Here is a 57,671-nt window from a genome sequence, read left to right as displayed (position 1 = left end):
CTGCGACTGCTGGCGGAGCGCAGCGGGCGCAATATCGACGCGGCCGTCGAGTTGCTCACGGAGTTCCAGGGGATCGGTGATACCGGTGCGAGCATCTTCTTGCGGGAGGTCCAAGACGTATGGCCCTGGGCCCGGGCCAGCTTCGACGAGCGTGCGCTGGCCGCGGCACGTGACCTCGGGTTGCCCGGCGACGCAAGCGAACTCGGTGCGCTGTCGGGAGGCCGCAACGCTGAACTCGCGGCAGCGCTGGTGCGCTACTCCTCCGACGCCGATGTTCGTGAGCGGCTGGCCGATTAGCCCGCTGCCCGGCCGAATCGCCGGTAAGGTGGCCGTTGACGGCGCCTAGAGCGGAGGATCGCGTGTCGACATCAACAACCTTCGTGATCGTTGGCGCCGGCCTGGCCGGCGCCAAGGCCGTGGAAGCGCTGCGCGACAAGAACTTCGGCGGAACGCTCATGCTGCTCGGCGAGGAGCAGCATCTTCCCTACGAGCGGCCGCCGCTGTCCAAAGAATTCCTGGCCGGCAAGAAGACTCTCGGTGACTTCACCGTGAACCCACAGGGCTGGTACCGCGAGCACGATGTCGACTTTCGCTCCGGAGCCCGCGTCGTGGGTTTGGACCGGGCCGGTCACAGCGTCGAACTGGCCGACGGCACCAGCCTGAGCTACCAGAAGCTGCTGCTGGCCACGGGTTCGCGCTCCCGACGGGTACCGATCCCGGGTCCCGACGCTCGCGGCGTGCACTATCTGCGCACGGTCGACGACGCCGCTGCACTGGATTCCGCACTGGCATCGGGCACCCCGCTGGCAGTGGTGGGCGCCGGCTGGATCGGCATGGAGGTGGCCGCAGCGGCCCGCCAGCGCGGCGTCGACGTGACAGTGGTGGAAACGGCCACACTGCCGCTGCTGGCCAGCCTCGGCGCCGAGAACGGGGCGATCTTCGCCACCCTGCACCGCGACCACGGCGTCGACCTGCGCCTGGGTTCGGCCGTTGCCGAGATCACCACGGCCGACGGCGCCGCCACCGGCCTGCGATTGGCGGACGGCTCGCACATCAACGCGGGCGCGGTGCTGGTCGCCGTGGGCGCACAGCCCAACATCGAGCTGGCCGAGCAGGCCGGTCTTGCCACCGGCAACGGCGGTGTCCTGGTGGACGCGAGCCTGTGCAGCAGCGATCCCGACATCTACGCGGTCGGTGACATCGCAGCGGCACAGCATCCGCTGCTGGCAACCCGGATCCGCACCGAACACTGGGCGAACGCACTCAAGCAACCGGCGGTTGCGGCGGCGGGAATGCTCGGTGACCCGGGCGAATACACCGAGCTGCCATACTTTTTCACCGACCAATACGATCTCGGCATGGAGTACGTCGGGCACGCGCCCGGCTACTCCCGCGTGGTCTTCCGTGGCGACACCGACGCGCGCGAGTACACCAGCTTCTGGCTCGGCGACGACAACCGGGTACTGGCCGGGATGAACGTCAACATCTGGGAGGGCCTCGATGACATCAAGGCCCTGGTCAGGTCGCAGCAATCCGTCGATCCCGACCGGCTGGCAGACCCGACGACGCCGCTGAACGAGCTGTCGCGCTGAGCGGCGGCGGGTGCCTACCGCAGCGTCGCCGTGCCGTCCACGTGCACGTCGACGGCCGCACCGGCGATGTCCTCGCGCACGCTCGCGTCGGCGGTATCCCGATCGCGGCTCACCGCCAGGGTCCGTGATCCGTCGGGTGTGCGGACCGCGAGGAAAACGTGCTGGGGCTTGCCGTCCCGGTCGAACGGCGTGGTCCACGACTCCACCGCGCCGGTCCCCTGCCACTGCGTGAGCTCCGGCCGGGTCGGTTGGGCGTCCACCGCGGATTGGACGTCCTGCCAGCGGAATCCGGATCCTGGCGGTTCGGTGCCGTACACCCCGAGGCTGTGCTTGGTCAGATAGCCGCCGTTGGCGGTGATCAGGCCGCGCCGACCCGGGTTGGCGACCAGCAGTTCGGCCAAGGTGGCTATCGAATGCATCACGTAGTTGTTCCACGGCCCGCCGGCGAAGGTCAGCCCGCCGGTCACGGTCAGTGGACGGGCGGGGTCATCGGTGGGCAGTCGCAGTTCGGCCGCGGCCACCTGGACCGCCGACGGGAAGCACGAGTACAGGTCGACGTAATCGATATCGCCGATCTCACCTACGCCCGCCAGTTCCAGTGCGCACTCCCCCGCGATCCGGATCGCCGGTGAGCGGTGCAGTTCGTCGCGGGCACCGATCGCATAAGTGTCGTGGGCATCAGCGCCGGCCTGCGGAAAGACCCAGCGCTCCGACGGGATCCGCAGCTCAGTGGCGCCCTGAACGGAGGTCAGTACCAGCGCCGCGGCCTGGTCGACCATGTTGTTGGAGTTCATCAACTTGGTGTATGGCCAGCTGATCATCCGGTTCTTGTGCCCTGGCCGCCAGATCCCTTCGGCTCCAACGGGTTCGCGGATCCAGGCATGCGGGTTGGCCACGGCGACCGCGTTGAACCGCGCCCACAGCTCACCGATGCGCCGGCGATGTCCGTCGATGGTCTCCCCGGCCGCAATGCGCAGTGCCTGCTCGAACAGCGGGTAGACGTAAGCGGGCCGGTCCAACCCGATGCGTGCCTCGGCGGCACCCGACAACGGCACGTCCTCGCCCTCACATTCGGCGAGTGGAACCTCCGCGTCGTCCTGCCGGGTCCAGGCCAGCCTGCCGCCGGCGGCCCGCAACCGGCTGCGGGTGCGCCACATCTCGCCGCCGGCCAGCAGCACCACCCCAGCGCGGCCTTCCTGGATGTCCAGGCAGGCCCGATTCAACAGCGACTGCGGCACATTGCCACCCATCGGGCTGTAGCGTGTGGCGGGCCGGTCGGCGCCGATCCGCTGCGCAAGCAGCACACCCGGATCGCGGTAGCGCGCCGAGAGCAGGTTCACCACGCGGACCGAGTCGACGGCGCGCAGCACCCGGTCGTCGGCGGCGTGGCGCGCCGCCGCGGCCATCAGGTCGACGGGTTCGACGGGGTCGTGGTCGTCGCGGTGGTTGATCTGGCCGTAGCCGATCAGCACCGGTGTCCGGGGGTCGACGGGCATGGGCGTAAGACTAATCTGCGTCGCGCGCCCGCCGGCGTCGCGGCGTTCCGTTCAGAACAGCGGGCCGTTTGTGACGCTGGCGGCCAGTCTTCCGGCGATCCGGCTGGCTTCGTCGCCGATGTGATCGCCACAGGCCTTCACATCGATGACCATGTCCGACACCGTCCGAAGCACCCGTTGGCAGCCGTAGCCGTTGCCGCCGTCGAGGGTGAAGGACTGGGTGATCTTCGGTGCCTCGCCGGTGACGTCGCCGACATTCCAGGTGTATTTCTCCGTTCCGCGGTAGACCACGCTCACGGTTTGCCCGGCGCAGGCCTTCCAGGGCAGGGCCGACGCGCGAACGAACGCCAGCGCCCGGTCGGTGTGAGCCGGAAACACCGCCACGTCCTGGTCGACGAAACGATTTCCGTCGACTCCGGCGCGGCCCATCCCGCCGCGGTCCTCCGAGACCCGCCAGGTCACCTGCGCTCCCCCGCTGTCCCGATATGTCCGGTCCAGGCCCGGGTAGAGCACCCCCGCACAGTCCGGTGGCGACACCTCGATCACGCCGCTGGTGTGCTTGGCCCGGTGGACGCCGCTTTCGGCGATTTTCATGCCGGAGACGCCCATGATGGTGTCGAGTTCGCTGTCGTCGAGCATGGCAAGGTCGGTCTGCTGCGGCTGCGGGTCGTTGAGCACGACCGCAACCAGAATCGCCGCGATCGCGCCGGCGGCGACACCGCCGGCGAGGAACCACCTGTTGCGCACGAGGCGGCGTAGTCGCCGCGGCGGATCCCGGTGGGTGTCGGTTGCCGCGATGACGACCGGACGGGCCCGCCCGGTCGGCAGATCCCGGGCAGCTTGCAGTCCCGACGGCGCTGCCTCGACGATCGGTTGCGGACCCGACGGCGCCCGCAGCACGGGTTGCGGGGCCGCGAAGGGAACGGTGCTCAGCCCGCCCGCCGGGGTCGAGAGGTTGCCGTCGCAGTTACTCAGCACCGCGTCGACGTCGCTTCTGGTGCGCCAGGTGACATCAGGTCGGTCGCGCAGCAGGTACAGCAGCCGAACGATGTCGCGATGCGCGGTGGGATCAGCACAGTCCTCGTCAAGCTTGTTTCGCAGTTCCGAGACCAGCCCGGCCTGCTCGTGATGGCTCAACTCCGGGCTGGCGAGGACTCCGGCCAACCGCATCAGATAGGCGAACGGCACCTCCGGCTCCGCGGGCAGCGGCGCCGGCAGCGGCCCCCCTTGCGCCGTTCGCCGTTGCAACGCTTCGATCAACCGGATTTCAGTCTCGGAGTTCGGGTTCCGGTAGTCGATGATCTGGGTGGCGGCAAGCGGGGTGACCCGCACGCTGTCGACCGGGCCGATCTGGACGGGAAGAATCGGGCGACGTAGCGCCTGGGCGTACGCCAGCTCCGCTCGGCAGGGTTTGGAGGCCAGTGAGTTGTTCGACAACGCGACGATGAACACGTCGCATTCGCGAATCTTCTCGAGGATGGTCTGCCACCAGGCCTCCCCGCCGCCCAGTTCATCGTCCAGCCACACACCCTGGCGGGTGCGCCGCAACACGATCAGCAAGCCGTCAATCGCCGACCGGTCTTGGCTGGCGTGACTCACGAAGAGCATGAGTGCCTCCGGAAAGTTCGACGTGGGAAGAAGCATACCGAGTAAACTCCATGCCGCAATACCAACAGGACAGAACAGTGAGCCCGAGTCCGGATCAGTGCACAGGCGCCCGTGCGGCCACGCGAATGCGTTCCCTCGTCACGTCTCGCCGTGCCGCCCATCTGGCCCTGTCGGCCGTGGCCGTCACCCTGATCGCCTGGCTGTGCGTACTTGCCCGGTGGCCGGACGCCGCCGGCGGGTTACCGGCGTGGTTGGGCTGGTTCGGCCGCCCCGGATCGTTGCCGTCGGTCGCCATCACCGTGACCGTCCTGGTCACGCTCTGTGTGCTGAGTTTTCGCGGCCACGGCGACACGCGATCGGGAAGCGTCCCGGCCGCGATAGTCGCCGGTCTTGCCACCGTGGGCGCCCTACTCGGTCTGAGCTCGTTCTGGGAATGCCACGACGACACTCATCCGAGCTTCTTCCAGCCGCTGATCTGGACGGCGGTACTGATCAAAGGCGGCATGACAGACCTCTCGATGAGTGGGCAGGTCTGCCCTACCACCACGCCGACCGCCCTGGTGGTAGCACGACTGGCGGCACTCGGCGCCATTTTCACCGGACTCTCCGGTGTCGCGCTCGCCCTGTTCCGATCCCAGGTGGATCGATGGCAGGCCAATCACGCCTCCGCTGTCACCGCGGTGATCGGCGTCGATGACGACTCCGGGGCGATGATCGGCGGCATCGCGCAGACGCTGGGCCGGCGCGACACGCTCGTCGTCATGTTCGACGCCGCCGACGAACGCGGCCTATACGGCGCGCGGGCCCTGGGGGCCCGAGTGCTTTCGGTAGACCTCAACAACCCGGCCTCGCTGGAATCGCTGTCGCTGTGGCGCAATCTCGCGAGCTTGTACCTGTTGTCGAGTGACGCCTCCAACAACCGGCTGTGGCTGGACACGATCAGCCAGGCGCTCGCCTATTCACGCCGCCAGCCGCGACGACTACCCCTGGTGCTCCGGGTCGACGATCCGTGGCAGGCCGAGGCCTGGCGCGCCCAGCAGTTCGGCGGGGCTGATGCGCGATGGGCCGTCGACATCATCGGAAAGTACGAAGTGACCGCCCGCTGGCTGCTCGACAATATCGTCGCCGCCAAGACTATTCAGCAGGTATTCGTGTGCGGTACTTCGCAGTTGACGCTGGCGCTCTGCGCCGACCTGACCCGCCGGAAATTGGAGCATGACTACTACAGCGCCCCGTCCGAGTCGGCGTTGCCGGCCCTGATACTGGTCGGCGAGGACGCCGCCGAATACCAGCGGGATCACGAATTCCACCGCGCGCAAATAGGACTCATCGCGACCGGTCCGGACATCGACGTGGTGTCCAGCGCACCGACGGTGCCGACGCTGGCCCAGCTGATCGATGCCGGCGATGCGGCGACCAGTGCCGCCATATTCGTCGACGACTGGTCACGTGGTCCCCGTGGCCCGGCCACCACCGGAAGCCGGTTGGCGGCCCGCTTCACCACGATGCCGGTCTACAGCTGGGATCCCGACAGCCGGGTCAGTGACAAGCCGATACCGATTGTGGGCCGGCTCCGTACTTTCCGGTTGATGCTGCAGATGTCCGACGGGCAAGTATCCGACGCCTGGGAGCGGGCCGCCAGCCTCATCCACGGGCGCTACCTCGCCAGGATCGGTCCGCAGGCGCAACCGCTGCCCTCGCGGTTGCCGTGGGACGAACTCGACGAGTTCTACCGCCGGTCGAACCGGCGCCAGGTCCGCAATGCCTTGTGGATGGTCGAGCAGGTCGCCGACCACACTTGGGATACCTGGGGCAGCGCACCGGCCCCGCTGGCGGAGCGAGACATGGCCGGTTTGCCGCCGCTGGAACAACTCGCTCAGCTCGGCTTCGACCACGATTCAGCCATCGCGATGGCCCGTAGCGAACACGAAGACTGGTGCCACTACTACCACCGCAACGGTTGGCGATATGGCCCGAACCGAGACGATCGGCACCGGATCCACGACAAGCTGGTCGACTGGTCTGTCATCGAAGCCGATCCTGCGCTGCTCGACGGCGTCCTGCTGAGCGTGGCGAACACGCTGTGGAGTCTTCGCCAGCTCGGCTACCGGTCCCGTCCGGTATGGCAGTCATTCGACAGGGTCGGGACTGTCCGCGCCGAGCAGCGAGACGGGCCCTGGACCTGGACCTCCCCGTCCGGAGCGACGATGCAGGCCGGCCCCGGCGACTGGTTGGTCGAAGAGGACGGCAAGAGCTGGTCGGTGCGCGACGACATCTTCCGGGCGGGCTACCGCCATGTCAGCGGATCGCAATGGCAACGGCGCGGAACGGTGCTCGCGCGAATAGCCCAGCCGGGAGAGACAATCCAGACCCTGGAGGGCCCCACCGTAGCTGCCGACGGGGACTGGGTGGTCAAGGGCGATCACGGCGACCAATGGCCGGTTCCGGCCGATGTGTTCGCGCACCACTATGCCGAACCCCGTTCGATGGGTGAGTGACCCAGCAGGCGTTGCGGAAGCGCAGCGGAACCGTCGAATCGGGTTAGTCCGCGGCAAACAGCACGCCGTCGGCGATCAACCGCTCGATGTCGTCCCCGTCGAGCCCGAGCAGCGTGTGGCAGAGGACACGGGTGTCCTGGCCGGGCAGCGGGGCCGGCCGTTGCGCCGCCTGCGGAATATTGCGGAACGGTGCCGGACCGGTTTCAGCCGGCAGCGGGTGCTCGATGAGCGGATGAGTCATGTCGGCGAACACCGCGCGGTGGCTCAGCTGGGGATCCTCGGCGATGTCGGGTGGCCGGTTCATCGGCCCGGCCGCCACCCCGGCCGCCTGCAGCAGCTCGCCGACACTGGCCGGAGTGCACTCACCGGTGTGCCGGCTCAGCTGGTCGACGAGTTCGGCACGGTGGGCGCTGCGTTGCTCACCGGTGCCGAAGCGCGGGTCGGCGGCCAACGCCGCGTCGCCGAATGCCGCTGCCACACGGCGCCAATCGTCATCGGTGCGAATCGAGACCACGCACCACTCGTCGACGCCGGAACACCGGCAGACCAGGTCCAGTCCGGTGTCCGGCACTATCGACGGCCCCGCGGCCCGTGCCACGTAGCCGGTGTCGAGTTGATTGACGGCGGCCTCGGCCTGCGAGACATGGACGTGGGCTCCGGCGCCGGTTCGCCGGCCGGCTATCAGCGCTGCCAGCGCCCCGATGGCGGTGACCCGCGCGACCACGTGGTCGGGGAAGACGGTGGTGGCGTCGTAGAACGGGTGGCGTCCGGTCGCTGCCGCGCGCTGGCTGCCCTCCGGGCCCGGCGGAGCGGTCCACAATGCGGTCACCCCGGTGGTGGCACGCACCAGCGGGCCATAGCCCATCCGGTCACTCCACGGCCCGCTCTCCCCGAACGCGCTGCTCTCGGCAAGCACCACCTGCGGGTTGATCCCGCGCAAGGCCTCGTAGCAGAACCCCAGGGCGGCAAGGGTTCCCGGTTTGAAATTGGCCAGTACCGCGTCGGCCGTGCCGACCAGCCGACCGAAGATCTCCTTGCCGGCCGGGCTGCGCAGATCCAGGCCGAACCCGAGGTTGTTGCGGTGCGTCCAGGCGAACGACTCGCTCATCGCCGATCCGGCGCGGGTCTGCCGCAGCCCGTCCGGGTAGGCGGCACTCTCCACCTTGATGATCTCGGCGCCCAGGTCGCCGAAGAGCCGGCTGGCCTCACCGCCGGCCACGATGACGCCCAGATCGACGATCCGCACTCCCTCGAACGGGCGCGCACCGACCGTGCCGCCGCCCACCGGCACGTCCGGCCGGGCTCGCCACCCGGCGCGTCCCTCACCGGGTGCCGGCGCCGGCGTGCGGAAACCGGCACGGTGCCCGTCGACCACGAAATAGCCGGCCGGTATCAGCGCCGGGAGACCCGGGGCCAGGTCGGTGCTGACCGCGGCCCGCGCCGCCGCGAAATGTTCACCGGCCAGCACCTGCGCCGGTTCGCCCACCGCGGCGATCGGCACGCCGCGGGCCTGCCCGGCGGTGACCAGATCGGCCATGTCCCGCTCGGCGAACAGCTCACGAACCAGCACGCTGATCTGTGGCCAGGCCGCGAACCGCTCACCGATCACGTCGAATCTGGGGTCGGCGTAAGCGGCCGGCTCCCCCAGCCACGCGCGCAGCCCGCGCCACTGCCGTGGCGACATCACGCATAGCCGCACGTAGCCGTCCCGGCACGGATAGATCGGGTAAGCGTCCTGGTTGCGGGGCCGGCCACGCCAGCGGCTCGCCCCGCGGCGGGCCGCGGCCACCTGGCCCTGGGAACCGAAGATCGGATCGAGCACCGTGACCACCGCATCGAAGCGGGCGAAGTCGATGTAATCGCCGACGCCGCAACGCAACCGGTTGTAGTAGGCCACCAGCACCGCCCAGCCGGCCTGCACCGCCGCGGTCGCCGAGGCGATCCCGTCCGGCGGCAGCACCGGGGTTCCGCTGGTCGGCCCTGATCGCGAGAGCGCCCCGGAAAGGGCGTAGAGCACCGCGTCGGTGGCCTGCCAGTGCGAACGCGGCCCGCTCGTGCCGAAGTCGGTGACCGACATCGTCACCAGGTGGCCGTAGCGGTCGGCCAATTCACCGCACGAGGTCCCGAACCGCGAGGCCCCGAGGTCGGCGGTGTGTCCGCGCGGGCCGCCGTCCACGACGATGTCGGCGGTGCGCGCCAACTCCTGGAACCGGCGGCGGTCCCGTTCGTCGGCCGGATCCAGGATGACACTTCGCTTGTTGGCGTTGCGCAACGCGAACGAGATGCTCACGCCGCCCAGCAGTGGGGCGGCGGTGCGTGCCGGACTGCCGCCCGGAGGCTCCACCTTGAGCACATCGGCCCCCAGGTCGGCGAGCAACCGGGTGACCGCGTCGGCGTCACCACCGGCCAGATCCAGAACGCGAACCGATTCCAGCAGCACGTGGCCAGGGTAATGAACGGTTGCCGCGGGTCCGCTTCGGCGCGGACAATCGCAGAGATGAGTGCAGAGACCACGGCGCCGGCATCCCCGTCACTCCCCGACGACGACCTGGCACGCATCGACGCCTACTGGCGGGCCGCCAATTACCTGTCGGTGGGCCAGATCTATCTGCTGGACAACCCGCTGCTGACCGAACCGCTGGCCGCCGAGCACGTCAAACCGCGGCTGTTGGGGCACTGGGGCACCACCCCGGGCCTGAACCTGCTTTACGTCCACCTGAATCGGGTCATCCGTGAGCGGGACGCCGACGTCATCTTCGTCACCGGGCCCGGCCACGGCGGGCCGGCACTGGTCGCCAACGCCTACCTGGAGGGCACCTACAGCCAGGTGTACACCGGCATCGAGGAGAACCGCGACGGACTGCGGAAACTGTTCCGGCAGTTCTCGTTTCCCGGCGGCATCCCCAGCCATGTGGCCGCCGAGACGCCGGGCTCCATCCATGAGGGCGGCGAGCTGGGCTACGCGCTGGTGCATGCCTTCGGCGCGGCCTTCGACAACCCCGAACTGGTGGTGGCCTGTGTGATCGGCGACGGCGAGGCCGAGACCGGGCCACTGGCCGCCAGCTGGCATTCGAACAAGTTCCTCAACCCCGCCGTGGATGGCGCGGTACTGCCCATCCTGCATCTCAACGGCTACAAGATCGCCAATCCGACGCTGCTGGCCCGGATCCCGCATTCGGAGTTGGAGGCGCTGCTGCGTGGTTACGGCTACCGCCCCATCACCGTGGCCGGCGACGATCCGGCCGTCGTGCACCGGTCGCTGGCGGCCGCGCTCGACGACGCGTTCGACGACATCGCGGCGATCCGCCGCGCCGCGCGCGCCGACGGCTCGACCATGCGGCCGGTGTGGCCGATGATCGTGCTGCGCACCCCTAAAGGCTGGACCGGGCCGGCAAAAGTGGACGGTCAGCAGGTGGAGGGCACCTGGCGGTCGCATCAGGTGCCGCTCGCGGCGACCCGCACCGATCCCGAGCACCGCAGGCAGCTGGAAGAATGGTTGCGCGGTTACCGGCCGACGGAGCTCTTCGATGAAGCGGGCCGGCTGCGGCCGGAGCTGGCCGCACTGGCGCCGCGCGGGAACCGCCGGATGAGCGCCAACCCGCACGCGAACGGCGGCTTGCTGCTGCGCGACCTGGACCTGCCCGACTTCCGGGACTACGCCGTGCCGGTGTCCCGGCCGGCCACCGAGACCCACGAGGCCACCCGGGTGCTGGGAACGTTCCTGCGCGACGTCATCGACCGCAACCGCGATCGGTTCCGTTTGCTGGGCCCCGACGAAACCGCCTCGAATCGCCTTTCGGCGGTGTTCGAGACGACCGACCGGGTCTGGCTGTCGGAGACCGCACCCGGCGATGACCACATGGCCCCCGACGGCCGGGTGCTCGAGGTGCTGTCGGAACACCTATGCCAGGGCTGGTTGGAGGGCTATCTGCTGACCGGCCGGCATGGGCTGTTCAACTGCTATGAGGCGTTCGTGCACATCGTCGACTCGATGTTCAACCAGCACGCCAAGTGGCTTGCCGTCAGCCGCGAGCTGCCGTGGCGTCGGCCGATCGCCTCACTCAATTACCTGCTGACCTCCCATGTCTGGCGCCAGGACCACAACGGCGCGTCGCATCAGGACCCGGGCTTCATCGACCTGGTGGCCAACAAACGCCCCGAGGTGGTGCGGGTCTACCTGCCGCCGGACGCCAACACCCTGCTGTCGGTGGCCGACCACTGCCTGCGCAGCCGCAACTACGTGAACGTGATCGTCGCCGGCAAGCAGCCGGCACTGGCCTACCAGGACATGCCCGAGGCAGTGGCGCACTGCACCCGGGGACTGGGCATCTGGGAGTGGGCCGGCACCGCCACCGGTGAGCCGGACGTGGTGCTGGCCTGCGCCGGCGACGTGCCCACCCTCGAAACGCTGGCCGCCGCGGACATCCTGCGTCGGGAGCTGCCCGGCCTTGCCGTGCGGGTGGTCAACGTGGTGGACATCATGCGGCTGCAGCCTGCCACCGAGCATCCGCACGGGTTGCCCGACCGCGAGTTCGACGCCCTGTTCACCCGCGACAAGCCGGTGATCTTCGCCTACCACGGCTATGCCTGGCTGATCCACCGGCTGACCTATCGGCGCACCAACCACGACCAGCTGCACGTGCGTGGGTATCGCGAGCGCGGGACCACCACCACGCCGTTCGACATGGTGATGCTCAACGACCTGGATCGCTTCCATCTGGTGATGGACGTCATCGACCGGGTGCCGGGTTTGGCCGAGCGCAGCGCGCTGCTGCGCCAGCAGATGGCCGACGCCCGGCTGGCCGCCCGGCTCTACACCCGCGAGCACGGTGAGGACGACCCCCGGATCACCGACTGGACGTGGCGAACGGACGTGTCCGGCGCCGACGGCGAGATAAGGTGACGGCCATGACTGTTCACCCGTCACCGGTCCGGACGCCCCGCAAGGCGACAATGCTGCTGTTCGGCGTGCTCGTCGCCTCGGCGACCGTCGCCGGGGTCACCCCGGCCGGCGCGACCCCGGACCTCACCTTGGTGCCGGTCCGCTATGACCTGACCGGAACCGGCGTCGCCGGCTACATCACCTACCAGACCCAGAACGGTCAGTCCCACGCCACCAACGCCCCGTTGCCCTGGTCGATCGAGCTGACCGGCCGGATGACCAACATGACCACTCCCGCGTCGTACTCTGTGAGCGCCCAGAGTGCCGGCCCCGGCACGCTGAGCTGCACGGTCAGCGTCAACGGGAAGGTCGTCAGCCGACAGACCGCGACCGGAGACCCGGCGCGGGTGCTGTGCACGACCCACGGGCCCCGCTGAGCTTTCTTGAGCCCCGCGCGTAATGACGGGACTGCGTCAACTTCCGAGCGCGCGTAGAATCCGACCAATGCCTTGCCACGATTTCGCGGCGTCCGGGGGGCGGCATCCGTTGGTGTCACAACTCGCGGCGCTGAACCAGTTCCGCGCCTTCGTCGACGTCGCCGTCGTCGTGGTGGTCTTGGTGATGGCCAACCTGGTCGCGCATTTCACCACGCCCTGGGCTGCGGTGGCCACGGTGCCCGCAGTCGCCGTCGGTCTGGTGGCCCTGGTCCGCTGCAATGGTCTGAGCTGGGCGGAGCTCGGTCTGGGCCGCGCCCACTGGAAGTCCGGGGTCGGCTACGCCGCCGCGGCGGTACTGGTCGTGGTGTCGGTGATCGCCGTCGGCGCCTTACTGCCCTGGACCAGGCCGATGTTCTTGAACAACCACTACGCCACCCTGTCCGGCGCGGTGGTGGCCTCGATGCTGGTCATCCCGCTGCAGACCGTCATCCCCGAGGAGCTGGCGTTCCGCGGTGCGCTGCACGGCGCACTGCACCGGGCCTGGGGTTTCCGCGGGGTCGCCGCGGCGGGCTCGCTGCTGTTCGGGTTGTGGCATGTGGCGACATCGCTCGGACTGACCAGCAGCAATGTCGGATTCACCCGGCTGTTCGGCGGCGGGTTCCTGGGCATGGTGGCCGGCGTGACGCTGGCGGTGCTGGCCACCGGGGCGGCCGGTTTCGTGTTCAGCTGGCTGCGCCGCCGCAGCGGCAGCCTCATCGCTCCGATCGCCCTGCACTGGTCGCTCAACGGGGTGGGCGCCCTCGCCGCCGCCCTGGTCTGGCAACTGTCGGCGTGAGCCGAAGCTGGGACCGCCGCATCAACACAGCGGTTCAGCAAGGCTCGACGAAGGAGAGCCGAAGCTGGGACCGCCGCATCAACACAGCGGTTCACACCACCAGCACGGCCGCACCGGCGATCCGGTCCGCGGCAAGGTCCGCCAGTGCCCGGTCGGCGTCGCCCAGCGAGTACTCCGGCGTCGTCACAGTGATGTGGTGCGCCGCGGCGAACTCGAGGAACTCGCGGGCGTCAGCGCGGGTGTTCGACGTCACCGACCGGATCCGGCGTTCGTAGAACAGGTCGCGCTGGTAGTTCAGCGACGGGATATCGCTCAGATGGATTCCAGCAATCGCGCACGTGCCACCGCGATCCAGGGCCTGGCAGGCGGGCGGCACCAGCTCGCCGACCGGCGCGAACAGGATGGCCGAGTCCAACCGCACCGGCGGCGGGTCGGCCGCCCCCTGGACCGAGGCCGCTCCCAGCTGCAGCGCCAGCTCCCGCGCCTGCGGATCGCGGGTCATGACGTGCACCTCGGCGCCGCGGGCCAACGCGACCTGCGCGGTGATGTGCGCACTGCCGCCGAACCCGTAGATTCCCAGCCGGCCGCCGGGCGGCAGGTCGGCCAGTTGCAACGAGCGGTAGCCGATGATGCCGGCGCACAGTAGCGGCGCCAACTCGCTGTCGCTGTAGCCGCCGGGCAGGTGATGGGCGAACGCGGCTGGGACAGTCGCGAATTCGGCATACCCGCCGTCGTCGTCCCAGCCGGTGTAGCGCGACCGCGGACACAGGTTCTCATCGCCCCGGCGACAGTAGCGGCAGCTTCCGCAGGTGTGCCGAAGCCAGGCGATTCCGACCCGATCCCCCACGGCGAAGCCCCCGCCGGCCTCAGCGCCCACCTCGACGACCTCGCCGACCACCTCGTGGCCGGGGGTGACCCCGGCGCGGTGCACCGGTAGGTCACCTTCGGTGACGTGCAGGTCGGTGCGGCACACCCCGCAGGCGCGCACCGCGACCAGCAACTCCGAGGGCTGCGGCCGGGGCACCGCTGTGCTGACCCGGTGCAATGGACCGCCGGCGATGGGACCGGGACGATCCACCCGCCAGGCGGTCATGGTCACCCCGGGAGACTGCGCACCCATGACGACATTGTGCGCGCAGCGACCGGAGGTCGGGTCAGCCTCTGCGCACCAATCCCAGCAGCCATAGCAGCACGACCGACCCCAAGGTCGCGGTGAACAGCGTGAACCACCAGCCACCGCCGGCCGTGTCGAGGAAGAAGCTCAGCAGGAAACCACCGATCAACGCGCCGATGACACCGATCACGATGTTCATCAGAATTCCGCGGCCGCCGCCGCCGACGATCTTGCCGGCCAGCCAACCGGCGATGGCACCGATGATGATGTAGCCGATCCAGCCGACGCTGGTCAGCGTCGTCGAGCGTTCGGCGAGGAATTCCGTTGCCGCCAGCACATATGTTTGCGCAGTCATAGCGCCAGGCTAGCGGTTTTCACACCGCGGCGCGGCAAACTACGCCAGCCGCTGCGTCAGGGCGCGGGCGCCGGTGCCGGCGGCGCCGGGGCGGGTTCCGGGGCCGGAGCAGGTGCCGGAGCGGGGGCAGGCGCCGGTGCGGGAGCCGGCGCGGGGGCAGGCGCCGGTATACCCGGGATGCCGGGCGCCGGAGCGGGTGCCGGCTCGACCGGGGCCGGGGCGGCGGCCAGCGGGCGGATGGACTCCGTCAGCGCTTTGGCCGCCTCCCGGTCCACCGGGTTGTTGGCGGTTCCCAGCCACACCACGAACCACCGCTCGGTCTGGGCGCCGGTGCCGCCGTCGGCCGGCGGCACACCGATGACGCCGCTCCAGATCTGGCCGACCGGTTTTGCCGGGTCGGTGAACTTGACCTCGTAGTAGGACGCGCTGCCGGTCAGGCCGCCGCCCGCCAGCTGGGTGCTTTCCTGGTTGGCGCGGGTCCCGGGGTAGGGCATGAAGAATTCGCCCATGTCGGATCCGAGCCGGGTGGCGGCCTTGGCGTTGTCGGTCTCGGCGCTGGCGTAGAGCCGCTGATCCAGCTTGCCGAGCACGATCCTGGTGTCGTTGGCCACCGGTGCGGGCTGCCCAGGCAGCATCGGCTCTCCGGTCTGCTTGCTCAGCAGCGAGGATCCGTATTCCAGGTGGCTGGTGTCGGACTGCACCCAGCCGCCGGGCAGCACGTAGCTGAATCCGCCGGCCACGTCGTCGACCCGGCCCGCCTCGGGTGCGCCCGGTTCGGCGACCGGCGCCGGTGGGTTCGCGTCGGCGGGGGGCGGCGCGTCGGCCGGTGGCGCATCGGCCGTGGCAGGCGGCGCCGGCGGTGGTGGCGGCGGTGGGTCCGCGTAGGCCGGCGACGCCATGGCGAATGCCAGCGCACCGGCGATCGCGGTGGCCCACGTCGTCGCAGCCACCGCCCGAATGCCCCTGTGAGCGGTTGAGGTCAGGTCCACCTGCTTCATGGCAGAAAAACCTACCGCGTCCCGACCGCTACGCAAGTTACGCCATGCCGGGGTGTGTCGCGCGCAAGGTCACCTCCTGCGCCTTGACACCGAACCAGACCGGCTCGCCCGGCGCGAGCCGCAACTCGCCGGCGGCCTCGGCGGTGATATCGGCGGCCAGTCCGGGTGCGCCGTCCGGCTGGTCGACACCGCGTACCTGGATCGCGCTGCCCCGTGCGTCCAGTTCGGCGACGGTCACCGCGACGAGGTTGCGCGGGCTGCCGTGCGCCGGCGGCTCCCGATACACCGCAACCGCCCGGGGTGTACACACCGCGACGGCCGGCCGGCCGACGCCCGGGCCGTCGTCGGCGATTCCGTGCCACCGGTCGCCCCACCGGGTGCGTAACACACCGTCGCTTTCGATCACCCCGGCCACCAGGTTGAAACCGGCGATGCGCGCCCCGAACCGGCTGCGAGGCGCGGCCAAAACCTCTGCGGTGCCACCGATTTCGGCAACCCGGCCCGACTCGAGCACCAGTACCCGATCGGCCAACGCGAACACGTCGAGCAGGTCGTGGGTGACCAGCACCGTGGTGCGGCGGGTGGTGACGATAACCTCACGCAGCACGGTGCGCACCGCGTCGGCCGCAGCCACATCCAGCCCGGCCAACGGCTCGTCGAGCAGCAGCACGTCGGGTTCGGCGGCCAGGGCGCGGGCGATCGCGACCCGCTGCGCTTGGCCGCCGGAAAGCCGGCGCGGCTTGCGGTCGGCCAGCTCTTCGGCGCCGACGGCGCGCAACCACGGCGCCGCCAACGCCCGGGTGCGCGGCTGCCGCCGACTAAGGCGCCACCGACGGTGACCACTGTGCGGTCCGAACGCCACGTTGGCCGCCACGCTCAGGTGCGGGAACAGCAGTGGATCCTGCATCAGCAGGCCGATGCGGCGGTCGCAGGTGGCGATGTGCACCCCGGCCGCTGCGTTGGTCAGCACTCGATCGCCGACGCGCACCAGGCCCGGGTCGGGCCGCAGCAGGCCGGCGATCACGTGCAGCAGGGTGGATTTGCCGGCGCCGTTGGGCCCGAGCACCGCGAGCACCTCACCCGGCGCGACCGTCATATGCACGTCCAGGCCGCGCTCGGCCACCACCGCGTGCAGCGTCAGCCCGTCCGCCACGCGCTTCACCCGATGCCGGCCAGCCGTCGGGCTCCGAGTCCCAGCACCACTACCGCCGCCACCGCCACCAGCAGCAGCGACATCGCCGCGGCGGCGTCGGCGTCGGTCACCCGCTGCAGATAGATGGCCAGCGGCAGCGTTCTGGTCACGCCCTCGCGGGAACCGGCGAAGGTCAACGTCGCCCCGAACTCCCCCAGTGACCGCGCGAAGGCCAGCACCGCCCCCGAGATCAGGCCCGGTGTCAGCAGCGGCAGCGTCACCCGCCACCACACCGTGCTCGGCCGGGCTCCCAGACTGGCGGCCACCACCTCGTAGTCGGCGCCGGCGGTGCGAGCCGCGCCCTCCAGCGCGATCACCAGGAACGGCAGCGACACGAACGTCTGCGCCAGCACCACCGCGGCTGTGGTGAACGCGATGTGGATTCCGGCCGCCTCCAGGTAGCGGCCCAGCAGCCCGAGCCGCCCGAACGCGTACAGCAGCGCGATACCGCCCACCACCGGCGGCAGCACCAGCGGCAGCAACGTGAGGGGCCGTAACAGCCGCACCACCCGCGACTGACCGCGCGCCAGGACCAACGCCATCGGTACGCCCAGCACGACGCAGAGCGCGGTACTGACCGCGGCCGTTTTCAGGCTCAACCCCAGCGCGGTCATCGACGACGGACTGGTGATCAACGACCAGAAGTGCGGCCAGTCGACCCTGACCGCGATCGCCACCAACGGCAGCACCACGAATGTGGCGCCGATCGCGGCGGGCACATAGACCCAGTTCGGCAGGTCATTGGGCCGGTGCACAGATCAGGGCTCACCGAAGCCGGCGGCGTGCAGGATCTTCTGCCCCGCTGCACCGGTGACCAACTCGACGAATGCGCGGGCCGGTGCGGCTTGCGCCACGTCTTTGAGCAGCGCGACCGGGTAAGTGTTGATCGCACCCGCCGCCTCGGGGAATTCGACGGTGGCCACCTTGTCGCCGGCGTGGATGGCGTCGGTGCGGTAGACGACCCCGGCGTCGGCCTGGCCGGTGGTGACCTTGTTGAGTACGTCGGTGACGTCGGGCTCCTCACTGACCGGATTCAGCCGGACCCCGGTGAGGTCTTCGACCTTGCCGGTCGCCGCTCCGCATGGCACCGGCGGTTGACACACCACCACGGCCAGGTCGGGGCCGGCCAGATCGGCGAAGGAGCGTACCGCGTGCGGGTTGCCGGGCGCGGTGACGATCACCAGTGTGTTGCTGGCGAACGGCACCGGCTCACCGTCCAGCAGGCCGGCCCGGGCGACCTTGTCCATCTGGGCGGTGTTGGCCGATGCGAAGACGTCGGCGCGGGCACCCTCGGTCAGCTGGGTGGCCAGATCCGAGGATCCGGCGAAGTTGAACTCCACTGCCACGCCGGGGTGGTCGGTCTTGAACTGCTCGGCGATCTCGGTGAACGCCGCCTTCAGCGACGCCGCAGCGAACACCGTGATCGATGGCATCGCCGGGCCGGAACTACAGCCGGTCAGTCCCGTCGAACCCGCTGCCAACATGATCGCCACCGCGCCGGAGACCACCCGGGTTCGCCACATGGCCAACAAGCCTATCGGGGACCGCAAGCGCGGCGAAGCCGGGCGCTGGGGGCACCTCCCGCTTGCGGGGGACGGGTCGCCGACACCAACACCGGCGATCGCCAGCACGGCGAAGCGCGCCTAATCCGGACCGTAGCCGGATCGTGTCTGTGCCGAGTTGCGCCCCGCGCCCGCAAACCGGCTACTGTCCAGTAACATAGCTGCGAACACGAGGAGGTCCTACCGATGGATGTGCTGGTCACCGGTGGTGACACCGAATTGGGTCGCACCGTTGCAGAAGGCTTCAGCGAAGCCGGCCACAAGGTGACGATCGCAGGGATGCGAGGTCCCGAGCTCGAAATCGCCGCCAAGGAACTCGACGCCAACGCCGTCGTCTGCGACAACACGGATCCGGCGAGCCTGCTGGCGGCCCGCGGCCTGTTCCCCCACCACCTCGACACCATCGTCAATGTCCCCGCGCCGCGCTGGCAGGGCGGTGACCCGCGCGCCTACTCGCTGGCCGACCAGGCCGCGGCATGGCGCGCCGCCCTCGACGCCACCGTGCTCTCGGCGGTGCTGACGGTCGCGACCGTGGGCGATCACCTGCGTTCCGGCGGCTCGATCGTTTCGGTGATGCCGGAGAACCCGCTCGACGGCGGCGCCGATGCGGCCGTCAAGGCCGCACTGTCGAACTGGACCGCCGGGCAAGCCACGGTGTTCGGCACCCGCGGCATCACCGTCAACGTGGTCGCCGCCGGCGCCGGCGCGCGCCCGGGCTACGACGGGCTCACCAGTGCCCCGGCCGGGGCGGACACCGAGATCGCCCGCCTGGCGGTGTTCTTGACCACACCGGCCGCCCGGCACATCACCGGCCAGACCCTGCACGTCAGCCACGGAGCGCTGGCCCATTTCGGCTGATGTCACACCGGAGTGGCTAATCCCACAACGATCGAATTCGGTGACCGCCAAGTGGGTCGACTAGCGTATTTGTGAACGCAGTCGCCGTCGAGGAGCAACCGTATTCCCATGAGCGCCCAGCCTGAAGTCACTGCGCCGCAGCGCCGACGCCACCAGGTCGTCATCATCGGCTCCGGATTCGGCGGGCTGACCGCGGCCAAGAAACTCAAGCGAGCCGACGTCGACGTCAAGTTGATCGCTCGCACCACCCACCACCTGTTCCAGCCGCTGCTCTACCAGGTTGCGACCGGAATCCTCTCCGAAGGGGAGATCGCGCCGTCGACCCGCGTGGTGCTGCGCAACCAGCGCAACGCCCAGGTGCTGCTCGGCGACGTCACCCACATCGACCTCGCCGGAAAGTACGTCACCTCGGAGGTGCTCGGCCACACCTACGACACCCCGTTCGACAGCCTGATCATCGCGGCCGGCGCCGGCCAGTCCTACTTCGGCAACGACCAGTTCGCCGAGTTCGCCCCCGGCATGAAGACCATCGATGACGCCCTGGAACTCCGGGGCCGCATCCTGAGCGCCTTCGAGCAGGCCGAACGGTCCCGAGACCAGGCCCGGCGGGAGAAACTGCTCACGTTCACGGTGGTCGGCGCGGGCCCGACCGGTGTCGAAATGGCCGGGCAGATCGCCGAACTGGCCAACTACACGCTCAAGGGCGCGTTCCGCAACATCGACTCGACCAAGGCACGGGTGATCCTGCTCGACGCCGCCCCGGCGGTGCTGCCGCCGATGGGCGAGAAGCTGGGCCTCAAGGCAGCCGAGCGGCTGCAGAAGATGGGTGTGGAGATCCAGCTCGGCGCCATGGTCACCGACGTCGACCGCAACGGCTTGACCGTCAAGGACTCCGACGGCACCATCCGGCGCATCGAATCGCAGTGCAAGGTGTGGTCGGCCGGCGTCTCCGCCAGTCCGCTGGGCCGCGATCTCGCCGAGCAGTCCGCGGTGGAACTCGACCGCGCCGGCCGGGTCAAGGTGCTGCCGGACCTGTCGGTGCCGGGGCACCCCAACGTCTTCGTCGTCGGGGACATGGCGGCCGTCGACGGCGTGCCCGGCATGGCGCAGGGCGCCATCCAGGGCGCCAAGCACGCCGCCAGCACCATCAAGGCCGAGCTCGGCGGCGCCGACCCGGCTGACCGCGAGCCGTTCCAGTACTTGGACAAGGGCTCGATGGCCACGGTGTCGAGGTTCTCCGCGGTCACCAAGATCGGCCCGCTGGAGTTCAGCGGTTTTCTGGCCTGGCTGGCCTGGCTGGGCCTGCACCTGATCTATCTGGTCGGGTTCAAGAACAAGGTCAGCACGCTGCTGTCGTGGAACGTGACGTTCCTGAGCACCCGCCGCGGCCAGCTCACCATCACCGAGCAGCAGGCCTTCGCCCGCACCCGCTTGGAACAACTCGAGGTGCTGGCGGCCGAGGCGCAGCGCGGCGCCGAACGCGCGGTCAGTTAGCAGCGGCTCACCGCCATCAACTCAGCTGGGCAGGTTCTGCAGCCTGACCTGCCCGCGCGCGAGCACCTTGTCGTCGGAATCGGTGATGGTCACCAGCCACAGTTGTTGGCGGCGGCCACGATGTATCGGGGTGGCCGCGGCGAACACCGTCCCCGACGACACCCCTCGCAGGAAATCGGTGTTGTTGTTGACCCCCACCACCGTGCCGCCGGCGTCGCCGCCGCCCGCGTTCAGCCAGGCGTGACCGGAAACGCTTGCCACACTCTCGACGATCGAGCAGTACACCCCGCCGTGCACGAGCCCGGCGGGCTGGCTCAGCTTGGGCTGCAACTCCAGCGTGGCGCGGGCACCGTCGGGGCCGATGTCGGTGAAGACCAGGCCGATCTCACGGTCGAACGGCGCGACGGGGATGGTCGGGAAACCGCTGGCAGCCATGCCACGGTTCTACACGACCGGCTGCGGTGCGCCGAACGCGGTCGTCGCGGCCGGCGGCCCGCCGCGCAGCCCAGTAGACCCACAGCCGCCGGTACGACAGCCGGTAGTAATTGAGGGTAGGCTTGCTCCATTCCGCAGGGAGTTGATTACGACATGGCGAAGCAGACCCACCTAGGCGATTTGGAACGAGCGGTGATGGACCACCTCTGGTCCGCACCGGAGGCCCAGACGGTGCGCCAGGTCCACGAAGCGCTGTCCGCGCAGCGCGACCTGGCCTACACCACGGTGATGACGGTGCTGCAGCGGCTGGCCAAGAAGAATCTGGTGTCGCAGATCCGGGATGACCGCGCCCACCGCTACACCCCGGTCCGCGGCCGTGACGAGCTGGTCGCCGGGCTGATGGTCGAGGCCCTCGACCAGGCCGCCGACTCCGGTGACCGCCGGGCCGCCCTGGTGCATTTCGTGGAGCGCGTCGGCGTGGACGAAGCCGAGGCGCTGCGCCGCGCACTCGACAAGTTGGAAGCCAAACATCACGTCGGCCCGCCCGCTGGCGGCCGACACACGTCCTGAGGGAGACTGGCAGCGTGTCCGCGCTGGCCTTCACCCTCCTGGCGCTGCTGCTCGTGGGGCCGGTGCCCGCCCTGCTCGCGCGCGCCGACTGGCCGTTGCGCGCCCCGCGGGCCGCGGTGGTGCTCTGGCAGGCCATCGCCATAGCCGCCGTACTGTCGGCGTTCAGCGCGGGTGTCGCCACGTCGAGCCGGCTGCTGATGCCGGGCCCCGACGGTCGACCCACCTCGACGATCCTGGGCTCTCTCGACCGGCTGGGCTGGCCGCTGTGGACGTTCTACACCGCGGTGTCGGCCGTGACGCTGCTCGTCGGCCTGCGACTGACGGTGACCGTGCTGCGAGTCGCGATCGGCACCCGGCAGCGCCGGGCCCGTCACCGCATGCTCGTCGACCTGGTCGGCGTCTCTGACGGCGCTCCGGCGGTACGCACCAGCGGCCTTCGGATTCTGCAGGTGATGCAGCCACTGGCCTACTGCCTGCCCGGGGTGCGCAGCCGGGTGGTGCTCAGTTCGGGCGCCCTGCAGGCGCTCAGCGATACCGAACTGGCGGCGCTGCTCTGCCACGAGCGCGCCCACCTGCGCGCCCGGCACGATCTGGTGCTGGAGGCGTTCACCGCGGTGCACTCCGCGTTTCCCCGGTTGGTGCGCAGCGCCAGCGCCTTGGACGCGGTGCGGTTGCTGGTCGAACTGCTGGCCGACGACGCTGCCGTTCGGGTCGCCGGCGCCCCTCCCCTGGCCCGCGCCCTGGTGACCTGCGCTTCAGCGACCATCCCCGCCGGCGCGCTGGCCGCCGGCGGTGCCAGCACGGTGTTGCGGGTACAGCGGCTGTCCGGACGCGGCAACAGTCGCACGCTGGCCGCGGCCGCTTACTCCGCCGCGGCCGGGGTGCTGACGGTGCCGACGATCGCGCTGGCGGTACCGTGGCTGACCGAACTGCATCGACTGATCGCGGGATGACCCGCGCCGTCCGGCGTGCCGCGCAGCGATCACCTACCACCGAAAGGCGAATGTATGAGCGCGTCGGAACTTGTCGGCACCGCCCAGATCGGGGTGACCGGCCTGGCCGTCATGGGATCCAACATCGCGCGCAACTTCGCCCGCCACGGCTACACGGTGGCGCTGCACAACCGGTCGATCGCCAAGACCGACGCCCTGCTGAGCGCACACGGCTCGGAGGGAAAGTTCGTTCGCACCGAATCGATTCCGGAATTCCTTGCCGCCCTTGAGAAGCCACGCCGCGTGCTGATCATGGTCAAGGCTGGTGACCCGACCGACGCCGTCATCAACGAACTCGCCGACGCCATGGAGCCCGGCGACATCATCATCGACGGCGGCAACGCGCTCTACACCGACACCATCCGCCGGGAGAAGGCGATGGCCGCCCGCGGGCTGCACTTCGTCGGGGCCGGGATCTCCGGCGGGGAGGAGGGTGCGCTGAACGGGCCGTCGATCATGCCGGGCGGCCCGAAGGAGTCCTACACCTCGCTGGGACCGCTGCTCGAGGAGATCTCCGCGCACGTCGACGGGGTGCCGTGCTGCACCCACATCGGGCCGGACGGCGCCGGGCACTTCGTCAAGATGGTGCACAACGGCATCGAGTACTCCGACATGCAGCTGATCGGCGAGGCATACCAGTTGCTACGCGACGGCCTGGCGCTGACCGCGCCGCAGATCGCCGAGGTGTTCACCGAGTGGAACGCCGGTGAGCTGGACAGCTACCTGGTCGAGATCACCGCCGAGGTGCTGCGCCAGGTCGATGCCAAGACCGGCAAGCCACTGGTCGACGTCATCGTCGACGAAGCCGAGCAGAAGGGCACCGGCCGCTGGACGGTGAAGTCCGCCTTGGACCTGGGGGTTCCGGTCACCGGGATCGCCGAGGCGGTGTTCGCCCGGGCGCTGTCGGGTTCGGTCCCGCAGCGTCGCGCCGCGGCGGGCCTGGCCGCCGGGGCACTCGGCGACCGTCCTTCGGACGCGGCCCGGTTCACCGAGGACGTCCGCCGCGCGCTGTACGCCTCGAAGATCGTCGCTTATGCGCAGGGGTTCAACCAGATTCAGGCCGGCAGCGCCGAGCACGGCTGGAACGTCACCCCCGGCGACCTGGCGACGATCTGGCGTGGCGGCTGCATCATCCGGGCGAAGTTCCTCAACCGGATCAAAGAGGCCTTCGACACCGACCCGGATCTGGTGAGCCTGCTGGCCGCACCGTACTTCCGCAGTGCCGTGGAGGCCGCCATCGACAGCTGGCGCCGGGTGGTGACAATGGCTGTCGCCCTGGGGATTCCGTCCCCCGGTTTCTCCTCCGCGCTGGCCTACTACGACGGGCTGCGCACCGAGCGACTGCCGGCCGCGCTGACCCAGGCGCAGCGCGACTACTTCGGCGCCCACAGCTACGGCCGGGTGGACGCCGAGGGCAAGTACCACACGCTGTGGAGCGGCGACCGCAGCGAAGTGCCGGTTTAACCCAACAGCCGCAGCACGGCGTCGGTGTAGGCCTGCGGGTCTTCGATCTGCGGGTAATGGCCCAGCCCGGGTAGCTCGATGACATCGGCGGCCGGGCGCAGCTCCCGCAGCCCGTCGAGCACATTGGTGGTCGCCACCGGATCATCGAGCGCCCAGACGAACCCCAGCGGCTTGGGCCAGTCGCGCACCGCGCCGTGCCAGCGTTGCGCGTGGCGCACCCGTTCATCGAGGTAGGCCGAGAGCAGGTGGGCGATCCGATTGCCCCCGTTGTGGGTCAGCAGGGCCCACTGCGCGGCCGCCTCCTCGGCGGCCAGCGGATGATCGGCGCTGAACAGCCGGCCGAAGCCGCGGGCGAAACTGCGTCGGTTCGTCAGCCGGGCGGCCAGCCCGCCGAACGGGCCGCGCAGCACCTTCTGGATGGGGCGCAGGCTAGCCCGCTCCAGGATCACGCTGCCGTTGGACAGCGCCGCACGGCGTAGGTCGAAACTCAGCGTGCCTGCCATGTCGCGGGCCAGCAGTTCGGTGGCCACTGAGGTGCCCATGTCGTGGGCGGCCAACACCACCGGACCCGATGCGCTCGATGCCACCACCTGCTCCACCAGGTCGGCCTGCTCGAACAGGCTGTAGCGGTGCGGGTTCGGCTTGTCCGAGAGCCCGAACCCGAGGAAATCCATCGTCAGCCAGGATCGGCCGGCCAGGCGGTCGACGACCGATACGAAATCGTAGGAGCAGGACGGAAAGCCGTGCAGCAACAGCACGGTGGGCCCGTCGCCGGCGTCCGACCGTACGAATACCCGGCCGGCGGTGCTCGACACCCAGCGCCCGCCGTCCTGCCAGCGCCGCACGCTGTCGGGCCATGTCGTGTTCGTCATCGCGGTCATTGTGCGTGCCGTGTCTCAGATCAGCGCAAGCAGGTCGGCGAGCGCCGAGCCGGTGTCGTCCGCAGCCCCACCGGCGGCGCTGCCGAGATTCGCCACCGCATCGGTGATGTCGTCGAAGACGGCTTGCGGGAATCCCAGGAACACCGAGCTGACATCGTGCAGGCCGGTCTGGAAGGCCTCGCCGATCGTGGTCGCGTCGCCACCGAGCAGTGCCTGGTAGAGGTTCCAGGCCGCGACCTGCGGTGTGGTGATCAGGTCGCGGACGTCCATGATCAGCCTGGTCAGCAGTCCCGGGTCCTCCGGTACGGGGATTCCGTTCCAGCTGACCAGTGTCCAGCCGTCGGTGGGGTTGCCCTCGATCTGCACGATGCCGGTGTTGGGCAGCAGCGGGGATCCGTCGTCGTTGGCGAACATCGTCTGCAACGTCAACGGCAGCAGCAGTGAGATGTCGGGGTTCTTGACGTTGAGCGCCACCCAGGCGGCGATGTCGGCCTCGTTGTTGAACGCCACGGCGGTGATGTCGCCGTTGTCGCTTTCGACCGGGTTGGCCATCGCGGCGCTGTACATCGCCGCCACGGCCTCGGTGAACTTCTGGTCCATCACCACCCCGTTGGGGTCCTCGACCGAACCCGGGATCGGCATCAGCACCAATCCGAACAACGTCCAGAGCATCGGGGTGAATTGGTACAGGAAGCCCGACAGGCTCGCGATCGGCTGGCCGGCATAGATCCCGCTGTCGATCTCGTTGAGTCCGGGCAGGATCTGCGTCGTCATGTTCTGCAGCGCGGCGAACGGCGCGGCGGTGTCGATGTCCCTGATGGCCTGCCCGGAGAAGATGCCGGCGACGTGGTCACCGAGTTCCTGGTGCAGTTTCTCGGCCACGTCCTGGGCCTGCTGCATCCCGAGATCGCTGAGCGGCGGGCCCGGATGATCAGGCGACGGGGTGATGACGTCGTTGAACGGTGGCATCCGCTGGCCGTGTCGGACGATGTCGATGACGATATCTTGGGCTGCCCCGCTGGTGAGAGTGACCGCGGGGGCTGCGAGATCGGCGTGCACCGGCGGTGTGACGGCAATGACGCCCGCGCCGACGAGGGCGACAGCTGCGGCTACCGGACCGATCGAGAGCGCCTGCATGACAGCCACCTCCTAGCCGAGATTTCCGAGGGCGTCGGCGATGTCGCTGAAGACCGCGCCGGGGAACTGGCTCAACGCCGAGGTGACATGCTCGAAACCGGTCTGGATCGCGGTCATGATCGCCTCGGGGTCCGAGCCGAGAATGGCCTGGTGCACATCCCAGTACGCCGCTTGGAGCGGCAGTATCACGTCCCGCACGTCGACGAAAAGCGCGGTGAGCAGGTCAGGATCTTGCGGGATGGCATGTCCGTCCCAGCTGACCAGGGTCCAGCCGTCGGTGGGGTTGCCCTCGACTTCGACGATGGCGGCGTTGGGCAGGAAGATGGTCGTCTGGCCGTTCGCGACACTGTGTGACTCGTGGAGCAGGTTCAGGAAGAACGGCAGATCGGGGTTGTCGACGTTCTGCATCACCCAGGCGAAGATGGACGCGGTGCTGCTGAAGGCCACATCGGTCAGTTGGCCGTTGGCGCTGACCACCCCGCTGCCCAGCGCATGGTCGTACATCGTCTGGACCGCGTCGCCGAATCGATCGTCGAGCACAATCCCGTTGACGTCGTGCGAGCCCGGCCCCTGCAGCAGTGCCAACCCCAGCGGCGCTCCGAACGTCCAGGCGCCCACGGTCAGGAAAGCCAGCCGGCCGCCGAGGCTCTCAATCGGATCGAGCGCATAGACGCCACTGTCCACCTCGTCGAGCCCGGGCAGTAGCTGGACGCCGGCGGGGGTGCCGCCGGTGCCCTCCAGATCGGCGAACGGCACCGCGGTCTCCTGCACCCGGAGGCCCTGCCCGGAGAAGATGCCGGCGACCGGACCGAGCTGGTCGAACAGCTGCTGCCCGACGTCGTTCGCCTGCTCGTGGCCGAGGTCGCTGAGCGGAGCGCCCGGATGATCCGGCGAGGGGGTGAGCAGCAGATCGTACGGCGGCGTCATCTGCGCATGCCGCACGAAATCGATGACGACATCTTGCGCGGTGAGTTGAACGTCGAGATTGGCTGCGGTCGATGTCGCCGGTGGTGCAGCGACCGGGGCGGCGGCGATTCCGCCGGCCACGGCGGCGCCGGCCGTGACGGACAAGAGCGGGCTAACCTGCATGGTGCGTACCTCTTTTGGGTGCGAAGTATCGTCCGGGTCGGCTGGCGTAGTTGCCGTTTGAATATCCCGGAGCTTATTTTGCTCTAAGGTTTGGTCTGCGCTATTGACTTCTTGCCAGCTAACTGCCAGACAAGTGCGGTCAATGCCGCGGCGCCCGGCAGTGACCGGCCCGTCCGGAGCTTCCTGGAAAGCACCGGCACCGAGCTGCCGTGCCGGCCTGCAGCGCTCGCCCGCACCATCCGTCGGCGATGTTCGCCCGCATCAGGCGGACCGTGGGACGGCGCCCCTGGGCCCGCACCGCTCGACGCCGGACCTGCTACCTGACGGCAGCGACCAGGCTATCCGATTCACCTTGCGCTACAAGGCAACCAATGTGCACACGGCGATTGATGTCGCGAACAGCCGTCAATTCACCGCCGGCGGTTAGGATCCGCGATTGCGCCACTGCCGGTGCAGTTTGCGCTCCAGGTAGCTTTCGAGGTGACAGCCCCGCCACGCCGCCGGTGCATCGATCCGGCTGCCGCGGCCCGGCCGGGCGAGCCGCGGGTCAACAGAGGTCGCAATCGGGGTCCGAATGGCCATACCCCGCCGCTCGCAGCTAACTGTCATCTCTGTTCCCCCAAAACGACGAGATGAGCTTACCTGACGAAGTGACTGTGAGGAAGATCAATTTTTCATCCGCGGGCCGTTGATAAACGAGTGGTTCCGCCGACGCGCGGCCGGTAGCGTGGCTGCCGGGCCGAAAACGGTGCCCCCGGCCCGGCCGGGCCGGCGTCCGACGCCCGCCCGAACCCGGCCCAGAACCAGTGGAGGAAATTGATGGGCTCGTCGGAACCCAACGGCCCGATGTCGGGCACCGGATGAGATTCGCCGGCGGATACGACCCGGGCTACGACCTGACCTACGACGATGTCTTCATCGTCCCCAACCGCTCGGCCGTCGCGTCCCGCCTCGACGTGGATCTGTCCACGCGCGACGGTTCGGGTGCCACCATCCCGGTGGTGGTCGCCAACATGACGGCCGTGGCGGGCCGGCGAATGGCCGAGACGGTGTCCCGGCGCGGCGGCATCGTGGTGCTGCCCCAGGACCTGCCGATAGACGCTGTAAGCCAGACCGTGGCGTTCGTGAAAAGTCGCGACCTGGTGGCCGACACCCCCGTCGTGCTCTCCCCCGACGACTCGGTCTCCGCCGCGATGGCGCTGATCCCCAAACGTGCCCACGGCGCGGCCGTGGTCACCGTCGACGGTCGGCCGACCGGCCTGGTGACCAGGGCGTGCTGCGAAGGGGTGGACCGCTTCAGCCGGGTTCGTGACGTCGCGATGTCCGACCTGCTCAGCGTTCCGATCGGCACCGAGCCCCGCAAGGTCTTCGACCTGCTGGAGCATGCGCCGGTCCCGGTCGCGGTGCTGACCAACTCCGACGGCACGCTGGCCGGCGTTCTGACCCGCACCGGTTCGATCCGGGCCGGCATCTACACCCCCGCCACCGATGCGGCCGGCCGGCTGCGGATCGGCGCGGCGGTCGGCATTACCGGCGAGGTGACGGCCCGGGCCGCCGCGTTGTTGGCGGCCGGGGTGGATGTGCTGGTCATCGACACCGCGCACGGCCATCAGGAGAAGGCGATGCAGGCGATCCGCTCGGTGGCCGCGCTGACGCCGGGCGTTCCGCTGGTCGCCGGCAACGTGGTGTCCGCGGCGGGCACCCGGGACCTGATCGGCGCCGGGGCGGACATCGTCAAGGTCGGCGTCGGCCCCGGCGCGATGTGCACCACTCGGATGATGACCGGGGTGGGCCGGCCGCAGTTCTCGGCCGTACTGGAGTGTGCGGCCGCAGCGCACGATCTCGGCGCCCACGTCTGGGCCGACGGCGGGGTGCGTCATCCCCGCGACGTGGCGCTGGCCCTTGCCGCCGGGGCGTCGAACGTGATGATCGGCTCGTGGTTCGCCGGTACCTATGAATCGCCCGGCGACCTTATGTTCGACCGCGACGACAAGCCGTACAAGGAAAGCTACGGCATGGCGTCCAAGCGGGCGGTGGCCGCGCGCACGGCCGGCGACAGCGCGTTCGACCGCGCCCGCAAAGCACTCTTCCAGGAAGGTATTTCGACGTCGAGGATGATGCTGGACCCGGATCGCGGCGGAGTCGAGGATCTGCTGGACCACATCACCTCCGGCCTTCGCAGCACCTGCACCTATGTCGGCGCGTCGGACCTGGCCGAGCTGCATGAACGCGCGGTGCTCGGGGTGCAGTCGGCCGCGGGCTTCGCCGAGGGCCATCCGCTACCGTTCGGCTGGTGAGACCACCGGCGGCGACCCAGTAGACGCTCATGACCATCGCCTTGACCCTGGGCAGCGTGCTGGCGTTCGTGGTCCTCACGCTGGGCACCGCGATATTCGTCGCCGCCGAGTTCTCCCTGACCACCCTGGAACGCAGCGCGGTGGAGGCCAACGCCCGCCGCGGCGGCCGTCGCGACACCTATATCCGAGAAGCGCACCGCACGTTGTCCTTCCAGCTCTCCGGCGCCCAGTTGGGTATCTCGATCACCACGCTGGCCACCGGGTATCTGGCCGAGCCGGTGCTCGCCCGGTGGCTGCGCCCCCCGCTTGCCGCTCTCGGCCTGTCCGAAGCGGCCGCCGCCGGGGTGGCGCTGGCCCTGGCCCTGGTGATCGCCACCTCGCTGTCGATGGTTTTCGGCGAACTGGTGCCCAAGAATCTCGCCGTGGCGCGCCCACTGCAGACCGCCCGGGCAGCGGCCGGGCCGCAGCTGATGTTCTCCCGGCTGTTCACCCTCGCGATCAAGGCGACCAACGGGACGGCGAACCTGATTCTCAAGCGGCTCGGCATCGAGCCCGCCGACCGGTTGACCTCGGCCCGGTCCCCGCGCGAGCTGGCTTCGCTGGTGCGCAACTCGGCGCGCAGCGGCGCGCTGGATCCCAGTACCGCCACGCTGGTCGAGGGCTCACTGCGGTTCGGCGCCCTGACCGCCGCGGAGCTGATGACGCCGCGTTCGAAGATCGTCAGCCTGCAGGCCGGCGACACCGTCGCCGACCTGGCCGCCGCGGCCATCGACACCGGCTTCTCCCGGTTTCCGGTGGTGGCCGGTGATCTGGACGCCCCCGTCGGCATCGTCCACGTCAAACAGGTGTTCGCGGTGGCGGCCGCCGATCGGGCTACCACCCCGGTCACCACCCTCGCCGAGCCCGCGGCGGTGGTGCCCTCCACCCTCGACGGCGACGCGGTGATGGAGCAGGTTCGGACCGACGGCCTTCAGGTTGCCCTGGTCGTCGACGAATACGGCGGCACCGCGGGAATGGTCACGATGGAGGATCTGATCGAGGAGATCGTCGGCGACGTCCGCGACGAGCACGACGACGCCACGCCGGACGTGGTGGCGGCCGGCGGCGGCTGGCAGGTGTCGGGGCTGCTGCGCATCGACGAGGTCGCCAAGGCCACCGGCTACCGCGCCCCGGAGGGCTCCTACGAGACCATCGGCGGGCTGGTGCTCCAAGAGCTCGGCCACATTCCGGCGGCGGGCGAGACCGTCGAACTGACCGCGTTCGATCCCGACCAGCTGTCCGCGATCCCGCCGCGCTGGCTGGCCCGGGTGGTCCGGATGGACGGACGCCGCATCGACCTGCTGGTGCTCACCCAACTGGGGGCCGGCGATGACTGACCTGTTCAACGTCGTGTTGACCGTGCTGCTGGTCGCGGCGAACGCCTTCTTCGTCGGCGCCGAGTTCTCGCTGATATCGGCGCGACGCGACCGGCTCGAGGCGCTGGCCGAACAGGGCAGGCAGAGCGCGGTCACGGTGATCCGGGCCGGCGAGCAGCTGTCGCTGATGCTGGCCGGGGCGCAACTGGGCGTCACGGTGTGCTCGATTCTGCTCGGTCGAATCGGTGAGCCCGCCGTCGCTGACCTGCTCGAGCCGGTGTTCCGGCTGGTGGGTATCCCCGACGCGCTGCTGCACACCGTGGCGTTCATCGTCGCGTTGACGATCGTGGTGACGTTGCATGTGCTGTTCGGCGAGATGGTTCCCAAAAACATCGCCCTGGCAGGCCCGGAGACAGCGGCGATGCTGCTCATCCCGCCGTACCTGATCTACATGGCGGCCGCCCGGCCGTTCATCGTCTTCTACAACTGGTGCGCCAACGTCACGCTGCGCGCCGTGCGGGTGCAGCCGAAAGACGAGCTGGAGATCACGGTGTCCACCGTCGAGCTCAGCGAGATGATCGCCGAATCGGTTTCGGCAGGTCTACTCGACCTCGAGGAGTACACCCGGTTGACCCGCGCCCTGCAGATCCGCAACCGGACCGTCGCCGACGTGGCGCTGCCGGTCGGCGACATCCGCGCCGTCCCGGCCGCAGCGCCCGGGCGCGGCCCCACCGTGGCGGCCGTCGACAAGGCGCTCGCTCAGAGCGGCTATTCCCGGTTCCCCGTCGTCGACCAGGGCCAATACGTCGGCTACCTGCACATCAAGGACGTTCTGCCGCTCAGTGAGAGCTCCGCGGCGGCCGCCGGCGGCGACGGCGCAGCCGCCGTAGTCGATATCGGCGTGGTACGACCGCTGCCCCGCGTTCCCGCGTCGCTGCCGCTGGCCGACGCGTTGACGCGGCTGCGGCGGACCAACAGCCATCTGGCACTCGTGGTCGCCACCGACGGCGCCGTGGTGGCCATGGTGGCCCTCGAGGACCTCGTCCAGGATGTCGTGGGAACCGTCCGTGACGGAACGCATCATGTTTGACCTGGCCGAATCGGCTCTGGAAACCGAGCACTGGCAGGCGCGGGCGCAGGCCTACCGGCTGCGCCTGGACACCTTCCTGGCGCCGCTGTTGCGCCGGGTCGCCGCCGGTGACCCGGTGCCGAAGTTCCTGTTCAGCTACTACCGCCTGCGTCCCCGACAGCTGCGCGGCTGGCACCCCGGCTTCGGCGTTGCCTTGGCCGGTGCGGCGGCGCTGCGCGAGTACCGCGGCCGCCGGGGATATACCGTCACGGACGGGCGGGTCGGTGTCAGCGAGGACTTCCTGCGTGAGCGGGCCGACACCGTGACGTTCGTCGCACGGCTGTTGCGGGCCACCGCCGCCCGCCCGGCCCGGCTGAATTGTTTCGGGCTGCACGAGTGGGCGATGGTGTATCGCAGTCCGGCAGCGGAAACCGTCCGGCACGGTCACGTTCCGCTGCGGCTCAGCACACCCGAGGTGGAACGGGTTGTCGAGTCAATACCGTTGCGTTGCACGCATTTCGACGCATTCCGGTTCTTCACCCCGGCGGCGGCGCCACGCAACGACGGGACGCCCCGGCGGGCCACCCAAACCGAGTGGGAGCAGCCTGGTTGCCTGCACGCCAACATGGACCTCTACAAGTGGTGCTACAAGTTGGGGCCGTTGATCGAGTCGGAGTTGCTGCTGGACTGCCTGCAATTGGCCGCCGCCGCGCGTGAGATCGACATGCAAGCCAGCCCGTATGACCTGAGCGGCTACGGGTATGAGCCGATTTGCATCGAAAACCCGCTCGGCCGTGCAGAATACGTCCGTTGCCAGACCGAGATCTCGCAGCGGGCCGCGCCGTTGCGCGCCGCTCTGCTCGAACGGTGCGTGCGGTTGTCGGCAATCGCCGGATGCGGATAGCGGTGCTGTCGGCCGGTAAGGTGGTGGATTGGCTATGAGGGAGGAAACCATGACGGATCGGGTGCCGGTTGGCGGTCTGCGGGTGGCGCGTGTGCTCTACGACTTCATCACCGAGGAGGCGCTGCCGGGGACCGGTCTGGACCCGGACAGCTTCTGGGCGGGCGTGGACAAGGTCGTCACCGATCTGACGCCGAAGAACCAGGAGCTGCTGGCGCGTCGTGACGAGCTGCAGGCACAGATCGACAAGTGGCACCGGCACCGGGTCATCGAGCCGGTGGACACCGAGGCCTACCGGGCCTTCCTCACCGAGATCGGCTACCTGCTGCCCGAGCCGGACGACTTCACCGTCACCACCGCCGACGTCGACGACGAGATCGCCGTGCAGGCCGGCCCGCAGCTGGTGGTGCCGGTGCTCAACGCCCGGTTCGCGCTCAACGCCGCCAACGCCCGCTGGGGCTCGTTGTATGACGCGCTGTACGGCACCGACGTGATCAGTGAGGACGACGGCGCAACGAAGACACCCGCGGGAGCGAACAGCGGCTACAACCCGGTGCGCGGCGACAAGGTGATCGCCTATGCCCGCAAGTTCCTCGACGAGTCCGTGCCGCTGGCCAACGGCGCCTGGGCCGAGGTCAAGAGCTTCGCGGTGGACGACGCCCGGCTGGTGATCACACTGGCCGACGGTCTGGAGACCACCGTGGCCGCGCCGGCGGAGTTCGTCGGCTACCTCGGGGACGCCGAGGCACCGTCATCGGTGCTGTTGATCCACCACGGGCTGCACATCGAGATCCTGATCGACCCGAACTCGCCGATCGGGGCGACCGATGCCGCCGGCATCAAGGACGTGGTGCTCGAGTCGGCGGTCACCACGATCATGGACTTCGAGGACTCGGTTGCCGCGGTCGACGCCGAGGACAAGGTGCTCGGCTACCGCAACTGGCTGGGGCTCAATCGCGGGGATCTGGCCGAAGAGGTCAGCAAGGACGGCAAGACGTTCACCCGGACACTGTCCGGCGACCGCGAGTTCAGCGCTCCCGACAGCGGAACCCTTACCCTGCCGGGCCGCAGCCTGATGTTCGTCCGCAACGTGGGTCATCTGATGACCAACGACGCCATCGTCTTCGGCACAGAGGGCGCCGAGGGCACTGACGGCCGCGAGGTGTTCGAGGGCATCCAGGACGCGCTGTTCACCGGGCTGATCGCCGTGCACGGGTTGACTGCCTCCGACGACAACGGCCCACTGCTCAACAGCCGCACCGGGTCGATCTACATCGTCAAACCGAAGATGCACGGACCCGACGAGGTGGCGTTCACCGCCGAATTGTTCAGCCGGGTCGAAGACGTCCTCGGCCTGCCGCAGGCGACCCTCAAGATCGGCATCATGGACGAGGAGCGCCGCACCACCGTCAACCTGCGGGCCTGTATCAAGGCGGCCGTCGACCGGGTGGTGTTCATCAACACCGGCTTCCTGGACCGCACCGGCGACGAGATCCACACCTCGATGGAGGCCGGGCCGATGGTGCGCAAGGCCACCATGAAGTCGCAGCCGTGGATCCTGGCCTACGAGGACAATAACGTCGACGCGGGCCTGGCCACCGGATTGACCGGCCACGCCCAGATCGGCAAGGGCATGTGGGCGATGACCGACCTGATGGCCGACATGGTCGAGCAGAAGATCGGGCACCCGCGCGCCGGCGCCAGCACCGCCTGGGTGCCGTCGCCGACCGCCGCCACCTTGCACGCGATGCACTACCACCAGGTGGACGTGTTCGAGGTGCAGCGGGAGTTGGCCGGAAAACGCCGCGCCACAATCGATCAGCTGCTGACCATCCCGCTCTCCGAGGGGCTGGCCTGGGCCCCCGACGAGATCCGCGAGGAGGTCGACAACAACTGCCAGTCGATCCTCGGCTACGTCGTTCGCTGGATCTCACAGGGCGTGGGCTGCTCGAAGGTTCCCGACATTCACGATGTGGCACTGATGGAAGACCGTGCGACACTGCGGATCTCATCGCAACTGCTGGCGAACTGGCTGCGGCACGGGGTGATCACCGCTGACGACGTGCAGTCCAGCCTGGAGCGGATGGCCCCGGCCGTGGACCGGCAGAACGCGGGCGATCCGACTTACCTGCCGATGGCTCCGGATTTCGACGACAGCATCGCGTTCGCGGCCGCCCGTGAGCTGATCCTGTCCGGAACGACTCAGCCCAACGGCTACACCGAGCCGATCCTGCACCGGCGCCGACGCGAGTTCAAAGCCCGCGCCGGCCGCTGAGCGGCTACGCGGATTCGAGTGGAATTGACCGTGGCCGGAGAGCTGACCAGGCGGAGAGGACGCAGCCACCGTGGGTAGGCACAGTTTCCCCGGCCCCGACGATTTCGACGACGAGCCGCTCGACCCCGACCAGGGGGACGCCGGGGCGCCCGATCCGTTCGGCTTCGGCGACCCGGACGACGACGAGTACGTCGACGACTATCAGGACGCCTTCTACGACGAGCCGATCGGCGGCGATGCGGGCTACGACGCGGACCCGGCGCAGTACATGCGGCGCGGCAGCGGTAGCCGTAGCGAGGAAGAAACCCGGTACCGTACCGGGCCTTTCGGCGCGCCCGGGGCCTTGCCGAGCGGATCCTACCCGGACCGGGAGTCCGAGCGGGACCAACCGCGCCGCGGTCGCCGCGAGCTGGACCGGTGGCGACGGCATCGCAACGATGCGGGCCGCCGCGGCGTCAGTGTCGGTGTGATCGCCGCACTGATTGCCGTGATCGTCCTGGTGGGCACCGTGATCCTGTGGCGCTTCTTCGGCAACTCGCTGTCACAGCGCTCGGCCGTCGCCGCCGGCAACTGCGCCCACGGCGATCTGACGGTCGCCGTGGTGGCGGACCCCTCGATCGCCGACCACGTGCAGGGTTTCGCCGACCGATTCAACAAGACCGCCAAGCCGGTGGGTGACCGCTGCGTGTCGGTGCAGGTCAAGCCGGTGGATTCCGACGCCGTGGTCAGCGGTTTCATCGGCGACTGGCCGGCACAGCTCGGCCAGCGCCCGGCGCTGTGGATTCCGGGCAGTTCGATCTCGGCGGCCCGCCTGCAGGCCTCGGCCGGCCAGGAAACCGTCAGCGACAGTCGTTCGCTGGTCACCTCTCCGGTCCTGCTGGCGGTCCGGCCCCAGCTCGAATCCGCCCTGCAGCACCAGAGTTGGGCGAACCTGCCGGACCTGCAGACCGACCCCGACGGTCTGGGCCGACTCGGCCTCGCCGGCTGGGGGCAACTCCGACTGGCGCTGCCGATCGGCGGCAACGGCGATGCCGCTTTCCTGGCCGCTGAGGCGGTGGCATCCGGCGCCGCCCCGAAGGGCGCCCCCGCCACCGACGGGACCGGGGCGGTCCACCGACTGGCCGGCGCACAGCCCCACCTCGCCGACAACTCGCTTGCCGAGGCGATAAACGTACTGCTGCGCCAAGGCGATCCGGCGGCTGCGCCGGTGCACGCGGTGGTGACCACCGAGCAGCAACTGTTCACCCGCGGGCAATCGCTGTCGGACCCGGCGAGCACACTCGGTTCCTGGTTGCCGCCGGGGCCGGTGCCGGTCGCCGATTACCCCACCGTGCTGCTCGCCGGCTCGTGGCTCTCGCAGGAACAGGTCAGTGCCGCCAGCGAATTCGCGCGGTTCACCCGCAAGCCGGATCAGCTCGCGGATCTGGCCAAGGCCGGATTCCGCGTCGAAGGCGTCGCACCGCCGAGCAGCGACGTGACCGGATTCCCGGCGCTGCCGGACACCTTGTCGGTCGGCGACGACGCGATGCGGGCCACGCTCGCCAATGCGCTCACCACGCTGCCGGGCGCTTCAGCGGTGACGATCATGCTCGACGAGTCCATGACGACCGACGAGGGCGGCAAAACCCGGCTGGCCCATGTGGTCGCGGCCCTGGATCAACGGATCAAGGCGCTGCCGCCGAGCTCCGTCGTGGGCCTGTGGACCTTCGACGGTGTGGAGGGCCACAGCGTGCTCACGTCCGGCCCGCTGGATGAGCCGGTGAACGGGGGAACGCGGGCGGAGACGCTGATTAGGGAACTCGATGCGCTCAGTTCGACATCGGGCGGCGCGGTGTCATTCACCACGCTGCGCCTGGTCTACAACCAGGTGTTGGCCAATTACCACCCCGGACAGACCAACTCGGTACTGGTCATAACCGCGGGACCGCACACCGACCGCACCCTGGACGGCCCCGGACTGCAGGACTTCATCCGGGCGAACACCGACCCTGAGCGCCCGGTCGCCGTCAACGTCATCGACTTCGGTGACGCCGACCGGGCGGTCTGGCAGGCGGTGGCCCAGCTGTCCGGTGGCACGTACCAGAACCTGCGCGGGGCGAACACTCCGGAACTGGCCGCCACGCTGAACACCCTGTTGGGCTGACCGCCGCTAGGCACCCAGCATGTCGAGGATCTGCTGCGGGATGACGTCCACCAGCAGGGTGACCATCCCACCGAACGACCCGACGCTGATGTCCGCCAAGTCCAGGTTGCCCAGGCCCAGGTCGTCGAGCAGCTCGCCCAGGTTCAAGCCGGTCAAGTCGCCGATCAGGTCACCGAGGTTCAGCTCCAGATCCGACAGCCCCAGACCACCGATCAGGTCGCCCAGATCCAGGCCGTTGAGCAGCCCGGTGATGTCGAGGCCGCCGAGGCCCAGGCCGCCGAGCAGGCCGCTGAGCGTCAGCTCGCCGGTCGAGGGGGCGAAACCGAGGCCTTCCAGGATTCCGCCGATGCTCAGGTCGTCGGGCGACAGCGAGACGCCGAATGCCCCGAGCAGGGAGCTGACGGACTCGGTGATGGTCTGACCGCCCAGCAGATCCCCGAGGGTGATGGTGTTCAGCGCTTCCTCGAGGCCGCCGCCGGTCAAGACGTCCAGCACCGGTTGCAGCAGCGGATTCAGCAGTCCGAGAACCGGCTTGAGAAGCTCCGCGAGCACATCGGCGACAGGCCCCAGTAGGCCAAGGTTCGATAGCATGTCGCCCAGGTGCGAGTCGAGCAGGCCGCCGAAGCCGAGATTGCCCAGCAGGTCGCCCAGCCCCAGGCTGACCTCACCGTTGATACCGAATACGTTCAGCACGTCGTCGAGGCTCAGGTCGTTGAGGCTGACGTTGGTGTCCAGGCCCAGGCCGCTCAGGATGCCGGTCAGGCTCAAGCTGCCCAGTCCGAGGTCGCCCAGGCCGAGGAAGCCCAGCATCCCGCCCAGGTTGGTGATGCCACTGCCCTGGAGCAGGTCGCCCAGGCCGTCGTCGCTGATCCCCAACTCACTGAGCAGGTTGCCCAAGGTGATGTCGCCCACCAGACCGCTCAGGTCCAGGTTGCCCAGGTCGAGATTGCCCAACCCGAGCAGGTCCAGCAGCTTGGTCAGGTTGAGGTCGACTTCGAAGTTCTGCTCGGGGGCCAGGATGCCGTTGAGCACCGGGATGTTGATGATGCCCCCGAGCAGGCTGACGTTCTGTGCGCCGTTGAGGTAGGCATCGGCGATGCTGGCCGGCGCGGTGAGCAGGGTGGAGAAGTCGCCGTTGGCCATGTCGGCCGCGGCGTTGCTGATCGCTTGGGAGGCCAGTGCCTGCGCGCCCATACTGGCGATCGCCAGTTCCAGCCCGGGCGGCAACTGCACCGAGACCGACGCCGGCAGCTCCGAGATATCGGTGGTGACGGTCGGTGTGATGCTGGTGAACGCGGAGATCACGCCGAACGGGTCGGTGAACAGCTTGCCGAAGACGGCGGTGATCGCCGACCAGTCAGCGTTCTCGCTGATGTTGTTCAGGTTGGCCGTGGTGTGGGTGAAGAGGTCCGACCAGGCATCGGTCAGCTGTACCGCGTGGAACTGCGCGCCGGCTGCCGGCAAGGCCGGTGAAACGGGGCTGACCGGCGCGATCGCGATGATGCCGGCACCGGCCACGGCGATGCCGGCGGTGAGGTAGGGACGAAGCGCGAGCTGCTGCATGATCTCTCCTTCTATGATTCACATCACCATCCAGGTGAGATCAGCATAATCCTCATTTCGGGCTTAGATGAGAGTTTCCTGATTATTTATCATCCGCGCATATAGCACTGCGGCGATATCAATACACTTTGCGACCTTATTCCGGCGCTTCAGTTCACAAACACGGCGCAAGGTCCGTAACCGCGGTCAGGCGAAGGCTTCCACCGGGGGGCACGAGCAGACCAGGTTGCGGTCGCCGAAGGCGCCGTCGATCCGGCGCACCGGCGGCCACACCTTCGGTCGGAAGTCACGTCCCAGCGGATAGGCGGCCTGCTCCCGGGTGTAGGGGTGCTCCCATTTGTCGACCACCAGGCATTCGGCGGTGTGCGGGGCGCCGCGCAACGGATTGTCCTCAGCGGTCCACTCGCCGGCGCCGACCCGGTCGATCTCGCCGCGGATGGCGATCATCGCCTCGCAGAACGCGTCCACCTCGGCCAGGCTCTCACTCTCGGTGGGCTCCACCATCAGCGTGCCGGCGACCGGGAAACTCATGGTCGGAGCATGGAACCCGTAGTCGGCCAATCGTTTTGCGACATCGTCGACAGTCACGCCGGTCGCTTTGGTGATCGCGCGCAGATCCAGGATGCATTCGTGGGCGACCATGCCGTTCTCTCCGGTGTAGAGCACCGGGAAGTACTCATCGAGGCGGCGGGCGATGTAATTCGCCGACGCGATCGCGGTCAGCGACGCCGATCGCAGGCCCTGCGCACCCATCATCCGGATGTAGGCCCAGGTGATCGGCAGGATCGAAGCCGAACCGTAGGGAGCCGCCGAGACCGGCGCGCCGCCGGGCAGTTCATCGGCCAGCGGGTGTCCGGGCAGGAAGGCGGCCAGGTGCGAACGCACCGCCACCGGCCCGACGCCGGGGCCACCGCCGCCGTGCGGAATGCAGAACGTCTTGTGCAGGTTCAGGTGGCTGACGTCACCGCCGAAGCGCCCGGGGCGAGCCAGTCCGACCAGCGCGTTGAGATTGGCGCCGTCGACGTAAACCTGCCCGCCCGCGTCGTGCACCGCGGCGCAGATCTCGGCGATGTCGTGCTCGTAGACCCCGTGGGTGGAGGGGTAGGTGATCATCAGCGCCGACAGCGTCGTGGCGTGCTCGTCGACCTTGGCACGCAGATCGTCGAGGTCGACATCGCCGTTCTCCCGGCAGGCGACCACCACCACCCGCATCCCGGCCAGCGCTGCCGACGCGGCGTTGGTGCCGTGCGCGCTGGACGGGATCAGGCAGACGTCACGCTGGGACTCGCCACGGCTGGCGTGGTAGGCGTGGATCGCCAGCAGACCCGCGTACTCGCCCTGCGAGCCGGCGTTGGGTTGCAGCGAAACCGCGTCGTACCCGGTGATCCCGGCCAGCCAGCCCTCCAACTGGGCGATGAGCCGGCGCAGCCCGGCGGCATCGGCGGGCGGCGCGAAGGGGTGCTGGCGAGCGAATTCCGGCCAGCTGATCGCCTCCATCTCCGCGGCGGCGTTGAGCTTCATGGTGCACGAACCCAGCGGAATCATGCTGCGGTCCAGTGCGATGTCCTTGTCCGACAGCGCGCGCAGATATCGCATCATGGCGGTTTCGGTCCGGTATTGCCGAAATGCCGGGTGCGTCAGGAATTCCGAGGTACGGGTGGCGATCGGGGCGTCGGCGGGTGCGGCCGCGGCGAGCCCGAATGCCGCCAGCACCGCGGTCACGTGCTCGTCGGTGGTGGTCTCATCGCAGGCCACCGCGACGTGGTCGGCGTCGACGCGCCACAGGTTGATGCCGGCGGCCTTGGCCGCCGCGATGACCTCGTCGGCGCGGCCGGGAACGCGGGCCAGCACGGTGTCGAAGTAGCGGTCGTGCACCAGCGCGTCACCGAGCGCGGCGGCGATCTTCTCGGCTTGGCCGTGCACCCGCCGTGCGATGGCGGTCAGGCCCTCGGCGCCGTGATAGCTGGCATACATCGCGGCCATCACCGCCAACAGCACCTGGGCGGTGCAGATGTTCGATGTCGCCTTGTCCCGGCGGATGTGCTGCTCGCGGGTTTGTAGCGCGAGTCGGTAGGCCGGCGAGCCGTCCGCGTCCACCGAGACCCCGACCAGCCGCCCCGGCAGTTGCCGGGCGTGCTTGCTGTGCACCGCCAGGTAACCGGCGTGGGGCCCGCCGAAGCCCATCGGCACCCCGAAGCGCTGGGCGCTGCCGAACGCCACGTCGGCGCCGATCTCGCCGGGCGGCGTGACCAGGGTCAGTGCCAGCAGGTCTGCCCCGACCGCCACCATCGCACCGCGTTCATGGGCGGCCTCGATCACCTCCGACCAGTCGGTGACCCGGCCAGATGCCCCCGGCAGCTGGGTGATCACGCCGAAGAAGTCGCCCTCGGGCAACCCGTTCCGCAGGTCGGCGGTGACGACCTCGATGCCCAGCGGTTCGGCACGGGTTGCCAGCACCGCCGCGGTCTGGGTGAACAGGTCGGTGTCGACCAGCAGCCGGTTGGCCTTCCCCCGCACCGCGCGCTGCATCAGCGTCATCGCCTCGGCTGCCGCGGTGCCCTCGTCGAGCATCGACGAATTGGCGATCTCGCAGCCGGTCAGGTCGGCGATCATGGTCTGGAAGTTCAGCAGCGCCTCCAGCCGGCCCTGGCTGATCTCGGGCTGATACGGCGTGTAGGCGGTGTACCAGGCGGGGTTCTGCATGATGTTGCGCAGCAGCACCGGCGGGGTGACCGTGTCGTAGTAGCCCTGCCCGATCATCGACACCGCGACCGTGCTGGCGTCGGCCAGTTCGCGCAGTTCGGCCAGCGCCTGCATCTCGCCGGCGGCCGGCGGCAAGGCTTCCAGCCCGGGCGCGACACCGTCGGGGCCGAGCGGGTCGAGGATGCCGGCGGGCACCGCCTTGGCGGCCAGTTCGTCCAGCGAGCCGACCCCGATGGTGTCCAGCATCGTGGCAATGGCGGCGTCGTCCGGGCCGATGTGCCGGTCGACAAAACGGAATTCGGTGTGCTCGGCCACGTAGACCCCCTCGGCGATAGACGACTGGTGTCCCTCCCCCTCTGTCGTCTGCCCGTCCCGGGCGCCTGAGAGATTCGGCGCCGGCACGGGCGCCTTTCCCCATGGGCGGGTGGACCCGAAACGGGCAGCACCGCTTTCCAGAGGCATCGATGCGTGCGCGGTCCTGGTGCCTGAGAGGTTGACGGGGAGGTATTGCTCCTTCGGCGCCCGAGACTGGCTGTCCCGAGACTCTCCCGCGCGGCGCTGATGCGCGGCCCAGTCTACTCGGCGCCCCGACCACCGGCGAACAGACGCGAAAGCCCCCATTTCACGCCCAAAATGGGGGCTTTCGCTGGGGGCACCTCCCGCTTGCGGGGGACTGCTCGCGGGTTAACCGGTCTTGCGGTCGCGGAACTTGCGGCGGCTGGCCAGTTCATCCTCCGGCGCGGCGATCGACTCGCCACCGTCGGCGCGTTCGCCGGGGAAATCGGCGATGACGCCGGTCAGCTCCCGCATCGCGCCCGAGACCGCGATCCCGAACACGCCCTGGCCGCCCTGCAGCAGGTCGACGACCTCCTCGGCCGACGTGCACTCATAGACAGTGGTGCCGTCGGAGAACAGCGTGATGTTGGCCAGGTCCCGTACCCCGCGCTCCCGCAGATGGTCGACGGCGACCCGGATGTTGTGCAGCGAGATGCCGGTGTCGAGCAATCGCTTGACGATCTTGAGCACCAGGATGTCTTTGAACGAGTACAGCCGCTGACTGCCGGAGCCGGCCGCGCCCCGAATAGACGGCACCACCAGCGAGGTGCGAGCCCAGTAGTCCAACTGGCGGTAGGTGATGCCGGCGATCTGACAGGCGCTGGGCCCGCGGTAGCCGACCAGTTCGTCGGGGACGGAGTCATCGGGGAACAGCCCGGCCTGCACCGGTTCGCCGACGCCGGAAGCGGTCGCTGCGACTTCGCCATCCGAACCCGATCCGGAGGGACCCGCGAAGTCCAGCTGTTCCTGCCCCGGTTGCTCGCCCACGATGCTTCCTCTCGCCGATCGCGCTCGTTGCCACTGGCTGGCCGGTGGCCGCGTTTGCTCTTGCCCGAGTTGGTCGTGAGCATACGCTGTCCGACGAGCCACCGTGCAGTTCCCGCCGTGGCTCAAGTATGGGGCCGTGATTTCCGCATCCTGCTTTGCCGATCGGCGTGTCGTCGGACCGCTCGCAGATGAGACGGATCTGTGACGGGGCTGAGGCCGCCGCGCCGGGTCAGGTTGCTTTGAAATCGTCGGGCGACACGCTATCGAGGAACTCCTTGAACTTCTCCACCTCGTCTTCGCGCACCGCGCCGGAGGGCTCATCGTCGGTCTCGTCGGGGATCAGCAGGCCCGCTTCGGCCAGCACCGCCTCCTCGACGTAGATCGGCACCCCCACCCGCAGCGCGATCGCCACCGAGTCCGACGGCCGCGCCGAGACCGTGATGTCACGGTCGAAAATCAGGTCGGCGTAGAACGTGCCCTCCTGCAGGTCGACGATCCGGACCTCCTTGAGCGAATGCCCCAGCGCAGCGATCAGGTCGCGGATCAAGTCGTGAGTCAACGGCCGGGCCGGCTCCACACCCTGCTGCTCCAGGGCGATGGCGGCGGCTTCGGCCTGCCCGATCCAGATCGGGAGGTATCGGTCGCCGTCGGCCTCGCGCAGCAACAACACCGGCTGGTTCTGCGGTTGCTCGACGCGAATACCGACCACGCGTACTTCACCCATCTCCAGTCAGCCCTCCGCAATTGCTTGTTACCCAAGTCGCTGTGTCCCAGTCCGACTCGCTGCGAAACCCCCGGTCCGGCAACCGCATGTCGCACAACAAGCCGCCGACGCGAAGTCTAGTCCTCAGCCGTGCAGAACGTCGTGTACCGCCGACTTGAGCAGCGCGGTGTGCAGCGCGATCGCCAGCGCGGCGACCTCGCGCGCCAAGTCGTCGGCGCGGTCGCGCGCGCCGGCCTTGCCGCCCTTGACCAGCGGCCCGGCGATCTGGGCGATCAGATCGGACTGCCGGTCGGCGGCTGAGCGGAACGCCCGCAGGTGCCGCGGCTCGACACCGTAGTCGGCCAGTCCGCGGGCGCACTGCGCGATGACGACCGCGTGCTCGTCGAAGAATCCGCCCGGCCCGGCCGTGATGACCCCCGTTCTGACCAGTGCCGTCAGCAGGATGTCATCGGCCCCGGAGCGCTCCAGCAGGTCCTCCCGGCTCAGCCTGACCCGCCTGGGCGGTACGGGCAGCGCCGTGTCGCTGTGGGCGACGGCGTCGGCCGACACCAGCCGCGGCACCGAATACGGCGACTCGGCCAGCGGCAGCGCCCCGTCCGGCTCGGCGTCCAGCCTGGCCTTGATCACTTTCAGCGGCAGGTACTGGTCGCGTTGCGCGGTCAGCACGAACCGCAGGCGCGCGCAGTCGTAGGCGCTGAACCGGCGGTAGCCCGACGCCGAGCGCTGCGGCGTCACCAGCCCCTCGGCCTCCAGGAACCGAATCTTGGAGATCGTGACATCCGGAAACTCCGGCCGAAGCAGATCCAGTACCGCTCCGATCGACATCCCGGCCGGTTCGGGGCTGTCAGGCGCGCTCACTTAGCTCCCCGGCCCGGCCTCGGTCTCAGCCGTCTTCGGGCCGGTCAGGAATACCAGCCGGAACTTGCCCACCTGTACCTCGTCGCCGTTGACCAGGACCGCCGAATCGACCGGCTCCCGGTTGACGTAGGTGCCGTTGAGGCTGCCGACGTCGACGACCTGAAACTCGTTGCCTTCCAGCCGGAACTCGGCGTGACGGCGGCTGACCGTGACGTCGTCGAGAAAGATGTCGCTGTCGGGGTGCCGGCCGGCGGCGGTGACCGGTTGGTCCAGCAGGAAACGCGACCCGGCGTTGGGGCCGCGCTTGACGACCAGCAGCGCCGAACCCGCGGGCAGCCCCTCGACACCCGAGGTCAGGCTCTCACCGCCCGCCTGTGCGGGAGCGTCGAGTTCGCTCAGGAAGTCGGCACGGAAGACCGATGTGGTTTCCACCGTGACCTCGTCGCCTGCCTGGTCCTGCCCATTTCCTGGGTCCTTCTCCGTCACCCGCTGCTCCTCACTGGCCACTGTCGTGTTACCTGGTCGCACCCGCCGGATATCCATGGCACCGGACCCACGATTGTTGAGTCGACCGTACCGCGCAGCGGTCGATAATGTGCCCCGCACCGCGGGATCGTGTCACGGAATACCCGCCGCGATATCCGGCGCGTCCCGGCAGGGAGGCTAGCAATACTCATTCGGCCAGCGTCGCGCGGTACGCGTCGGGCGTCAGCAGCCCCGCGAGGGTCTCATCCAAGCCGTCCGCGGCCTGAAGATCGACCAACCAGCCGGCGCCGTACGGATCGGAATTCACCAGCTGCGGGCTGGCGTCCAGGTCCGCGTTGACGGCAACCACTTTCGCCGAGATCGGCCCGAACAGGTCCGAGACGGACTTGGTCGACTCCACCTCGCCGAAGCTCTCCCCCGCGGTCACGTCGGCGCCCACCTCGGGCAGTTGCACGAAGACCACGTCGCCCAGCGCCGCCTGCGCGAAGTCGGTGATGCCCACCCGGACGGTGTCGGTTGCGGTGCGCTGCACCCACTCGTGCTCGGCGGTGTAATACAGGTCGGACGGAACATTGCTTTCCGGGCTCACGGTGATCGTGCTCCTTGCGCTGTCGGGTTCACTTGACTGGCTGAGCGTATTGGCGTGGTTTCGGTTGCCGCAACACGGTCACCTCGACGTGGTCGGCCTGCTGCACCGCCATGGCGCCACCGAGCCGTTTGACGCTGTCGACGGCCCCACCGGGAATGTTCATCGCGGCCGCCAAGGTAGGCGGATCGCCGATCGCCAGTACGGAATACGGTGGCACCAAGGCGATCCCGTCGAAGTCCAGCGCTCCCGGCGTTCCGGCGACCCAGGAGTCCACCCCGATGCGCACCGCTTTGGTTCCGTCACGGACCTCCATCGCCTCGGCCCCGGCGGCCCGCAGTTCGTTGATCACATCCAGCATGGTCTCCGGCGCCACGCCGCGCGCCGGATCGTCGACGGTGACCACCACCCCGGGCCCGACGGCGCCGACCGTACCGATCATGATCGCCAGGGCGGAGAGCCGGGCCTGGGCGGTCTCGATGGCGGCCTGATCGCTGCTGCCGGACTCCTGCAGGGCGTTGAGCGTCTGCTGCAGCTCAGCGATCTCGGTGTTGAGCGCGGCTTCGCGCTGTCGCAGCGAGTCCAGCAGCACCAGCAGGTCGGCGGGCCGGGCCGTCTCCAGGGCGTCGGTGGAGTCGTTCTGGCGGACCTGGGTGACAATCGCAACCCCTAGCAGCAGGCACAGCAACATCGCCAGTACGCCGAACAGCGGGCTGGAACGGCGCCCGCGAATATCCCCGAAGCCGCGTCGCGACGGCGCGCCGTCAGCGGTGTCGGGTAGTTCGTGCCGACCGTGCGGCACCGGATCACCGGCCACCGCGTCAGGCCCCGAACAGCCGTCGTCGCAGTGCCGCGGCGTTGCCGAAGATGCGGATGCCCAGCACCACGATGATCGCGGTGGACAGCTGGGTGCCGACCCCCAACTGGTCGCCGAGGTAGACGATCAGCGCCGCGACCAGGACGTTGAACACGAACGACACGACGAACACCTTCGCGTCGAAGATCCGCTCCAGGTAGGCGCGCAGCCCACCGAACACGGCGTCCAATGCCGCCACCACGGCGATCGGCAGATAGGGCTGAACCACCTCTGGAACGCTGGGATGAAATACCAGGCCCAGCACGATGCCGGCGATCAGCGCGGCGATACCGATCATCTAGAACTCACTCCAGCCTCCCGAACCGGATTTCCGCCCGGGCACGACGCCGGCGGCGGCGTACCCAGCAAGGCAAGCTTGCGTCACGGCTGCCCGATCTGTTTGGCGAACCGGACATCTCGCACCGAACCGGCCGGCAGGGTCAGGTCGGCGCCGGTCCGGCTGTCGACGCGCACCACCACCCCGTAGGACACCTCCAGCAGGCGCAGCCGGTAGAGCCCGGGCGTCCGCTCGAAGGCGTCGCGCAACTCGCGCGGTGGCCCGATCGCGCGCACCGAGTACGGGCTGCTGATCGGCTTGTTGTCGACCAGGATCGCGCCGCCGGCCTGCCGGATCGTCACGTTGGGCCCGATCCGGACATCACCGATCGCGATCGCCTCGGCGCCGCTGGCCCACAACGAGTTGACGACGAGCTGCAGGTCGCGGTCCAAGATGATCTGTTGGCTGCCGGACACCCGCTGCTTGGAGGCATCGGAGAGGTTGCGCCCGGCAGCGCCCGGGTCGGTTACGGTGACGGTCAGCCCGGGGCCGGTCACCCGGGTGCTGGCGGCCGCCAGGCTCAGCGCGTCAAGGCCGGCCAGCACCCGCTGCCCTTCGGCGTCGTCGGCCAGCCGGTGGCGGCGCAACTCATCGACGCGATTCGTCCAGGTGTCGCGTTTGTCGGCGAGCCGCACGGTCACCGATTCGGCCGAACGAACGTTGCTGGCCAGCACCTGCTGGGCGTCGCGCACACCGGGCGCCAACGAGCGGGCCTGCGAGAACGCGACGGCGAACACCGTCGCCATCAGCAACGCCGCCACCGCCTCCCATGCCCAACGCGCAGTCCGGGCCGGCCGCCCGGTGCCGCGCCGGTCACGGTCGGCCGCCGCCGCGGCATAGCCGGGATCCAGGTGTTCGGACAGCAGCGACCGCAGCAGCGAGGGCACCGCGAATCGCTGCGGCCGGCCCGCCTCGTGGGCGCCCCGGTCGCTCTGGCCGTCATAGCCGCTGAGCGCGAAGAACGGTTCAGACATCTGCCCCTCGGGAGGTGATCTTCGGCAGCGTGCGGACCACCAACCTCACCTGGATCAGGTACAGCACGAACGCCCACAGGTACATGCCCAGGCCCCAGAGCAGGAAGGCCCATCCGACCGACAGCACCGCCCGGCTCCCTACCGCGTCCCACTGGCCCAGCAGGATCAGCGGGAACGCCGACATCAGCGCGAAGGTGCCGGCTTTGCCGATGTAGGTCACCGGCAGCGCGGTCAGTCCCCGGCTGCGCAACACCGGCAGCACCGCGGCCAGCAGCAGGTCGCGGGCCAGCAGCGTGCCGATGATCCACCACGGCACCAGGCCGCGCAGGCCGAACGCGATCGGGACCGCCGCCATGTAGAGCCGGTCGATCGCCGGGTCGAGCAGGGCGCCCAGCGCCGAGGACTGGTCCAGCACCCGGGCCAGCTTGCCGTCGGCCCAGTCGGAGATGCCGCTGATGATCAGCGTCGCCGCCGCCAGCCCGTCGGCCTGCGCGACCAGCAGCAGGTATCCGAAGACGACGATCAGGCCGAGCCGAGCCAGGCTGATGACGTTGGGCACCGTGAGCACCCGGTCTTGGACTCGATGCGAGCCCGCCCCGGCAGACATCCCGGCCGCTCCTAGCGGAAGATTCCGGGCAGGCTCAGCGCGTCCATGGTGTCGTCGCTGAGCGGGTTGTCGCGGACCATGTAGGTCCACGTCGATGTGGGCCGCGCCAGCTTGGACAGGTCGATGCCCGGCTCGGACTCGATGTGTTCGGATGTCTCGAGGGTCTGCTGGGCCGCCTCGATGGCGTCGGCCGCCAGCGAGGCGAACGCGTCCAGGGCCATCCGGTGGAACTCGTCGAGCGGGTTCTGCCTGCCCAGCGCGCGCAGGTGGATGCTCTCCCGGATGTCGGCCAGGAACGCCAGGTGATCGGCCCAGCCGCGGTCCAGGTGGTAGAGCATGATCAGCCGGCAGATCTTCTCGAGCTTCGCATCGGCGTCCTCGCCCAGCTGCTTTTTCAGCTCGGCATAGCGCTGCGGGGTCAGCTCGGCGAGCTCCTCGCGGGCCGCCGGGGTGGACAGCAAGGTGTTGCGCCGTTCGACGATGATGGCGCGCTGCTGGGCGATCAGCTGGTTGTAGCGCCAGGTGTTGGCATGGATGTCGAGCAGCTTGCCCTCGGCGATGCGCTGTGCGTGGTCGAGCATCCCGGCGGCCTTCGGACTCAGGATGCGCCCGTCGTCGTCGGTCTCGGTCGGCAGCTTGTTGGGTTCCAGGTTGGTCGCCGCGACGTCGTCCTCCCAGCTGGAGAAGAACACCGACGAGCCGGGGTCGCCCTGCCGGCCGGCCCGGCCCCGCAGCTGGTTGTCCAGGCGCTCGGTGTGCTGGCGCCCGGTGCCGATCACGTGCAGCCCGCCGAGTTCGACGATCTCGTCATGGTTCGTCTCGTCGGAGCCACCCAGGCGGATGTCGGTGCCGCGCCCGGCCATCTGGGTGGAGACGGTGACCGAGCCGAGCTTGCCGGCCTCGGCGATCACCGTGGCCTCCTCGGCGTCGTTCTTGGCGTTGAGCACCACCGCCGGCACGCCGCGTTTGCGCAGCCGCTCGTAGAGTTCCTCGGACTCGGCGACATCGTGGGTGCCGACCAGCACCGGCTGCCCGGTGGAGTGGATCTCGACGATGTGTTCGACGATGGCGTCGTTCTTGGCCGCGGCGGTGATGTAGACCCGGTCGGTCTCGTCCTCGCGGATGTTTGGCATGTTGGGCGGGATCGGCGAGACCCCCAGCTGGTAGAACTGCCGCAGTTGCTCGCCGGCGGCCAATGCCGTCCCGGTCATGCCACACACCGTGGGATAGCGGTTGACCAGGGCCTGCACCGTGATGGTGTCGAGCACCTCGCCGGTCTCGGTCGTCTCGATGCCCTCCTTGGCCTCGACCGCGGCCTGCAGGCCGTCCGGCCAGCGCTGCAGCGCGGCGATCCGGCCGCGGGACGCGTTGATCAACTGCACCTTGCCGTCGCGGACGATGTAGTGCACGTCGCGCTGCAGCAGTACGTGGGCGTGCAGGGCGACGTTGACCTCGGTCAGCGTGGACACCACATGTTCCTCGGAGTACAGGTCGATGCCGCCGAGTGCCGCTTCGACGCGCCGCGCGCCATCCTCGGTGAGATGGATGTTGCGCCGGTCCTCGTCGGAGTCGTAGTCCACCCCCGGGGTGAGCCGGCCGATGAGTTCGACGATCTCCATCCGGGGGGTCTCCCGGTGGGTGGTGCCGGCCAGCACCAGCGGCACCAGCGCCTCATCGACCAGCACCGAGTCGGCCTCGTCGATCAGCGCCACGTCGGGGTTGGGCGAGACCAGGTCGTCGACGTCGGTGACCAGCTGATCGCGCAGCACGTCGAAGCCGATCTCGTTGATCGACGCGTAGGTGACATCGCACTTGTAGGCCTCGCGGCGCTCGGCCGCGCTGGAGTCGGCGGTGATCCAGCCGACGGTCACCCCCATCGCGGTCAGCAGTGGCCCCATCCACTCGGCGTCGCGACGGGCCAGGTAGTCGTTGATGGTGACCACGTGCACGTGGCGCCCGCCGATGGCGTAACCGGCGGCGGCGATCGCACCGGAGAGCGTCTTGCCCTCGCCGGTGGCCATCTCGACCACATCGCCGGCCAGCATCCGCAGCGCCCCCTGCAGCTGCACATCGAACGGGCGCATCCCGATGCTGCGCTCGGCCGCTTCGCGGGCGATCGCCAGGAACTGCGGGATGTCGGAGGCATCCGCCAGGTCCTTGAGCTTGAGCAGTTGCGCGGCCTTGCGCAGCTGCTCGTCGTCGAGCCCGGCGGCCTTCTTGGCGAAGCCGGCCGCCGCGTTGACCTCGGCCATCGAGCGGCTCTGGTTCTTCTCGGTGCTGGCGCCCAGCAGTTTCCAGAATTTTCCGCTCAGCCGACCCGACTTGGCGCGCGTGGTCCCGGAGACCGTTTTCGAGGTGTTAGCCACAGCACAACCGTACGCGGTGGCCGGTGTCACCACCCCGGGGGCACCACCGGGCCCGTCGGCTTTTCCCGCGCTGCTCATCCGACGCGACGACGTGGCGCTGCGGTAGGTTTCGCACGGGATTTTTCTCGATTTCCGATACCGGCGGCGACGTGGTTCCGGCGGTAGCGACCGCAAGGAGACGTGGCAGTGGACTCGAAGCTGTTCAACCCGTCCATCGACTGGTCGCACGCGCTGCCCGATTCGCTGCTGTGGATCGCGATGGCCTGGAGCATCAGCGCCGTCTGTGTGGTGGCCGTGGTGGTCCTGCTGCGGATGAGCACCCGGTGGGGCCGGCAGTTCTGGGAGATCACCGGCGGCTACTTCACCGGGCGCGACAGCGCCCGGGTGTGGCTGATGCTGGGGGTGCTGCTGCTGTCGGTGATCACCGCGGTGCGCCTCAACGTGCTCTTCAGCTTCCAGGGCAACGACATGTACTCCTCGCTGCAGACCGCGTTTCAGGGCGCCGCCGGCGGCGACGAGGCGGTCAAACAGTCCGGCGTGCACGGGTTCTGGGTGTCGATCGGCATCTTCAGCCTGATGGCGGTGCTGCATGTGGCGCGGGTGATGCTCGACATCTATCTGACCCAGCACTTCATGGTGAACTGGCGAATCTGGCTCACCGATCGGCTCACCGGCGACTGGCTCGAGGGGCGGGCCTACTACCGCGCCCGCTTCGTCAAGACGCCACTCGACCCGGCCGTGGGTGAGGCCGTCGAAGGGGCGATCGACAACCCCGACCAGCGCATCCAGCAGGACATCGACATCTTCACCGCGGGCAACGGCGCCAATCCGAATGCGCCGGCCAACGGCACCGGTGGAACCCTGTTGTTCGGCGCCGTGCAGTCCATGGTGACGGTGGTGTCGTTCACGGCCATCCTGTGGAACCTGTCGGGCACGCTGACCGTGTTGGGGGTCGACATCCCCAGGGCGATGTTCCTGATCGTGCTGCTCTACGTGGCCATCGCCACCGTTGTCGCGTTCTGGATCGGCCGGCCGCTGATCCGGCTGAGCTTCCGCAATGAGCTGACCAACGCCGCCTTCCGGTATGCACTGGTCCGGGTACGCGACTCCGCCGAATCCATCGCGTTCTACCGCGGCGAGGTCGCCGAACGCCTCCAGTTGCGGGAGCGGTTCGGCGGGATCATCGACAACTACCTGAAGTTCGTGAACCGGACCATCGGGTTCGCGGGCTGGAACCTGTCGGTGAGCCAGGCGATCGTGCCGTTGCCCTGGGTGATCCAGGCGCCGCGGCTGTTCTCCGGGCAGATCATGTTCGGCGGAGTGGCGCAGACGGCGACGGCTTTCGGCAACATCTCCGATTCGCTGTCCTTCTTCCGCAACGCCTACGACAACTTCGCCGGCTACCGTGCCTCCATCATCCGCCTGCATGGGCTGGTGGAGGCCAACCGCGAGGCCCGCGAGCTGCCGGAGCTGCTGGTCAAGCCCAGCACCGACGGCACCGTGGTTCTCGAGGGCGTCGAGGTGCGCAGCCCGGCCGGTGACCCGCTGGTCGAGGCGCTCGATGTGCAGCTGGGCATCGGTGACGCGCTGATGATCGCCGGACCGTCCGGCAGCGGAAAGACGACCCTGCTGCGCAGCCTGGCCCAGCTGTGGCCGTACGCCTCAGGCACCCTGCAACGTCCCGACGCCGACAACGAGACGGTGTTCATCTCCCAGCTGCCCTACATCCCGCTGGGCGACCTGCGGACCGTGGTCGCCTATCCGCTGGCACCACAGGAGATCTCCGACATCGCGCTGGTCGATGCGCTGGGCAAGGTGCTGCTGCCGCATCTGATCAACCAGCTCGACAACGTCGAGGACTGGGCCAAGGTGCTCTCGCCGGGCGAGCAGCAGCGGGTGGCGTTCGCCCGGCTGCTGCTGACCCGGCCCAAGGCGGTGTTCCTCGACGAGTCGACGTCGGCGCTCGACGAAGGCCTGGAGCTGACGCTGTATCAGCTGCTGCGCACCGAACTTCCTGACACCGTCGTGGTCAGCGTGAGCCACCGGCACACCGTCCGCCAGCATCACAAGCAGGTGCTCGAACTGCTCGGCCGGGGCCGCTGGGAGCTCACCCCGGTCTAGCCTCACCACCAGCGCGAGCTCGCCCCTACCAGCGCGAGTGTGCGTGCCTCCGGTCGACACGCCGTGGCACACACCGGATTTGCGCACGTTCGCGCCCGGGGTGGCCGGTCAGCGGGAGCGGGCCGCCGCGTGCGCACCGGCACGGCGACCGAAGAACGAGCCCTCGCCCAACTGGGTGCCGCTGGCATAGCCTTTGCCGTCCTGGGCGATGTTGGCCGCACAGGCCCCGGCGGCGTAGAGGCCGGGCACCGCGCTGCCGTCGTCGCGCAGCACCTCGCCGTCCACCGAGGTCGCCAGCCCCCCGATGGTGAAGCCGGCATACATCGCCTTGCCCAGCGACAGGTCGAAGGCACCCCACGGCCCGGTGTCCTGCGGGGCGAGGAACGGCGGCTGCTTGTGGAAGTCCGGGTCCTCCCCGCGCGCCGCGTAGCTGTTGTAGCGATCCAGCGTCGCCACCAGGTTCCCCTCCGGAATCCCCAGTGCCGCTTCCATTTCCGGAACCGTCTCCCAGCCATCGATCAGCGTGACCAGCGGCACCTGCGGCGTTCGCAGGTGGTTCTCGTCGACGATCAGGAACGCCGCACTGTTCGGCTGATCCATCACGTAGCCCGACGTGCGCGAGTGATAGGAGTCCTCGGCGACGAAGCGCTTACCGTCGGAGTTGACGATGATCCCGGTGAGCAGGATCGACGGCGGATAGACCGGCGCGGTGATGAATATCTGATCCATATGCTTGGTGGCACCGCCCACCGACATCCCCATCCGGATGCCCAGTCCGTCGTCGTAGGTATTACCCAGCACGAACGGCTTCTCCGCCAGTTTCGGGGTGTACTGGGCGACCATCTCCGGGTTCATCACGAAGCCGCCGGCGGCGATCACCACCGACTTCGCTTTGATCGCACCGCTTTCGGTGAAGTGCTTCCAGGTGACACCGGCGACAGCGCCGGCGGCGTCGGTGACCAGGCCGGTGGCGCCTGTTTCGTAACGGATCTCCACGCCGAGGCCATCGGCCCGCTTGAGCAGCAGGTCGATCACCATCTTGGCGCCCTGGGTGTCACCGGGAACCGGAACCTTGTGTCCGCGCGGCGCCGGAACGGCCTGGTTCAGGTACGGCCATACCTTCTCGTTGCCGGTGTACATCAGCCCCTCGGTGTTGGGCTGGATCACCGCCTTCTCCGGGTAGTAGCTGCGCTCGAAGGCGACCCCCAGCTCCTCCAGCCAATTGAAGTGCTCGACGCTGCCGTCGCAGTAGGCCCGGATCTTGTCGTGCTCGGGCTCCCGGGAGACCGCTACGAGGTACTTGTACATCTCGTCGGGTGAATCCGGATGCCCGGTTGCCTGTTGGACGGCGGTCCCGCCGCCCAGATAGAAGTGCCCGCCCGCCATGGCGGTGGTGCCGCCCGCCTCGGCGGCCCGCTCCAGCACCAACACCCGCGCACCGGCGGCCGCCGCGCTGACCGCCGCGCAACCACCGCCTATCCCGAATCCGATCACCACCACGTCGACCTCGTCAGACCATGACGAGATATCCTCTACGGCAATGGTTTCCGGAATTTCGGTGGTCATCGAAATCGTTCCTTCCCGTGCTGGCGCTGCGCGTCGTAGCCGACGCGACTCACCTCTGCTGCTCTTTGATGTAGTCGAAGACCGCTCGGATCTCCGCCGGAATGTACGCGATCTCCACGAACGGGACGCCCGCCTGGACCGCCGAGACGTAGCCGAACCGGATACCGCCGGGCATCACGCCTTGGGCGACCACGCCGGCTCCTTGCGCAGCGGCGTCCTCGATCATCGCGGCGAAATCGGCGGGGTCGGCAGCCTCGACGCAGATGTGATGCAGGCCGGGTCCGCTGTCGCGGAGGAACTCGGAGTAGATACTGCGCCCGCTGACCGGTGCGATCAGTTCCAGTTGCATGTCGCCGGCATAGCTCAGCGCGATGTCGGCGACGAAGTCGGCCGGTTCGCCCCGATAGCTGCAGGTATCCGGGGTGAAATGCACCCCCGGCATGCGGACCCACTTGCGGGCGCCCAACAATGCGCTCAGCGTCGATTCGGTGGCATCGAGATCACTGGTGACCCAGGCGATCTGGACGGGTGGTCGAGGCAGCGGAGTCACGGCAGCGGGGTTGGCACGCCGACGTCTTCGCGGACCTGCTGCGAGATCGCCGGCCACGACACCGCGGCCGGGTACTGCCCCCACACGCTGTTGAACAACCCGACGATCCGGGCGGAGCCGGGGCCGCGGATCACATACACCGGGCCACCGGAGTCGCCCTGTTGGCTTTGAACGCCGTGGGTCATCGTGAACCATCCGTTGTTGACCCGCTCGACGGTTCCGCAGGTCTCTCCGGTGACGATACCGAAGTGGCAGACCGGGTCTCCCGGCGCCACGATGTCGTCCGGACCGGCCTCGAGTCGCAGGCCGCCGGGGAGGATGTCGTTGCTGTCGACATCGTCGGCAAGCACGATCGCCTCGTAGTCGGCGATCACCTGATCGGTGTTGACGGTCGCACCGTTGGGGGTGTTGTCGCGGAAGGTCGCCAGGGTGCCGATCACGTTTCCGGCCCGGTCGGTGACGGGGCCGCTCCCCCGGCAGTGGCCGGCGGTGAAGGCGACACGCATGACGGGGTCGACGTAGCCGAGTGTGCACACGTGGGTGTCCTGGTGAATCTCCATCCCGGGAAACACCAACACCCGATCGGCGCGCGCGGTACCGACCGCCGGGGACGCGACCGTCGCCCCGACCGCAACACCCACCGCCAGCAACCGCACAATGCGCCCGCGCACCGTCTCGACTCCGATCGTTGAGGCCGGTCAGTCCGGCCGGGATTCGACCACCGTGATCACCGGCGCAACGCGACGGCCCGGCCCCGTTGTGGGCTCCGGGCCGCCGCGTCGGCCGTCAGCGGCGATCAGGGGATGGTCAACTCCTGACCGGGGTGGATCAAGTCCGGGTTGGCGATACCGCTGGCCTCCGCGATCTGCGGGTACTTGTTGCCGTCACCGTAGAACCGCTCGGCGATGGCGAACAGCGTGTCACCGGAGACCACGGTGTACTTGCGTGCCGCGGGTGCGGCCGGCTCTGCGGGGGCCGCTTCAGCGGGGGCCTCTTCAGCCTTGGGCTCCTCGGGCGGCGGGGCGTCGGTCTCGGTCTTGGTCGACCAGGCCGCGCCGTCGGCGGCGTAGAGCACCAGGTTGCGGTCGTCCTGCAGGACCAGCTTGACGTCCTTCTTGCCCTTGGTGTCGGTGTGCCAGATGGGCTTGTCCGCGGTGTACAGCACGAAGTTGCCGTCGGTCTGCACCTCGGCGCGCACCACGTCCTTGCCGTTGGTACCGGATGCCCAGATCGCCTTGCCCCGCGCCGCCAGCACCAGGTTGCCGTCGTCCTGCAGTGTCAGGGTGTACGCCCCGTTCTTAGAGGTCAGCGACTCGCCCTTGACGAGCTTCTTCCCTGCGGTGAGCGTGTCTCCCAAGCTCTGTGCCACGTTGTTCCCTTCTCATCGGCACGCCGCGGCCGAAGGCGCCGGGGCGTTGTCGCTCGGATGCGACGTCGCAAGCCTATGCGAACACCGGTCGGTGCGTCCCATCATTGCCGCAGTGCCGCCGAAGCCCGCGACGATGCGGGTTGCCATCCGGGCGGCCCGAAAACGTAGCCGAGCCGATCGCGCCAGCTCCTCGCGGCGCGCACATCGGCGATGATCGAGGCGTATTCGTGGATCTGCAGTTTGACGATGTTGAAGGTGTCGACCTGCTTGGTCAGCCCGTAGTGCGGCCGAAACCGCTCGGGCGCGAAGCTGCCGAACAGCCGGTCCCAGACGATCAGGATCCCGCCGTAGTTCTTGTCCAGATACTCCTGATCCATCCCGTGGTGCACCCGGTGGTGCGAGGGGGTGTTGAAGATGAACTCGATTACACGCGGCAGCTTGTCGATCCGCTCGGTGTGCACCCAGAACTGGTAGATCAGATTCACCGAGAATGCGGCGAACACCATCCAGGGCGGAATACCAAACAGCGGCAACGGGATCCACAGCAGGACCTCGCCGCTGTTGTTCCACTTCTGTCGCAGTGCGGTGGCCAGGTTGTAGTACTGGCTGGAATGGTGCGCCTGGTGGGTCGCCCAGATCAGCCGCACCCGGTGCGCGATGCGATGGTAGGTGTAATACAGCAGGTCCACGCCCAGGATGGCGATCACCCAGGTGTACCACTGCCGCGGCGACAGGTGCCACGGCGCCAGATAGGTGTAGATCGCCGCGTAGCCGAGCAGCGCGAGGAACTTCCAGCCGGCGGTGGTGGCCACCGACACCAATCCCATGGAGATGCTGGTCCAGGCGTCCCTGGCGCGGTAGGAGCCGCGTTCAAGGTCTGCGAGCTTGCGGGCCGCCGTCCATTCCAGCGTCAGCAGCAGCAGGAAGAACGGGATGGCGAACAGCACCGGGTCACGCATCGGGCCCGGCAACACCGACCACATGCCAGCGATCCCATCCACCGCGCTCACCTCCAGTGCCAACAGCCTAGGAGGCCGCTGAATAATCGGCGCGCCTCGGTGGTGGTCTGTTCTGAACTGGGAGAATGGCCTGGTGCAGGGTGTGGAGGGGCCGGATCGGGAATTGCTGGACGCGGAGGCTCTGGTTGGGCACT

Annotated in this window: 48 protein-coding genes and 1 riboswitch (1 of these 49 running past the window's edge); of the genes, 18 read left to right on the top strand and 30 right to left on the bottom strand. The window is 68.9% G+C overall.

Annotated features, from left to right (window positions below; genetic code table 11):
• Both BST10_RS14475 and BST10_RS14470 read left to right on the top strand, forming a co-directional pair.
• Positions 1-297 carry the end of an endonuclease gene (locus BST10_RS14475; protein ID WP_083038557.1) on the top strand. It extends 339 nt beyond the left edge of the window, so the window shows 297 of its 636 coding nt (coding positions 340-636); its start codon lies off the left edge, out of view; it ends in the stop codon at positions 295-297.
• A gap of 62 nt (positions 298-359) precedes the next feature.
• Entirely contained in the window at positions 360-1,592 is a 1,233-nt protein-coding gene (locus BST10_RS14470; RefSeq protein WP_083038513.1) for an NAD(P)/FAD-dependent oxidoreductase, read from the top strand.
• A gap of 14 nt (positions 1,593-1,606) precedes the next feature.
• Here the strand turns inward: BST10_RS14470 and BST10_RS14465 are convergent, their stop codons facing one another.
• Both BST10_RS14465 and BST10_RS14460 read right to left on the bottom strand, forming a co-directional pair.
• On the bottom strand, positions 1,607-3,088 hold the full coding sequence (locus BST10_RS14465; protein WP_083038511.1) for an acetyl-CoA acetyltransferase: 1,482 nt from the start codon (positions 3,086-3,088) through the stop codon (positions 1,607-1,609).
• Positions 3,089-3,139: 51 nt separating this feature from the next.
• Positions 3,140-4,696 (bottom strand): sensor domain-containing protein, encoded by a 1,557-nt coding sequence (locus BST10_RS14460; protein ID WP_163762324.1) that lies wholly within the window; start codon positions 4,694-4,696, stop codon positions 3,140-3,142.
• A 125-nt stretch (positions 4,697-4,821) separates the two neighbouring features.
• Between BST10_RS14460 and BST10_RS14455 the strand changes: the two genes are divergently transcribed.
• A complete protein-coding gene (locus BST10_RS14455) occupies positions 4,822-7,194 on the top strand; it encodes a hypothetical protein (RefSeq protein WP_083038507.1) in 2,373 nt (790 codons plus the stop codon).
• Between the two features lie 43 nt (positions 7,195-7,237).
• On the opposite strand, the gene BST10_RS14450 is transcribed toward BST10_RS14455, so the two are convergent.
• The gene (locus BST10_RS14450) at positions 7,238-9,634 is read right to left on the bottom strand and encodes a CaiB/BaiF CoA transferase family protein (RefSeq protein ID WP_083038505.1); all 2,397 of its coding nucleotides are present in this window, start codon (positions 9,632-9,634) and stop codon (positions 7,238-7,240) included.
• Positions 9,635-9,691: 57 nt separating this feature from the next.
• On the opposite strand from BST10_RS14450, the gene BST10_RS14445 reads away from it, so the two are divergent.
• The 3 genes from BST10_RS14445 to BST10_RS14435 all read left to right on the top strand — a co-directional run bounded on the left by BST10_RS14445 (position 9,692) and on the right by BST10_RS14435 (position 13,348).
• Positions 9,692-12,097, top strand: coding sequence for a phosphoketolase family protein (locus tag BST10_RS14445; RefSeq protein ID WP_083038503.1), 2,406 nt, complete (start codon positions 9,692-9,694; stop codon positions 12,095-12,097).
• Positions 12,098-12,102: 5 nt separating this feature from the next.
• Positions 12,103-12,513, top strand: a complete 411-nt coding sequence (locus BST10_RS14440) for an MmpS family transport accessory protein (RefSeq protein ID WP_235673594.1) — start codon at positions 12,103-12,105, stop codon at positions 12,511-12,513.
• Positions 12,514-12,580: 67 nt separating this feature from the next.
• Positions 12,581-13,348, top strand: a complete 768-nt coding sequence (locus BST10_RS14435; protein ID WP_041317835.1) for a CPBP family intramembrane glutamic endopeptidase — start codon at positions 12,581-12,583, stop codon at positions 13,346-13,348.
• 91 nt (positions 13,349-13,439) lie between these two features.
• Here the strand turns inward: BST10_RS14435 and BST10_RS14430 are convergent, their stop codons facing one another.
• The 6 genes from BST10_RS14430 to modA all read right to left on the bottom strand — a co-directional run bounded on the left by BST10_RS14430 (position 13,440) and on the right by modA (position 18,530).
• Positions 13,440-14,468 carry a zinc-binding alcohol dehydrogenase family protein gene (locus tag BST10_RS14430; RefSeq protein ID WP_041317832.1) on the bottom strand — a complete coding sequence of 343 codons (1,029 nt, stop codon included), beginning with the start codon at positions 14,466-14,468 and terminating at the stop codon, positions 13,440-13,442.
• Between the two features lie 34 nt (positions 14,469-14,502).
• Positions 14,503-14,817, bottom strand: coding sequence for a GlsB/YeaQ/YmgE family stress response membrane protein (locus BST10_RS14425; protein WP_041317829.1), 315 nt, complete (start codon positions 14,815-14,817; stop codon positions 14,503-14,505).
• A gap of 56 nt (positions 14,818-14,873) precedes the next feature.
• The gene (locus BST10_RS14420; RefSeq protein ID WP_013828880.1) at positions 14,874-15,815 is read right to left on the bottom strand and encodes an alanine and proline-rich secreted protein Apa; all 942 of its coding nucleotides are present in this window, start codon (positions 15,813-15,815) and stop codon (positions 14,874-14,876) included.
• Between the two features lie 37 nt (positions 15,816-15,852).
• Complete coding sequence (locus tag BST10_RS14415; RefSeq protein ID WP_109559526.1) at positions 15,853-16,911, bottom strand: sulfate/molybdate ABC transporter ATP-binding protein; 1,059 nt, start codon at positions 16,909-16,911, stop codon at positions 15,853-15,855.
• Between the two features lie 62 nt (positions 16,912-16,973).
• Positions 16,974-17,762 carry an ABC transporter permease gene (locus BST10_RS14410; RefSeq protein WP_013828878.1) on the bottom strand — a complete coding sequence of 263 codons (789 nt, stop codon included), beginning with the start codon at positions 17,760-17,762 and terminating at the stop codon, positions 16,974-16,976.
• Between the two features lie 3 nt (positions 17,763-17,765).
• Positions 17,766-18,530 carry a molybdate ABC transporter substrate-binding protein gene (modA, locus tag BST10_RS14405; protein ID WP_013828877.1) on the bottom strand — a complete coding sequence of 255 codons (765 nt, stop codon included), beginning with the start codon at positions 18,528-18,530 and terminating at the stop codon, positions 17,766-17,768.
• A gap of 225 nt (positions 18,531-18,755) precedes the next feature.
• Here modA and BST10_RS14400 point away from each other — a divergent pair, with 225 nt between their 5' ends.
• Positions 18,756-19,427 carry an SDR family oxidoreductase gene (locus BST10_RS14400; protein ID WP_083038500.1) on the top strand — a complete coding sequence of 224 codons (672 nt, stop codon included), beginning with the start codon at positions 18,756-18,758 and terminating at the stop codon, positions 19,425-19,427.
• Between the two features lie 108 nt (positions 19,428-19,535).
• Positions 19,536-20,921 carry an NAD(P)/FAD-dependent oxidoreductase gene (locus tag BST10_RS14395; protein WP_083038498.1) on the top strand — a complete coding sequence of 462 codons (1,386 nt, stop codon included), beginning with the start codon at positions 19,536-19,538 and terminating at the stop codon, positions 20,919-20,921.
• Between the two features lie 21 nt (positions 20,922-20,942).
• On the opposite strand, the gene BST10_RS14390 is transcribed toward BST10_RS14395, so the two are convergent.
• On the bottom strand, positions 20,943-21,356 hold the full coding sequence (locus BST10_RS14390; protein WP_083038495.1) for a PaaI family thioesterase: 414 nt from the start codon (positions 21,354-21,356) through the stop codon (positions 20,943-20,945).
• Between the two features lie 153 nt (positions 21,357-21,509).
• Between BST10_RS14390 and BST10_RS14385 the strand changes: the two genes are divergently transcribed.
• Genes BST10_RS14385 through gndA form a run of 3 tightly spaced genes read left to right on the top strand, consistent with a single transcriptional unit; the run spans position 21,510 to position 24,382 of the window.
• On the top strand, positions 21,510-21,926 hold the full coding sequence (locus BST10_RS14385) for a BlaI/MecI/CopY family transcriptional regulator (RefSeq protein WP_013828873.1): 417 nt from the start codon (positions 21,510-21,512) through the stop codon (positions 21,924-21,926).
• Between the two features lie 14 nt (positions 21,927-21,940).
• Positions 21,941-22,879 carry a M56 family metallopeptidase gene (locus tag BST10_RS14380; RefSeq protein WP_013828872.1) on the top strand — a complete coding sequence of 313 codons (939 nt, stop codon included), beginning with the start codon at positions 21,941-21,943 and terminating at the stop codon, positions 22,877-22,879.
• 54 nt (positions 22,880-22,933) lie between these two features.
• Positions 22,934-24,382 carry an NADP-dependent phosphogluconate dehydrogenase gene (gndA, locus tag BST10_RS14375; protein WP_013828871.1) on the top strand — a complete coding sequence of 483 codons (1,449 nt, stop codon included), beginning with the start codon at positions 22,934-22,936 and terminating at the stop codon, positions 24,380-24,382.
• Here gndA and BST10_RS14370 read toward each other — a convergent pair.
• From BST10_RS14370 to BST10_RS14360, 3 genes are read right to left on the bottom strand one after another with little or no spacing between them, the layout of a single operon-like run.
• Positions 24,379-25,263, bottom strand: a complete 885-nt coding sequence (locus BST10_RS14370) for an alpha/beta fold hydrolase (protein WP_013828870.1) — start codon at positions 25,261-25,263, stop codon at positions 24,379-24,381. The two genes, gndA and BST10_RS14370, sit on opposite strands and share 4 nt — an antisense overlap.
• Positions 25,264-25,278: 15 nt before the next feature.
• A complete protein-coding gene (locus BST10_RS14365) occupies positions 25,279-26,400 on the bottom strand; it encodes a histidine phosphatase family protein (protein WP_083038493.1) in 1,122 nt (373 codons plus the stop codon).
• A 12-nt stretch (positions 26,401-26,412) separates the two neighbouring features.
• The gene (locus BST10_RS14360) at positions 26,413-27,489 is read right to left on the bottom strand and encodes a phosphoglycerate mutase family protein (RefSeq protein ID WP_235673593.1); all 1,077 of its coding nucleotides are present in this window, start codon (positions 27,487-27,489) and stop codon (positions 26,413-26,415) included.
• Between the two features lie 860 nt (positions 27,490-28,349).
• Between BST10_RS14360 and BST10_RS14355 the strand changes: the two genes are divergently transcribed.
• The 6 genes from BST10_RS14355 to BST10_RS14330 all read left to right on the top strand — a co-directional run bounded on the left by BST10_RS14355 (position 28,350) and on the right by BST10_RS14330 (position 37,529).
• Complete coding sequence (locus BST10_RS14355) at positions 28,350-29,786, top strand: GuaB1 family IMP dehydrogenase-related protein (RefSeq protein ID WP_013828865.1); 1,437 nt, start codon at positions 28,350-28,352, stop codon at positions 29,784-29,786.
• 29 nt (positions 29,787-29,815) lie between these two features.
• Positions 29,816-31,162, top strand: a complete 1,347-nt coding sequence (locus BST10_RS14350) for a hemolysin family protein (RefSeq protein ID WP_083038492.1) — start codon at positions 29,816-29,818, stop codon at positions 31,160-31,162.
• Complete coding sequence (locus BST10_RS14345; protein ID WP_083038491.1) at positions 31,155-32,231, top strand: hemolysin family protein; 1,077 nt, start codon at positions 31,155-31,157, stop codon at positions 32,229-32,231. The genes BST10_RS14350 and BST10_RS14345 overlap by 8 nt, the downstream gene beginning before the upstream one ends.
• Positions 32,224-33,114 (top strand): 3-methyladenine DNA glycosylase, encoded by an 891-nt coding sequence (locus BST10_RS14340; protein ID WP_083038490.1) that lies wholly within the window; start codon positions 32,224-32,226, stop codon positions 33,112-33,114. The genes BST10_RS14345 and BST10_RS14340 overlap by 8 nt, the downstream gene beginning before the upstream one ends.
• A 49-nt stretch (positions 33,115-33,163) precedes the next feature.
• Positions 33,164-35,386 (top strand): malate synthase G, encoded by a 2,223-nt coding sequence (locus BST10_RS14335; RefSeq protein ID WP_083038489.1) that lies wholly within the window; start codon positions 33,164-33,166, stop codon positions 35,384-35,386.
• A gap of 70 nt (positions 35,387-35,456) precedes the next feature.
• Positions 35,457-37,529: a substrate-binding domain-containing protein gene (locus BST10_RS14330; protein ID WP_083038488.1), complete on the top strand. Its 2,073-nt coding sequence runs from the start codon at positions 35,457-35,459 to the stop codon at positions 37,527-37,529.
• A gap of 6 nt (positions 37,530-37,535) precedes the next feature.
• On the opposite strand, the gene BST10_RS14325 is transcribed toward BST10_RS14330, so the two are convergent.
• From BST10_RS14325 to secA2, 12 genes are all read right to left on the bottom strand, one after another.
• Positions 37,536-39,092 carry a hypothetical protein gene (locus tag BST10_RS14325; protein ID WP_083038486.1) on the bottom strand — a complete coding sequence of 519 codons (1,557 nt, stop codon included), beginning with the start codon at positions 39,090-39,092 and terminating at the stop codon, positions 37,536-37,538.
• Between the two features lie 186 nt (positions 39,093-39,278).
• The gene (gene gcvP, locus BST10_RS14320; protein WP_083038484.1) at positions 39,279-42,110 is read right to left on the bottom strand and encodes an aminomethyl-transferring glycine dehydrogenase; all 2,832 of its coding nucleotides are present in this window, start codon (positions 42,108-42,110) and stop codon (positions 39,279-39,281) included.
• A gap of 148 nt (positions 42,111-42,258) precedes the next feature.
• Positions 42,259-42,356, bottom strand: a riboswitch (glycine riboswitch).
• Positions 42,357-42,479: 123 nt separating this feature from the next.
• The gene (locus BST10_RS14315; RefSeq protein WP_083038482.1) at positions 42,480-43,118 is read right to left on the bottom strand and encodes a MerR family transcriptional regulator; all 639 of its coding nucleotides are present in this window, start codon (positions 43,116-43,118) and stop codon (positions 42,480-42,482) included.
• Between the two features lie 229 nt (positions 43,119-43,347).
• Positions 43,348-43,842: a bifunctional nuclease family protein gene (locus BST10_RS14310; RefSeq protein WP_013828856.1), complete on the bottom strand. Its 495-nt coding sequence runs from the start codon at positions 43,840-43,842 to the stop codon at positions 43,348-43,350.
• Positions 43,843-43,965: 123 nt separating this feature from the next.
• Complete coding sequence (gene ftsR, locus BST10_RS14305; protein WP_083038480.1) at positions 43,966-44,700, bottom strand: transcriptional regulator FtsR; 735 nt, start codon at positions 44,698-44,700, stop codon at positions 43,966-43,968.
• A complete protein-coding gene (gene garA, locus BST10_RS14300; RefSeq protein ID WP_193374430.1) occupies positions 44,701-45,186 on the bottom strand; it encodes a glycogen accumulation regulator GarA in 486 nt (161 codons plus the stop codon).
• A gap of 187 nt (positions 45,187-45,373) precedes the next feature.
• Positions 45,374-45,775 carry a glycine cleavage system protein GcvH gene (gene gcvH / locus BST10_RS14295; RefSeq protein ID WP_083038478.1) on the bottom strand — a complete coding sequence of 134 codons (402 nt, stop codon included), beginning with the start codon at positions 45,773-45,775 and terminating at the stop codon, positions 45,374-45,376.
• Between the two features lie 28 nt (positions 45,776-45,803).
• Positions 45,804-46,589 (bottom strand): DUF881 domain-containing protein, encoded by a 786-nt coding sequence (locus BST10_RS14290; RefSeq protein WP_085975711.1) that lies wholly within the window; start codon positions 46,587-46,589, stop codon positions 45,804-45,806.
• A 4-nt stretch (positions 46,590-46,593) separates the two neighbouring features.
• Positions 46,594-46,926 (bottom strand): small basic family protein, encoded by a 333-nt coding sequence (locus BST10_RS14285; RefSeq protein WP_013828851.1) that lies wholly within the window; start codon positions 46,924-46,926, stop codon positions 46,594-46,596.
• An 83-nt stretch (positions 46,927-47,009) separates the two neighbouring features.
• Positions 47,010-47,939 carry a DUF881 domain-containing protein gene (locus BST10_RS14280; RefSeq protein ID WP_083038476.1) on the bottom strand — a complete coding sequence of 310 codons (930 nt, stop codon included), beginning with the start codon at positions 47,937-47,939 and terminating at the stop codon, positions 47,010-47,012.
• Positions 47,932-48,546, bottom strand: a complete 615-nt coding sequence (locus BST10_RS14275; RefSeq protein ID WP_013828849.1) for a CDP-alcohol phosphatidyltransferase family protein — start codon at positions 48,544-48,546, stop codon at positions 47,932-47,934. The genes BST10_RS14280 and BST10_RS14275 overlap by 8 nt, the downstream gene beginning before the upstream one ends.
• Positions 48,547-48,557: 11 nt before the next feature.
• Positions 48,558-50,912, bottom strand: a complete 2,355-nt coding sequence (secA2, locus tag BST10_RS14270) for an accessory Sec system translocase SecA2 (protein WP_083038550.1) — start codon at positions 50,910-50,912, stop codon at positions 48,558-48,560.
• A gap of 186 nt (positions 50,913-51,098) precedes the next feature.
• Between secA2 and BST10_RS14265 the strand changes: the two genes are divergently transcribed.
• Complete coding sequence (locus BST10_RS14265; RefSeq protein ID WP_083038474.1) at positions 51,099-53,033, top strand: ABC transporter ATP-binding protein/permease; 1,935 nt, start codon at positions 51,099-51,101, stop codon at positions 53,031-53,033.
• Between the two features lie 108 nt (positions 53,034-53,141).
• On the opposite strand, the gene BST10_RS14260 is transcribed toward BST10_RS14265, so the two are convergent.
• The 5 genes from BST10_RS14260 to BST10_RS14240 form a co-directional block, all read right to left on the bottom strand.
• The gene (locus BST10_RS14260; RefSeq protein ID WP_013828846.1) at positions 53,142-54,599 is read right to left on the bottom strand and encodes an FAD-binding protein; all 1,458 of its coding nucleotides are present in this window, start codon (positions 54,597-54,599) and stop codon (positions 53,142-53,144) included.
• Between the two features lie 49 nt (positions 54,600-54,648).
• The gene (locus tag BST10_RS14255; protein ID WP_013828845.1) at positions 54,649-55,149 is read right to left on the bottom strand and encodes a VOC family protein; all 501 of its coding nucleotides are present in this window, start codon (positions 55,147-55,149) and stop codon (positions 54,649-54,651) included.
• Positions 55,146-55,808, bottom strand: coding sequence for an Rv1815 family serine proteinase (locus tag BST10_RS14250; protein ID WP_041319805.1), 663 nt, complete (start codon positions 55,806-55,808; stop codon positions 55,146-55,148). Before BST10_RS14250 ends, BST10_RS14255 begins: the two co-directional genes overlap by 4 nt.
• A 137-nt stretch (positions 55,809-55,945) precedes the next feature.
• The gene (locus BST10_RS14245) at positions 55,946-56,506 is read right to left on the bottom strand and encodes a LysM peptidoglycan-binding domain-containing protein (RefSeq protein WP_085975767.1); all 561 of its coding nucleotides are present in this window, start codon (positions 56,504-56,506) and stop codon (positions 55,946-55,948) included.
• Between the two features lie 113 nt (positions 56,507-56,619).
• On the bottom strand, positions 56,620-57,519 hold the full coding sequence (locus tag BST10_RS14240) for a sterol desaturase family protein (protein ID WP_013828842.1): 900 nt from the start codon (positions 57,517-57,519) through the stop codon (positions 56,620-56,622).
• Between the last annotated feature and the right edge of the window lie 152 nt (positions 57,520-57,671).

It is taken from the genome of Mycolicibacter algericus DSM 45454, from assembly GCF_002086455.1.
Lineage (GTDB): Bacteria > Actinomycetota > Actinomycetes > Mycobacteriales > Mycobacteriaceae > Mycobacterium > Mycobacterium algericum.
Note: the sequence above shows the minus strand (reverse complement) of the source record. Positions and strands in the feature narration are given on the sequence as shown.

Coding starts and splice junctions, on each gene's coding strand:
- BST10_RS14465 (WP_083038511.1), bottom strand. CDS start 3,088: ATGCCCGTCGACCCCCGGACACCGGTGCTGATCGGCTACGGCCAGATC.
- BST10_RS14460 (WP_163762324.1), bottom strand. CDS start 4,696: ATGCTCTTCGTGAGTCACGCCAGCCAAGACCGGTCGGCGATTGACGGC.
- BST10_RS14455 (WP_083038507.1), top strand. CDS start 4,822: ATGCGTTCCCTCGTCACGTCTCGCCGTGCCGCCCATCTGGCCCTGTCG.
- BST10_RS14445 (WP_083038503.1), top strand. CDS start 9,692: ATGAGTGCAGAGACCACGGCGCCGGCATCCCCGTCACTCCCCGACGAC.
- BST10_RS14440 (WP_235673594.1), top strand. CDS start 12,103: ATGACTGTTCACCCGTCACCGGTCCGGACGCCCCGCAAGGCGACAATG.
- BST10_RS14435 (WP_041317835.1), top strand. CDS start 12,581: ATGCCTTGCCACGATTTCGCGGCGTCCGGGGGGCGGCATCCGTTGGTG.
- BST10_RS14430 (WP_041317832.1), bottom strand. CDS start 14,468: ATGGGTGCGCAGTCTCCCGGGGTGACCATGACCGCCTGGCGGGTGGAT.
- BST10_RS14425 (WP_041317829.1), bottom strand. CDS start 14,817: ATGACTGCGCAAACATATGTGCTGGCGGCAACGGAATTCCTCGCCGAA.
- BST10_RS14420 (WP_013828880.1), bottom strand. CDS start 15,815: ATGAAGCAGGTGGACCTGACCTCAACCGCTCACAGGGGCATTCGGGCG.
- BST10_RS14415 (WP_109559526.1), bottom strand. CDS start 16,911: ATGACGGTCGCGCCGGGTGAGGTGCTCGCGGTGCTCGGGCCCAACGGC.
- modA (WP_013828877.1), bottom strand. CDS start 18,530: ATGTGGCGAACCCGGGTGGTCTCCGGCGCGGTGGCGATCATGTTGGCA.
- BST10_RS14400 (WP_083038500.1), top strand. CDS start 18,756: ATGGATGTGCTGGTCACCGGTGGTGACACCGAATTGGGTCGCACCGTT.
- BST10_RS14395 (WP_083038498.1), top strand. CDS start 19,536: ATGAGCGCCCAGCCTGAAGTCACTGCGCCGCAGCGCCGACGCCACCAG.
- BST10_RS14390 (WP_083038495.1), bottom strand. CDS start 21,356: ATGGCTGCCAGCGGTTTCCCGACCATCCCCGTCGCGCCGTTCGACCGT.
- BST10_RS14385 (WP_013828873.1), top strand. CDS start 21,510: ATGGCGAAGCAGACCCACCTAGGCGATTTGGAACGAGCGGTGATGGAC.
- gndA (WP_013828871.1), top strand. CDS start 22,934: ATGAGCGCGTCGGAACTTGTCGGCACCGCCCAGATCGGGGTGACCGGC.
- BST10_RS14370 (WP_013828870.1), bottom strand. CDS start 25,263: ATGACCGCGATGACGAACACGACATGGCCCGACAGCGTGCGGCGCTGG.
- BST10_RS14365 (WP_083038493.1), bottom strand. CDS start 26,400: ATGCAGGCGCTCTCGATCGGTCCGGTAGCCGCAGCTGTCGCCCTCGTC.
- BST10_RS14360 (WP_235673593.1), bottom strand. CDS start 27,489: ATGCAGGTTAGCCCGCTCTTGTCCGTCACGGCCGGCGCCGCCGTGGCC.
- BST10_RS14355 (WP_013828865.1), top strand. CDS start 28,350: ATGAGATTCGCCGGCGGATACGACCCGGGCTACGACCTGACCTACGAC.
- BST10_RS14350 (WP_083038492.1), top strand. CDS start 29,816: ATGACCATCGCCTTGACCCTGGGCAGCGTGCTGGCGTTCGTGGTCCTC.
- BST10_RS14345 (WP_083038491.1), top strand. CDS start 31,155: ATGACTGACCTGTTCAACGTCGTGTTGACCGTGCTGCTGGTCGCGGCG.
- BST10_RS14340 (WP_083038490.1), top strand. CDS start 32,224: ATGTTTGACCTGGCCGAATCGGCTCTGGAAACCGAGCACTGGCAGGCG.
- BST10_RS14335 (WP_083038489.1), top strand. CDS start 33,164: ATGACGGATCGGGTGCCGGTTGGCGGTCTGCGGGTGGCGCGTGTGCTC.
- BST10_RS14325 (WP_083038486.1), bottom strand. CDS start 39,092: ATGCAGCAGCTCGCGCTTCGTCCCTACCTCACCGCCGGCATCGCCGTG.
- BST10_RS14310 (WP_013828856.1), bottom strand. CDS start 43,842: ATGGGTGAAGTACGCGTGGTCGGTATTCGCGTCGAGCAACCGCAGAAC.
- BST10_RS14285 (WP_013828851.1), bottom strand. CDS start 46,926: ATGATCGGTATCGCCGCGCTGATCGCCGGCATCGTGCTGGGCCTGGTA.
- BST10_RS14280 (WP_083038476.1), bottom strand. CDS start 47,939: ATGTCTGAACCGTTCTTCGCGCTCAGCGGCTATGACGGCCAGAGCGAC.
- BST10_RS14275 (WP_013828849.1), bottom strand. CDS start 48,546: ATGTCTGCCGGGGCGGGCTCGCATCGAGTCCAAGACCGGGTGCTCACG.
- BST10_RS14260 (WP_013828846.1), bottom strand. CDS start 54,599: ATGACCACCGAAATTCCGGAAACCATTGCCGTAGAGGATATCTCGTCA.